Consider the following 51,379-nt stretch of genomic DNA (forward strand, 5'->3'; position numbering starts at 1 on the left):
CTTAAAGTTCTGGAAATTCTTCAGGAAGAAACGTGGAGACTCGATCGCCTGGAAGAAATTGCCAACTATATGCGTAAAGAACTCCGGGGTTTAGGTTTTAATGTATGGAGTAGTCAGAGTCCAATCATTCCTGTTGTAATTGGAGAAATGATGGACTGTTTTAAATTCTGGAAAGACCTGTTTGAGGAAGGCGTTTATACAAATGCTGTCGTTCCGCCGGCTGTACCTCAGGGACAGTCGCTGCTGCGAACAAGTTATATGGCAAGCCACACGGATGAGCACCTCGATCAAATTCTGGAAGCATTCCGTAAAGTGGGCTTGAAGCACGGCGTGATTGACAGAAACGGTCACTCAGCAACTGAATAATCTCATAACCTTATCAAGGCTGTATGAATAGTTCCGGGGTAACCTTCGTTTCAACTAAAGAGGAAAAGAAACGATTTACGAATTTCATATACCCATTTTATGAAGGTGAAGAGCATTGGGTTCCTCCTTTGCGAATGGATCAGAAGAAACTGATTGATACCGATAAAAATCCTTTCTTTAATAATGCTGAAATAGCTCTGTTTCTGGCAGAAAAAGACGGTAAAGATGTAGGCCGAATCGCTGCTATTATCGACCACCGCTTCAATGAATTTCATGGTACAAAAACCGGACATTTTGGTTTCTTTGAAAGCATAAACGATCAGCACACCACAAACTTACTTTTTCGGGTGGCTGAAGACTGGCTTCGCGATAAAGGCATGAATAAAGTGGTAGGCCCGGCGAGCCCGAGTATGATGGATACCATCGGCGTTTTGATAAATGGCTTTGATAAAGATCCGTATATCATGATGCCCTACAACTTTTCCTATTATGATGAGCTGATTAAGAACGCCGGGTTCCAAAAAGAGATGGACATGTATGCCTACATCGTGGATACGGAAACTGTGGCGGTAGACCGGATGAGCCGGGCGATGGAGATTGTCAAAAAGAGGTTACCTGATATCGAAATCCGCCCCGTGAATCTGAAGAAAATGGACTCCGAGATTAAGATTGTCCGCGAAATCTTCAATAAAGCCTGGAAAGACAATTGGGGGTTCATTCCGCTTTCAGAAGAAGAGTTTAAGGCGGCGGGCAAAGACCTGAAAATGATTGTGGACACAGATTACGCACACATTGCAGAGATAAAGGGCGAGCCGGTAGCTTTTTCAATCGGACTTCCCAATATCAATGAAATCCTCAAAGGCATGAATGGAAAACTTTTTCCATTTGGGTTTATCAAGCTGCTATGGGGGAAAAGCAGGGTGCAAGGACTCCGAACGGCATTAATGGGTGTACTACCGGAATGGCAGGGCAGGGGAATTGATGCTCTTCTTCATCAACGATCTATCCAAAACGGGCTGAAAACGGAGGGCAAAACTATCTCTGAACTCAGCTGGGTTCTGGAATCCAACCCGGAAATGATTCGTGTGGCAGAACGCATCGGCGCTACACTGGATAAAACCTACCGGATGTATTCTAAAGAGTTATAGCATATACCCATTATTTCTTTAGGCACCCCTTCTTTTTAACATCCTATTCACAACATCTACATAGTTTTTCCTTATCTTCTTAAGGCTATAAAGTAAAATTTTTGTTTGCCCCGAACGCTCAGCGTTTTCAGATTATTATGGGGCACGAATTCTCAACCTTTAAAGAAGAAAGCAGAAGAATGAGTGAATATCGTATCGAAAAAGATTCCATGGGTGAAGTGAAAGTTCCCAAAGATGCCTTATATGGAGCACAAACCCAGCGTGCACACGATAATTTTCCAATCAGCGGCATAAAATTCAGCCGTGAATTTATTGAGGCCCTGGGATATGTGAAGAAGTCGGCCGCTACCGTAAACACAGAATTGGGTCTTTTGGATGAAGGCGTTGCCAAAGCCATTCAGGCTGCTTCTCAGGAAGTGATTGACGGACTACATGACAAAGAATTCGTGATCGATATTTTTCAAACCGGATCGGGTACTTCTACCAATATGAATTCCAACGAGGTGATTGCCCGGCGCGCGAATGAGCTTAAGCAAAACCTGGATGTAGATATTCACCCGAACGATCATATTAATTATGGGCAGAGTTCAAACGATGTAATTCCGACCACTATCCGTGTTGCTGCGGTTAAAGCCGTGAATAACAATCTGATTCCGGCGCTTAAGCATCTCCATAAGACTTTCATCGAAAAAGGAAAGGAATATGCAGATGTAGTTAAAACCGGCCGAACCCACCTTATGGATGCCATGCCGGTGACCATCCAGCAGGAATTTGGTGGTTATGCACGCCAGGTAGAGTTGGGGATCAAGCGGGTAGAGTCGGCCCTCGAAAGAGTAAGTGAGCTTCCGCAGGGAGGAACCGCAGTTGGAACCGGAATTAACACCCATGAAGATTTCGGGAAGCAGTTTGCAGCCACAATCTCGGAGTTGACGGGAGAGAAATTCACCGAAGCAGAAAACCATTTTGAAGCTCAGGCTACAGTTGACGCCCCTGTTGAACTAAGCGGACAACTTAAAACCATTGCAGTAAGTCTGATGAAAATCGGAAATGACCTTCGCTGGATGAATTCCGGTCCTAATAGCGGAATCGGAGAGGTGGAGCTTGCTGCTCTGCAGCCGGGATCATCCATTATGCCCGGTAAAGTGAATCCGGTGATCGAAGAATCACTTACGATGGTTTGTGCACAGGTAATTGGTAATGATGGCACGGTAACTGTTGGCGGACAGGCAGGAAACTTTGAACTGAATGTAATGCTGCCGGTAGTGGCACACAACCTGCTGCAATCGATTGAAATACTGGCGAATGCAGCAAGAAACCTGGCCGACCGTTCGGTTTCAAAGTTATCGGTTAGAAAAGAGAATATTGCCTCGATGGTAGAGAAAAACCCGATTCTGGTCACTGCCTTGAACCCTATTATCGGCTATGATAAAGCAGCGAAAATTGCCAAGAAAGCTTTTGCTGAAGGGCGGGCACTCAAAGAAGTAGCCAAAGAGATGACCGATTTATCGGATGAGGAACTGGAGAAAGCTCTTGATCCCATCAAAATGACCAAAGGCGGTTTTACCGAGTAATAAATTTTGATGTAAACCCTTCCAGGGTTATCAATCATCTTATTGGTAATGGGTAGAATAGTTTAACCCTGGAAAGGTTGGTTTAGGGCTTGGTGTATAAGCTCAAAATTCGTCATAGTTTTTAAGAAAAAGAACGATACGAGCGCTGGAGACTGTTTCATAAAAAAGCGCTTTTCCGTATTATATCGCCCCTTTTGGAAGGGTGCTTTCCTAAATATTCAGAACTAAAATTGTATAATGGCTCAAGTAAAAGAAAAGACGACGAAGAAAAAGTTTACCGCTGCTCAGAAAAAGGAAATCCTTGCAGATTTCAAACTGGGTTGGGTAAGCCGGCACATGTCGTTAATCGGTAGAAAAGAAGTGCTCACCGGAAAAGCCAAGTTCGGGATATTTGGAGACGGTAAGGAGATTCCACAGATTGCGATGGCCAAAGTATTTAAGAATGGTGATTTCCGGTCCGGTTACTATCGCGACCAGACGTTCATGCTGGCCATCGGGGAGCTTACTCCTCAGGAACTGTTTGCTCAATTATATGCTCATGCTGATGTGGAAGCAGATCCGAATTCAGCCGGCAGGCAAATGAACTCACACTTTGCCACTCGTTTATTGGATGAGGAAGGAAACTGGATTGATCAAACAAAATCCAAAAACACCGCTTCCGATATTTCACCTACAGCCGGACAAATGGCTCGCCTGTTGGGTCTGGCCCAGGCGTCCAAAGTGTACCGCAACGAGAAAGCACTGAAGGGGAAAGAGTGGAAGAAGTTCTCCAATAAAGGAAATGAAGTTGCTTTTGGAACTATCGGAGACGCCAGTACCTCTGAAGGGGTGTTCTGGGAAACCATCAATGCCGGCGGTGTACTTCAGGTGCCTATGATTATGTCGGTTTGGGACGATGGATTTGGAATCTCAGTTGCCAAGAAATATCAGACTACAAAAGAAAATATTTCAGAAGTGTTGAAAGGCTTTCAGCGAACTGATGACGAGGATGGCTACGAAATTCTGAGAGTTAAAGCCTGGGATTATCAGGCATTGATAGAAACCTATCAGAAGGCAGAAGAGATTGCCCGAAAGGAGCATGTTCCTGTCTTGATTCATGTGCAGGAAGTTACTCAGCCTCAGGGGCATTCTACTTCCGGTTCGCATGAGCGTTACAAGTCGGAAGAACGACTGAAGTGGGAAGAAGAATACTGCTGCCTGGAAAAACTGCGACAGTGGATTTTAGATAACGGCATTGCGAAGTCTGATAAACTTGACGAGCTGGAAGAAGAAGCGCAGAATGAAGTTAACGAGGCCAAGAAAGCTGCCTGGCAAGCTTTTATTGATCCTATTAAAGAGGAGAAAGCTACGGTTATTGAGCTACTTACCAATCTGCAGGAAGAAAGCGGTTCAGAGAAGGTAGCTGAGTATGCGAAGAAGCTGAAAAACTATCCGGGTGCGATTCGCAAAGACATTTTATCAGCTGCACGGAAATCGCTGGCAGCTACAGCAGGAACCACCAATCCAGCACGCGAAAAGCTGGCTGAGTGGGTTAAAGAATATCGGGAAGTAAACCGGGACCGCTATAATTCGCATTTGTACAGCCAGACACCCCAATCTCCGTTGAAAGTTGAAGAGGTGAAGCCGGAGTATCCCGAAAAGCCCAAAAAAGTGGATGGCCGACTGGTTATTCGTGAAAATTTTGACACCATTTTTGAAAAGTACCCGAATACGCTGGTTTTCGGTGAGGATTCCGGAAAACTCGGTGACGTAAACAAAGGTCTTGAAGGCATGCAGGATAAATACGGTGAAATCCGTGTGAGCGATACCGGTATCCGGGAAGCTACGATCCTGGGACAAGGAATCGGGATGTCTATCCGAGGACTCCGTCCAATAGCGGAAATCCAGTACCTGGATTACCTGCTCTATTGTTTCCAGGGAATTTCGGATGACCTTGCAACCCTTCGGTACCGAACAAAGGGAGGTCAGGCTGCACCGTTAATTGTACGGACACGTGGACACCGACTGGAAGGAATCTGGCACTCAGGTTCACCTATGGGAATGATTACCAGCGGAGCACGGGGTGTGCACTTATGTGTACCCAGAAATTTGACCGAAGCAGCCGGATTTTACAATACCTTGCTTCAGGGAGATGATCCTGCAATTATTGTTGAGCCTTTGAATGGGTATCGACTGAAAGAAGATATGCCGACAAACCCTGGCGAGTTTACCACTCCGTTAGGCAAGCCGGAAATTATTAATGAAGGAACCGATATAACGGTTGTTTCTTACGGTTCTACCTTCAACATTGTGGAAAGCCTAATTCCTCAGCTTGAGGATACCGGTATTTCTATTGAGCTGATTGACGTTAGAACACTCATGCCATTCGATCTGGATCATGTAATTGGACAATCACTAAGCAAAACCAATCGCCTTTTGATTGTGGATGAAGACGTTCCCGGTGGAGCTTCAGCCTACATTCTGCATAAAGTATTGGAAGAGCAAGGTGGGTACTTTCAGCTCGACTCAGAGCCGAAATGCCTGACAGCCAACGACCACCGTCCGGCCTATGCCTCTGATGGAGATTATTTCAGCAAGCCCAATGCCGAGGATATATTCGAGACTATTTATGATATTATGCACAAGGCGGATACGGAGCGTTTCCCGGCAATCTACTGATTCAATTAAAATTATATCTAATTTGATTCAGAGTATATTAGTGGTACTAGTTTTATGTTTGGTGGAGTTTCTTTGATCACTCTGAATAAACACCCCATTTTTTATCATTTGATATCTTAATTATATAAATTTTTTCTTTTGTACTTAAGGCAATTTGATTTTGTACAGTTGAGAATGTGAGGTCAAGAATATCTCCAGTAAATAAACCAAAACCATTTGCTTCAGATTCTTTTGACTCAAAATCATAGAGATTTAGTGAGTTTCTGTAACCTGTTACGTAATATGAGTTATCGTAACTAATTGAAATGTGATTTGCTCTAGTTAACAGATACCTGCTATTTGTTTCAGTAGAGTGGATTTCAGCTTGATCAAAGTCACTAACATTCGCAATATATTTACCATTTTGAGCAAAGCTTACATTTTGAGAAGTGCCTCCATAATCCAAAACATGATCAAATTCTATCGGCTCTGCAGTTGAAGAATTAAGTAGCTTAAAAAACCCGTCATAATTATAAGCAATCGAATCGCCTGTAGGGCTAATTGATAAAGAACGAGTACTACATGATGTACTAAAATCATTTGTTGAAAAAAGCTCTTCTCCAGTGTTTACATTTATTTTTTTTACTACTCCGTTACAGCTATTGCTAAAAACAAAGTTTTTGTTTGGCGAAAATTTTATATCAAAAGCTTTGATATTTGTCTTTTGAAGAACAATAGTATTGGATTCATAATCTATGATTGATAACTCATCGTTTGGACCTGAACTTAAAGCAATCAATTTATTACCCTCATCAATATCAACACCAGTTATGGGACTACCAGTAGGAATACCTTTATAAAGGGTACTTTGTAAATCTAAATCATATATTAGTACTTCTGGCGAATCAGTTCTATATGCAAACCCTGCTGAAGCAACTATTTTCTTCCCTGATTCACTAAACTCTAATTGATAAGCTTCAGGAAAGTCAATTTCAGTTTCAATTACGAGAGGGGTTGAATATTTAACAGTAACAACTTCTGTAAAGCCTGAGGTTTTCGATCTAAGCCTAAAATAATGAATTCGGTCTTTATCCAAATTTTGTTCTAAAGAAGAAGTGGTAAGATTATCAAAGGTTTTGTAATCAATAAAATTAATTCCATCAGTACTTTTTTGTAGTTCAAAAGAATTGACTTTATCGTAATCATCCGCTTGCCAGCCCAAAGATAATGAGGTAGAAGAGAAATCGTCTGCATAAAGGGATACAGTTGGAGGTTCAAACTCTGCCTCTGAACCAAAACTGCCGATCTGGGTTTCATTCTTTAGAGCCTGAATACCATAATATGTTTTTATTAAAGTGTTTCCTCCAAACTCATTCTCTACATATCCAATAAGTGGATTTAATGTATCGGTAAAACTAGTAGTATTTGGTGGAACAGTCGCAATTACTTCAGGCTCTCCGGCTTGATTTAAATTAAATCCTTGTGCCCTTAGTATTTGAAAACCTTCTTCAAAGTGTGAATTATCTTCCCAGTTGATGACTACCATTGCTTCATTAAGTACATCAATAGTAGTTATTTCAGGAGTAAGGTCAAGAGGTTGATAGATTCCAGTTATATTTTCATAAGGTGTATCAGAGGTGCTTTCCTCAGAAGTATAAAACTTGATTTCGAAATATTTCTCTTCAAAGTCTTTCTCGAATACTGGAGTAGTATATTGCCCGGAACCGAAAACTGTATCAATCGGAAGTTCTTCTCCAGAATCATTATCAAATTCAAATACAATTCCTATGAAGGGCCATTCAGTTTCAAATTCCCACTCAAAAATAAATGCTGTGGAATCTGCATTAAGTTGAACTGTGCTTGAAGCTATTCCACCAAATTCTAAGCCTGTAGTAACTCTTCTTGAATATATAAGACTATCACTTTCTTGTCTTCTATAACTTTGGATTTCATATGTAGTTGTTTCATCAATTTCATTACTCCGGTCAACATAGCTTTGAATACCTGCATTTAGAGTATCTAAAACTTTACTTTGACTAGATGCACTTACTTTTTTACTTAGAATATGATTGGTAGCAAAGGTTGAAGTATCTACCCATGAAATTTCTATAATTTTATTATCTAAGATCTCAGTGGAAAAATTATGAACAGCTTCCAATTCAAATTTTGGTGCCTCGGGATCATTGAGGTTATTTCTGTCAAATTTGGTAGGTGCCTCAGCACATGAGCACAGTAACAATAATGCAAAAAATGAAAAGTACTTAGTCATAATTAAAAATCGATTTCAATTTTTGCTTTCGGAATCAAATCTGAATCAAAATCAATAAATGGTTTCATGATGATCTTATCATTCGTCAATCCAAATTTTGGAGCGGTTATTCCATCAATAATATTCAACAAGTATGTAGCTGAAAAAGCTATAATGGATGCATTTCTATAACGCTCAAACTTTAAAATTTGATCGTAAGTTTTATCGGCTTTTTTTGCAATAGTTAAAACTTCACGTGGATCAGTAGCAAATTGATACTCCAGTCTTAACTTTTCATATTTTGAATTCTTCTGAGCTAATTTGAAGTTCGAAAGAACGCTGCTTATTCCGAAGCCACTCATCAGGCTTATGACTAATGCTCCCTTTAATTTTTCATGTTTTCTAAACTGAGCTGCTCCGGGAATAAAGCTCTTTTTGAACAATTCCATTCTGGTAGGCCGCACGTAATTTTCAAATACAGTATAACCATTGATGTTCATTTCCGAGACTTCCTTCACCCCTCCAACGGTGGTTGTAACTTTATATGTGCCATTGTTCAGGGTGGTATGAAATGAAGTTTCATTAATATTTTGCCCATTTATACTGACACGTGCATCATGGTCTGCAAAAAAGAACACATTCGATTTTAATTTACACGCTGTATAAGAACTTTGATGTGCATTTTTGTTTAGGTTCTTAATCCGTTCTTGTTTAAACATGATTGTGTGGGTCACGCCAGGTTTTAAAGTTGGCGAAACAACGGCATCATAATGGTATTTTGAAGCAATGGTCAGGTTTCTTTTGCCTGATTCGATCGCAACTATCTCTTTAGGATTGACGGGAATACAATTTGAATAATCCTGATCTATTACAAGGAATGATTCATCTGTGTCAAACCTGAGAATAACATTCGTAGAATCGACTTGTGCGTTTGCATATACAGAAATAAGAAGCAGAAAAAGTATTGATAGAGTAAATCTTAATCTATTGAGCATAAACTTAATAATCTAAATAAGCCCCCGCGCTTTCAACTCTAAATACTTATTAATCGCATTCACTGAAAGCTCTTTTGGAGGGGTTAAAATGGTTTGAATGCCTCGTTGATTTAAGGCCTTTACAATTTGTTTTTTCTCGAAGGTGAATTTCTCAGCTACCGTTTTGGTATAAATTTGCCCGATTGTTTTTGAGTCTTCATGTAACAGCTTGGTCATTTCTGTATTCTCGAAAAAGATGGTAACCAATAAATGGTCTTTGGCTATTCGTTGGAGATAGGGAAGCTGCCGTTCCATGGAGGAGAAAGTCTCAAAATTAGTGTAAAGCAATACCAGGCTTCGCTGGTTTACATGCTTTCTCAGTGAGACCACCAACCGCTCGTAATCCGATTCCAGAAAATTTGTATTTAGGTTATATAAAGCTTCCTGAATACGCTGAATATGAGTTCTTTTCTTCTCGGGTTTTACTACTACTGAGTCATTATTGGAAAACGTGACCAGCCCTGCTTTGTCTTCTTTGATAAGGGCGATATTTGATATAACGAGGCTGGTATTAATGGCATAATCCAGAAGGTGAAGACCGTCGAAGGGCATCTTCATCACCCGCCCCATATCAATCACATTGATTACATTTTGGGATCGCTCATCCTGGTACTGGTTTACCATCAGGTCGTTGGCACGGGCGGTAGCTTTCCAGTTGATAGAACGCACATCATCGCCCTGCACATATTCCTTGATCTGGTCGAATTCCATGGTGTGGCCGACTCTGCGGATCTTTTTAATGCCAATGTCCGTTAACCGGTTTGAAATGGCGTACATCTCAAATTTGCGCATCTGTATGAAGGAGGGATAAACGGGAACTGTTTTTGAAGCCGCTATGCTAAACTTTCTTCTTACAAATCCGATTCTTGTGTTCATAAACACGTTTATGTTTCCAAAATCAAACTCACCCCGTTCGGTTGGTCGCAACTCATAAGTAAACTCTTTTTCCATTCCCGACGGAAGGGAAGTAGAAATGCTGAAGTCTCTGATTTGAAACTGATGGGGAATTTCATCAATGATTTCTGCCCAGGCTGTAAAGTTAAGCTGATTTGTCAGCTGTATGCGAATGGTATTCTCATCTCCATTGGATAGTCGCTGTGGAACTATCCTGCTTCCGGAAACAGGCTCCGTTCTGCTGAATAAAAGCACCAAATCAATACCAAAAACAATTACAAACCCAAAGAACAGTATTTCAGCAAAAGCACCGACAGGGGGCACAAAGTAGCCAATCAGAAAAGTCAGAGCCACCCCGGCCAGTACCTGGAAAAACAGGTTACTGAGATGCAATTGCTTTAAAATGGTTAATGGGTTCATTATGAATAGTGCGTCTTATTACTTCAATTATTCGGATAAAGCGTCTTCCTCTCCATGGGAGAGGAAACAAAGGTGAGGGTCAATGTTTGAGTCAACTTAATTACCTATTCAAACATTGACCCGCCCCTAAATCCCCTCCCCGGAGGAGGCTTTAGTAAAATTACCTCGGCACCTCCACCTTCTCCAGAATAATTTGTATTACCTGGTCGGGTTTCATTCCTTCCATTTCTTTCTCAGGGGTAAGTGTGATTCGGTGCCGGAGTACAGGATTAATGACTTCCTTCACATCTTCTGGTGTAATAAAATCCCGCCCGTTCATGGCAGCCCAGGCTTGTGCTGCTTTCATTACAAAAACGGATGCTCGTGGAGAAGCACCTATAGAAACCGAACTGCTGTTTCGGGTATTCTGAATAATTTGAGCAATGTAATTCATCAACTCGGGCTCTACGTGAACCGATGCTGCTACATTCCGCTGCTTGGCGATTTCTTCAGCCGAAATCACTTTATCCAGCGAGCTGATGTCCAGCTTATTCTTACGGGAATAGCTGCCGGATAAAATCTCCACTTCTTCTTCCAAAGAAGGGTAGGGGACATCAATCCGGAACAGAAAGCGATCGAGTTGAGCTTCGGGTAACCGATAGGTTCCTTCATGCTCAATCGGGTTTTGCGTGGCGATGACCATAAAGGGTGGCTCCATAAAATAGGTTTTACCATCTTCGGTGATTTGACGTTCTTCCATCACCTCAAAAAGGGCTGCCTGTGTTTTTGCCGGCGAGCGGTTAATCTCATCAATCAGTACAAGATTCGAAAAAATCGGTCCCTCCTTAAACTCAAAGTCCGTGGTTTTTGGGTTGAAAACCGAAGTTCCGATTACGTCAGCAGGCATCAGGTCGGGAGTAAACTGAATACGGGAAAAATCTGCGCTGATGGTTTGAGCGAGCAGTTTGGTGGTCAGGGTTTTGGCCACACCGGGAACGCCTTCAATTAATACATGTCCATCGGCTAGAAGAGCGGCAATCAGCAAGTCAACCATCCGCTGCTGCCCTACAATAATTTTTCCTATTTCTTCCCGGATACTTCTTACCAGTTTTTCCACGCCTGATAAATCAGTACGGCTTTCAAATGGGGGTTTTTCTTGCGTAGGCTGTTCGTTTTTGGGGTCTTTTTTTTCAGTGCTCATCGTTGACTCTCGTTATAGAATTGGTCAATTCGTTCGGTTAACAGTTTTAATTCTTTTTGGGTGATGTGGTCCTTCCCTGAGATATTATCAACCAGATCAAAAAGTGCCTGTATTTCGGTCTCCTCAATTCCTGATCGCAGGGCTGCATCATGCTTTAGTTCATTATCAATGGCGGAAGTATCCAGCCCGAGGTTGGATCGAATATAATCAAAGAAGAACCGGATTTTCTTATCGGCAATAAGCTTGTGATCACCTTTTTCGAGATAGAGACTTCCGATGGTTCGTGCAAATTCGATGCTGGAGTTTTTAGGCGGTTCGATTGTTGGAATAATCCGCTGCTTCCGTTTGGCGCGGAATATCATAAACAGTAACACTCCACTTAAACTAATGAACCAGGCCCAGCTCAGATGTTCTTCTGAAACAACATACCGGACTACACTCCCACCGCCCAGGCGGACATCTTTGTAATATTCATCCCAAATGGTTTCCCTTTCGGGAAGGTACGACAGAGCTTTAAGGGCGTAATCGGCACCGGATTCATCCCGCACAAAATAATTGGTAAAAAGGGTAGGATTGGAGTGAAGAAGTATTTCTCCCTCTCCAAACTGTATCCGGATGAAATTGGGGTTTCCTTCTTCATTTATCCCCAGTGACGTAACGCCCAGGGTAGAATCAGCCGTATAGAAATAGGTTTCGGTAGTGCTTCGATAGTAAGGGAAGCCGGATTCTTTCTTTAATTGAGGGTTAGTGAAATTGACCCGGACGGTGTCGTCATCCAAAATAGATCCTCCCGACAAAAAAGGATTATTTAAGTACGTGCCAATCTTAAGACTGTCTTTGAAGGCTTGTTCAAAAGTGCGGGCAGCTATAAATACACTGGCTCCCTGCTCAACCTGAGATAATAAAATATCCGTTTCCCATCGGTCGATGCCAAAGCTCTTATTAATGAAAACCCAGTTTTTTTGGGGATTTGAAGTATCGGCATATTCAAAAATAGGTGATTGGTTTATACTGATTTCATCATCAGGAAAGGCAGCTGGAAGCAAGGCATGGATTAAATAGCCGCCGTACGGAATTTTGTCGTCAGCAGAAAAGCTTTCGGTCCAGTCTAAAGGTTTGGGACGCAGAATTTGAGTGAGAATATATATGACGATCAGTCCGCCCAGAATGAAATAATATGTTCGTTCTTTTTTAAACACTACGAGCCGGCCTGGGTTTTAAACTTTTCGTAAACATCCTGAATGGTCTCAAATCCGGGTTTTTCAATCTTAAAATCACCGTACTCTACATATTCATAATAGGTAGTAAGCTTATTGAAGAAATTGCCGGCCGGGTGATTTCCCAACTCCTGCAAGTAGTCATGGTTGGTTTTGTCGGGTTTCCAGTTAATAAGTTCATTTTCATTAAGCTGTTGAAGTGCTTTCAGGTATAGAATTCGAACAGCATCCCGGTAGCGGTTTTCATTGAGTGCTGCTTGTAGCATTTCCTCGTAATTGGTTTTGGAAAGCTCCGTTTCACCGATGTTCATTGCCAGAGTTTGCCCCGATTTTTTTCTGGAGAAGGAGGAGGTGAGATTCCCGCCCAGCATATGATTTATAAGGGCAAAAAGAACGGCTCCAAATATGGCAAAAAAGATGACTCTTACGGTGATGGAAGCCCAGGGGCTGCTGAATATCCACTGAAGTAGCTGAACAAACCACCGCTGAATTCGACTTAACAGAGTTTCCGGGTTTTCGGCTTCTTCGTTGTAAGCAAATTCATCATCAGCGGTTAAACTGTCGAGCGTGGATGGACTAACGGTTCTCACGTATACTTCACTGCTGTCCGGTTCAAAGCTTTGAACCGTGGTAGAATCGTCCTGAGCTGTTGCAGCAGCAGGAATCAGGAAGAGAAATATAAGCAGCAGTCTGCGGATCAACCCAACTCCTCAATTTGTGCGCGTAATCCTTTTCCTTCTTTTCGCTCAATGAGATTGAAATACTGCAGGGCCATGGCAATCAGCATAAGTACGGAAAACAGCGAAGCGACTACAATAAGTAACCCGTAAAAAAGTCCCACTCCGGTTCCGATGAGGGCGGAGTCGCCGGCTCCTGAGGCTGCCAGAAAGCCAAATAGTATAGACATCGGAATAATAAGCACATACGACATGAATGAGGTGATGATGTTCATGACCAGATACGTGGCAAATGTAAACCACCAATGGCCTTGTACCAAGTCCCATGAACGGCTGATTGAATCAAAAGGGTTTCGCTGTTCTATTACAGCAACTGCCGGCGCTACAAAAAGTTTTATCCCGATATAGATGCCCGGTATGATGAAAAACATAAACCCGAAGAAGACAATGATTATGATCAGTAGGTAGAGGCCCAGAAGCGTAAAAAAGTTCCGTCCGAAATTATTGAAGATATCTTCAAACCGAACTTCACTTGTATTCCGGGCAAGGTTGATATGGGTTAAAGAAACGGTAAGAAGCGCTCCGGATGAAAAGGCAAGAAGCAGCATTCCTATCAGAAAGTCTCCGCTGAAAAGTGCCTCAGCAGAAGCATCAGGATTATCCATCACGGCAGTGAAAAAGCTGGAGTATCCGCTGCCAACCAAAAGACCGGAGATGATGTAAAAAGGCAGAACCAAAAGTCCCAACGCCTTGCCCAGGCTTTTGTAGTGCACCCGGATGTAGGTAAAAGAATCGGTTAATATGCCCCCGAGGTCGCGATATTTTTGAAGTTTGAAGTCGCTCATTGTTTCTTTTTTAGAGTGTATGGTAAATAAACAAAGTACCAGAGAATGAAAGCTAAGGAACCCAAAATTATGAATAAGCTCAACCAGACCGGCATTTCCGTATAGCGGGTTACAAATGACTCTAACAAACCGGCCGCTACAAAAACGGGGACTAAGCCAATAATCATTTTCAACCCCTCGCGCCCGGCTTTTATAAAGGAATGTTTACGGGAACGGGTGCCGGGGAATAGAAATCCATTGCCAACTACAAAGCCGGCAGCACCTGCAATCACAATGGCGGAAAGCTCGAGTGTACCATGAATGAAAATTACCCGCAGGGCCTCGGCTACCAATCCGTATTTGGCAAAAAAGTGGATGAAAGCCCCAACCATTACGCCATTATTCAAAAGCACCATTCCCACCCCGAGCGATGTAAGCAAGCCACTTGCAAAAGCATAAAAAGAAACGCGGACATTATTCACGGTGATGGCAAAAAACATGTTCATCTCTTCTGCTTCTTTGTACACCGCCAGCGGATCACCCCGGTCAATATTGCTGATGGTCATGTTCACGTAGGCATCACCCATAATGTATCTCACAAAAGAAGGGTCGTTCATAGAAGACACCACGCCAATGCCGATAGCAACGCTAAAAACAATAAAGCTATAGAGTAATTCTTTTTGTTTGCTTGCAAAAAGCAGGGGCAGTTCCACCGTCCAAAACGTAATCAGACGATTGGTCTCTTCTTTTTTGGAACGATAGATTTCATCATGAACGGCAACCGAAAGCTGGTTCAGATATTCTTCGGTTTTACTGCCGGGGTAGTTGGCCTGAGCATAAGCCAGGTCTGCACTAAGCTCAATGTATAAATCAGCGAGTTTATCCGGGTCATCCTGAGATTTATCCTTCAGCAGACTCTCAAACTCCTTCCATTTGTCTGCATTCTTCCGTAAAAAGGCAACTTCTCTCATTCCGTAAAATCACTTTCGTTTTAACATACATGAGCCTAACTTGGCGCTCGTTTGTGTGCAAGAAGATAACAAATCAAAACCAATACGAAACCACAGAAATCCCAATAAATCAGCATTATGGTAGGTATAGAAACCTCACAACATGTAAAACTCAGCTATGAGCCGGCCGGAGTGGGAGAACGCATCCTGGCCTTTTTCCTGGACGCTTTTTTTATCGGGATTTATTACCTGGTGGTGATATGGATTTGGGGGTATGTAAATGATATCGGCCCTTCCTCGGCCGGGAGTTTTGAGGATTCCATATGGGTGCTTTACATCGTACTGGTTCTCCCGCTTATGCTCTATCACCTGGTATCAGAGTTGGTATCCAACGGCTACAGTCTGGGAAAGAAGATTGTGGGAATCCGGGTGGTTAAGGTAGACGGAACGCGAGCCAATCTTGGAGGGTACCTGGTTCGGTGGATGTTTCGGCTGGTGGAAATTTCAATGACCAGTGGCGTGCTGGCTTTTGTGGCTATTTTGCTGAATGGGAAGGGACAACGCATCGGCGATATACTTGGTAAGACCTGCGTAATCAAAGAGCGTAAGAAAGTGAACCTGGATAATACACTGTACTCCAAAGTAGCTGATGCTTACGAACCCCGGTTTCAGCAAGTAGCTGAACTTACAGATAAAGACATCCGCATTATCCGGGAAGTACTCGATTCCCGTTCTCATTACGATTATGACAACTGGTTCCTGATGCTCCAAAAAACCCGCAAGAAAATTGAAGACCGCTTGGGGGTGGAAGATCATGGAATGAGCGGGGATGAATTCCTGCAAACCGTGATTAAAGATTACAACGCCATCCATGGAAAGGGGTGATGGAACATGAATGAAAGAAATGGAACACGGATGAGGCGGATTGAGCTGATGACCACTGATTGGAGGTGTGTTTTCTGTTGTTTGTCAAACAGTGACTATCCGTAGCATCAGTACTATCCGTGTTCCATTAAATCGTAGGTTAACATTATTTTGAACCCTGATTTACCTGATTGAGGGAATACCTTGATGACTTGATCTGATTGGGTTTGCTTTATATTGGTTTATTTCGCTATTTCAGTTAATTATTTATTCATAAACCAGGGGTCTAATTATGAAAACTGTTGCTATTCTGACGCTACTACTTTCGCTATTAAGTTTTGATCCGGCGGTTGTAGAATCTGCAAATAACGGAAGTGTTTCCTTCATTAACCCCCTGAATGATAAAGCGGTAGTACTTTCGAACTTTGGAATGCGAACTCATCCTATTCTTCGGACACAAAAAATGCACAAAGGTATCGACTTCAAAGTTAGTGAAGGAGATAAGGTTTACGCTTCTGAAAAAGGAATTGTACTGTTTGCCGGCGAGAAGGAAAAGTTCGGTAACTTTATTATGGTAAAGCATTCAGATGGGTTTGTAACCCGTTATGCTCATTTAGGCCGTATTGACAAAGAGCTTTCCAATGGATCAAAAGTAGAAAAAGGTCAATTGCTGGGTTTAGCCGGAAAATCCGGACAGACGACCGGGCCGGTGCTTCATTTCGAAATTTTACTTGATGGCGAGCCTCAAGATCCATTGAAGTATCTGCCCCACGATTGATAGAACACAGATGAGAGGATTGAGCCGGTAATCGCTGATTGAAGGTGAGTTTTCTGTTATTTATGAATCAGTGACCATTCGTACCATCAGTATTATCCGTGTTCCATTAGATGGTTATAAAGGGAAAGAATTTGAATATTGCTGGTTGGAAAAACAGGTAACCCATTTTGAAATATGCTGTATATTCTCCGTTTATTATCATCTCAGTAAAAACCATTTATGCGCTATCTTCTTATTCATGCTCAGTTCGGGATCGTGCTTTTAAGTTTATCAATTACGGGCGGAGCATCTGCCCAAACGTCTGATACCCTTTTCTTTTCTTTAGACATGAATAACCCGATTTCTGAGGGCTGGCTCGAGCCGGACTCAGAAATGGTCGGTATTCGCGGTGATCAGCCTCCATTAAACTGGGGAACCACTTATTCGGCTTTCGATGATGATAAGGATGGTGTGTATGAAGTCGCCGTGCCTTTTAATCTTAATGCCGACAGCCTGTTGATATCCTTCAAAATAAAAGTGGATGGAGCGCACAATCCGGATGATGGCTGGCAAGCGGGTCGAAATCATGATGTCACCATTTATAAAGGAATGGAAAATAAATTAAGCATCGCATGGGAAGATCGGCCTCCTCAACCACCGGTTACTATAACCGGGAATCTAGAGATTGTCAGGGATTTTCAGGGTGAAAACCTGTTACCGCGAGACTTGTTTATTTACCTGCCTCCGGGCTACGAGGAAAGTGACCAACACTACCCGGTGTTGTATATGCATGACGGCCGAGCGTTGTTTGACGCTTCGGACATCGGACAGGAATGGAAAGTTGATGAAGCCGCAGAGGAACTGATCCAGTCAGGGGATATTGAACCGGTTATTATTGTAGGCATCGGTAACACGCAGGACAGAATTGATGAATATACACCCAGCAAGCAGGTGTGGAGGCATGAGCTGGAGCGTGTTTCACCTGCACAAGCACCCTCATTTCCCGGGGCCTATGCTGGAGACTATAAATCGACAGAAGGAGACACCATCCGGTTCAGAACAAAAGCAGACACCCTCTATGCCATGATTCCCGGCGGGGATTTTTGGCAGTCTCTGATCCTCAAAGCCAGGCATAATTTCTACCTGCCACAGGCCGGTATCACGTTTGGTTTTTCTTTATCAGATGGTAAGGTTGATAAACTAATTGCAAGCAAGCCGTCAATAGGTGGTAAAGGGGATATGTATGGTGCATTCATTCTGAACAAGGTGAAACCATTTATAGATCAGAACTTCCGAACCAAGCAGGGGAAAGAGTTTACGGCTTTAGGGGGTTCTTCTTTGGGCGGCTTAATTACACTATATCTCGGGCTCAATCACCCGGATGTATTTAGTAAGCTGTTGGTGGTTTCTCCTTCTGTTTGGTGGGATGGCAGAATGATCATCGATGAAGTTAAACAATTGCCAGGTACTACTGGTCAGCATATCTGGCTGGATATGGGAACGGCTGAGGGTGAAGGTGCCGTAGATAACGCAAAAGCTTTACATCGGGCTTTAGCAGAAAAGGGGTGGTCAGCTCGAAATCTGAAATTTATTATTGAGGAAGGAGCTGCTCATAATGAACGGGCGTGGGCCAAGCGGGTACCGGATATGCTTCGGTTTTTATTTGCTACAGAAAATTGAATGAGATTCAATTTCAGACAAAAAACCGGTCCACAAATACAGCAATCCAAACCAGAGGAAGGTAGGCAATGGAGGCAAACATCATCTTCTTGGCGTTGGCTTTCGTGCGATCTATCCCAAACTTGATGGTGTAGAAAAGAAAGCCCAATGCGAATACAATTCCTGCTACCAGAAAAATCATACCCGAAATGTCAAACTGATACAAAGCAAAAGTAACCGGGAATAGAGACAGGGTGCAAACTAAGGACCAGAATACAGTTTTAATGCCTTTTTCGTCTTTGCGGGGCAACATCTTCAGTCCGGCGCTGGAATAGTCGTCTTTACACAACCACGCAATGGACAGAACGTGGGGTACCTGCCAGAAGAACATGATACCAAAGAGAAGCCACATTCCCGGTTCTGCAATATTACCGGTAGCAGCAGCCCATCCGCCAACGGGAGGCAGGGCTCCGGGAACAGCGCCAATGGCAATGTTGATGGGAGAAACTTTTTTCATCGGGGTGTAAACGCCGAGATAAATCAGAGCCGTTGCAAAAGATACCGCTCCGGCAACAGGATTAACCAAGAGAATCAGGTACATTAAACCCGAGAAAATGAGGCTCAGGGAAAAGATCATCCCGCTTTTAGAATCGATGCGCTGATCAGGGAGCGGACGCTTGGATGTACGCTTCATCAATCCGTCGGAAGCTCGTTCAATAAATTGATTGTGGGCACCTGTTCCGGCAGCAATCAGATAAGTTCCTATCAAGGCGTGAATGAGCGTCACAAAATTGATGTTAGCCCCACTGCCGAGGATAAACCCTACCAGCATACTCACCAATACCGACATAGTGATGCCCGGCTTGGTCAGTTGGTAGTAATCGGTAATAACATCCGTAAAAGATCTCTTGATGAGAATGTTATCTTCGGCTGAATTCATGTAAATTTGATAGGTCGAAATAAATACGTTTACAGACACCAAATTTAAATATTATTCCTCATACTTCACAGTCTTTCAGCTATGAAATTGAATGCATTTCAGAAAACAGCAATAACAACCGTTGCAGCAACTTTATTCCTGATTTTAGTTGGAGGGTTAGTGCGGGCCGCGGGGGCAGGGCTCGGTTGTCCCGACTGGCCTAAATGTTTTGGTATGTGGATACCTCCCACCACTTTAGCCGACCTTCCGGCGGGTTTTGACGAGTCTCAATTTAATGTGTGGAAGACCTGGATTGAGTATGTAAACCGGTTGGTGGGAGTGGTCATTGGGTTACTGATTACAGCTACGTGTGTGCTTTCCATCAGGTATCGAAAAGAGAAACCTACCGTTTTTTACAGTTCTGTTGCCGCTTTTGTGCTTGTACTGTTCCAGGGATGGTTGGGTGGAGTAGTGGTAAAAACCGGCCTGCATGCGGGTATGATTACGGCTCATATGTTAGTGGCAATGGTGATTGTTACAGTACTGCTTTATGCAACTTTTGAGGCCACAAGCGACCTGTTTAAGATCAGGATTGAGGAAAGTTTCCGAAAGAAAATGATTTGGACATTTTGGGTATTATTTGGGTTAACCATTATTCAGCTTGTACTTGGCACACAGGTTAGGGAAGCTATCGATGTAATTAAAAATACCCCTTTTGTGCCACCGCGAGGAACATGGCTTGAAAACATAAAGGGTATATTCCCCATTCACCGTAGTTTCTCATGGCTGCTGGTGATAGCTGCCGGATGGGTGTTTTACCTTATGAGAAAAGAGAATGCAGAAGGATGGGTAAAAACACTTGGCGATTTAAACGTTGCGCTGGTTTTTGTGCAGGTGTTTATCGGGATAGGTCTCAATTATCTGGCGATGCCCCGCGTGTTACAGGTACTGCATATAGTGGGAGTTGCAGTTATGGTCTGCACCCAGTTTCTGATGATTCTGATTCTGAGAAGAGGAGCTGTAACGAATAATGATTAACGAAAAATGACGAACGACTAAGTCCTCAAATAACGAATAACGATTTGAAATTTGGTGCTTGGATCTTAGCCTATAATCTTTCCAGCAAATCATTCAGAAAAACCTTGATCTCATTCAGGTCCTTTCTGGCTTCAGCACTGAGGGGAGGGGTGTCTTTTATCTCTCCGTCACGTAAAATCTCCTGAACACCTTCCGAACTGTATTTTTTGTCGTGCAGCAGTTCCTTGATCTTGAAGATGAGTGCCAGTTCCTGCTCTTTATACACTCTGTTTCCGGCGCTGTTTTTCTTGGGGCTCAGCTCCGTGTAAGTCTTTTCCCAGTTTCGTAAAACGTGGGGTTCAAGTCCGGTTAGCTTACTGACTTCACCCATTGAGTAATACAATTTTTTCATAGCAGACAGAAAGTGTATTTTAGAACGTTTTTAATGGCGTGAAAGTAAACCATTTCTGAACATATATAAAAGAATACATTTTGGAAGATACACCTTCACAAACAAATATCGACATCAGTATCGTGGTTCCTGTTTATAATGAAGAGGAATCATTGCCTGAATTAGAAAAGGCAATCAACAAGGCGTTATCGGCTGACTACAACTATGAAATCATTTTCGTGGATGACGGTTCATCAGATACATCGTGGCAACAGGTACTTTCCATGGGAGCTGAGAAAGATTTTATTCATGGAATTGCACTCAGCCACAATTACGGGAAGAGTGTAGCCCTGCAGGCCGGGTTTGAGAAAGCAAAGGGGAGGTATGTGGTAACCATGGATGCTGATCTTCAGGACGACCCTAATGAAGTGCCGGAGATGGTACAAATGCTTAAAGACGGATATGATCTGGTGAGTGGATGGAAAAAAGAACGCCATGACCCAATTTCAAAAACTATCCCGTCCAAATTCTTCAATTTTGTAACCCGGAAGGTAGCCGGGATTGAACTGCATGATTTTAACTGTGGCCTCAAAGCGTACAGAGCTGAAGTGGTTAAGAATATTTATCTGTATGGTGAACTGCACAGGTATATACCCATGCTGGCAAAGCGGGAGGGGTATACCAGGATTACAGAGAAAGTGGTTACTCATCACGCTCGTAAATATGGTAAAACCAAGTTTGGCCTGTCCAGGTTTATGAATGGTTTTCTGGATCTGATTACAATTACATTTGTGCAGCGGTACTTACAAAAACCTATGCACTTTTTCGGGACCGTAGGAGTGTTGCTACTTGTAGCCGGAGGTGGGATCAACCTGTACATGGCATTTCTGAAGTTTGTCTATGGTCAGGGAATTGGGGATCGCCCGCTCTTATTTCTCGGAATTTTGCTGATGGTAGTTGGGGTGCAATTTTTCTCAACCGGATTGTTAGGAGAGATGATTAACAAAAACAACGTAAAAGATCAGAAACCCCGGGTAAGAGAAATTATTTAGCGGGTATAATTATCAAATTGCGGAAGCGTTTATCTTGTGTTCTGAAACTTAGACCAACACAACTATGAGCCTGAAAAGTAATCTGTTTTTCATTTCAACATTTCTGTTCATCATGATGGCAGGGTGTGACGCAAACATCTTTGATTCCAATAAAGATGTTCAAATCCGGATCCAAAATTCATCGGAGTACACCCTCGAAAATATCAGGGTTTCATTTCCTGACGAAGAAGTGAGTTATGGAACATTAGAGCCTGCCCGAAGCAGCGACTACCGAAAAGTGAACAAGGCGTATCGCTACGCTTACATCGAATCAGAAATTGATGGAGAGAAAGCCGTGCTGCAACCCATAGACTATGTTGGAGAAGATTTTCTTGATGAAGGAAAATACACCTATCAGTTATTTGTGATTGGTGAGTCCGGGCAAAGTGAACCCATGCGCTATTATCTGGGGTTAGAGCTCAAAAAAGACTGATAAAAAAAGCCTTGTGAGTTTGATCACAAGGCTTTGGTGTTTTGTATGTACCGCGTACGGGATTTGAACCCGTGCTACCGCCGTGAAAGGGCGGCGTCCTGGACCCCTAGACGAACGCGGCATAAAATATAGTCCATAAAAAAACCGTGGATGTTATATCAATCCACAGCTAATATAAAAGGGAGCCCGATGGGATTTGAACCCACGGCCTCTAGGGCCACAACCTAGCGCTCTAACCAACTGAGCTACGAGCTCCATTAATAGTACCGCGTACGGGATTTGAACCCGTGCTACCGCCGTGAAAGGGCGGCGTCCTGGACCCCTAGACGAACGCGGCATTAATAAAAATTCAATAAGTCAAAAAAAGAGCAACTCGTGTAAACCTCTTTAGAGGCGACAGGCGGACTCGAACCGCCGTACGAGGTTTTGCAGACCTCTGCCTAACCACTCGGCCATGTCGCCTTAAGCAAAAGCTAAAAGCTAGTACGCCCGACAGGAGTCGAACCTGTAACCTACGCCTTAGAAGGGCGTTGCTCTATCCAGTTGAGCTACGGGCGCTCAACTTACAATATGTCAAAAAAACAAGATTTTCCGACCCTTAAAACCGAAAAATCTTTCTTTAGTCGGGGAGACAAGATTTGAACTTGCGACCCTTCGCTCCCAAAGCGAATGCGCTACCGGACTGCGCCACTCCCCGTTCTTCGAAAGACTCCAAATATAGGACTTATTTCAGACGGTTGCCAAATGAATAAATTACTTTTTTCTAAAAATGGGCATTTATTTAGAGAGATCTTTCAGGATAGCCGTAACGTAGTTTTCCCAGCTCATATTCTCTGCAGATTTCCGGACATTTTCTGCCGATAAAGGATGTTCAATGAACTTCTGCATTTGTTTAGCCATGGAGTCAATATCACCGTCTTCGGCAAGGTAGCCGTTAAACCCGTCTTTAATGGTTTCCGGAAAATGCCCGACATTAGTAGCCAGAATAGGCAGTTCAAAGTTATAGGTCAGCGACTCTACCCCCGATGGAGTAGCAGTGAGGTAATAGAGTACGCTGCAGTCACTTACCTGAAAGTATTTATTAACGTCTTCGTTTGGGATGAACTCGTTTTTAACTACAGTGCTTTCTTCTAACCCTAATTCTTCGATCAATTGAAGGGGGCGGTAATCCTGTTCGCTTTCATTATTCTTGAGAAACAGTTTCTGAGCAACTGCAAAGAGCCCGCGCTTAATTTTAGTGGTGATTTTAGAAGTATCCAGGGTGGCCCAGAATTCTTCTCCACAAATAAGAAAAGATACATCATCCCGTTGTTCTGCAACTTGTTTGAATGCACGGATGGCGTTATGCAATCCCTTGTATTTTCGGATGAACCCAAAGAAAAGAAAAACATGCTTCTTTAAGCCCAGTTGCTTCTTGAAAGCTTCAGTATCAAAGTCGGGATCCGGTTTATATAAGTCATAAACCGGGTGAAATAGCTTAATTACCGTGGTGGCTTCAGAATCCGACCGTTCACCGGTTTCATTGACGGAAAAATTTCGATTGGGATAAAGGGCTTTAAGCTCATCCACGGTTTTATAGGCATGCGTGATATACGTATCGGCATATTTGATACCTCGTTTGGTAAGCCGTTCATCGATGGTGCTGTCTTCTTTCTGAATCACGAAGTGAAGATCAAAAATCACTTCAGCTTCACAATGCTTTTTCAGCCATTTAGCAATCGAACCCATCGGTATTCCCTGAATAGAAATCGCCCATTGAAAAATGACCTTATCCGGGTTCAGCGATTTGATGTACTTAGCCGTTTCTTTCCAGCTGAAGGGATTGTTGTAGTTGGTGATATACTTCACCTTAATACGCGTGCCTTCCAAAAAGTCGGATTGGCTGGATTTATCTACAAACTCCCGTGGAATGATGGATGGATACTGATTGGTCCACGAAACGATATGGACTTCATTATCCGGATCTTTGTCCAGCGTTTTAGCCAGCGAGGTGTTGTAGTTGGAAATCCCGCCTTTAAATTTTGGTCCCGGCCCGAAACATACAATTTTAGCCATCAGCTTAAGCGTATTTTTCTACGGCAACGTCATAAACGCGTCGCATCCCTTCCCGAAGAGATAGCTTGGGTTTCCAGTCGAGCTCTTCGTTCACGTAGGTCATATCAGCATAGCGGGAATGAACACCTACCGGTTTGTCGAGCAACTTCTTGATTTCAGGATCATAGCCGGCAAACTCAGTAAATATCTCAATGATTTCGAGGAAAGTTGTAAGTCGGCCACTTCCAATATTAATAGCCCGGCCATCGGTTATTCTTTCCATGGCATGGAAAGTGCAATCCATCACGTCTTCGATGTGAACAAAGTCGCGTCCTTGTTTACCGGTTCCCCAAACTTCAAATGGGTCTTCCTTAAGCGCTGCACGACGGGCTATAGCCGGGATGGGGTAAGAGAGGTCCTGGTCTTCCCCGTAGCCGGAGAACGGCCGGATGCAGGTTACCGAAACACCGTAATACTTTGCAGCAATGTGGGCAAGATACTCTCCAGTCAGTTTAGACCAACCATAGGTCATATCAGGCTGACCCATATTTTTGAAATCAATATCACTTTCACTCAGGGCAATAGCGTCCTCTTCGGTTTGAAGGTCGACCGGGTAGGCCGCACTTGAACTTGGATACAGAACACGATTAGGCTTCTGTCGGCACACCCACAGAAAGAATTCTGCGTCAATGGATAAGTCGAGGGCTACCAGCATAGGGTCTCCGTCAATTTTGGCACGGCCACCTACAATGGCTGCAAAGTGAAATACATCCTTAAAACGGGTTACGTCTAATCCGTAGGTGTCTTTGATGTGATTTTCGTTATCCAGCATAGCCCGGATAAAATAACGAGCATCCTGCTTCAGGAATACCATACGCTCGTCTTCACCAAAATACTCCAGTCCATTTTCTTTACGGGCAGGGGTGCCATCCGGCAGCCAATCCGAGGGGTGCGTGCCCACGGATAAATCATCAATAAAAAAGATGGTGTCGTCAGTGGTTTTGTGAAGTCGTTTTACAAAGTTTCGTCCGACGAATCCGCATCCGCCTGTAATTAGATGATATCCCATATAAAGAGTTTATTTTTCTGATTTTTGCTGAAGATATGAATTTTGTGAAAAAGCCTTTGAAAAAGAAGAAATATTGTCGAAAAATCCCGTTCTTTGCAGTGCATTTAATCAAAAATTACCCATGAAATATACTATTCTCTTTATTGTTTTTACCTTGGTTTCAGTAACGGCTTTTTCGCAGTCGCTAAGAATTTCTGAATCTGCTTCCTCACGCAGTAACAGTGTCGGCGAATTCACCGTCGCGGGGCATCAAATCAGTTTAAACAAAACATCTCTCGGTTTTACATCCGGAGCTGCTTCATCTGACGTAAATTCCCTTACGGCTTTATCCGGAGCATTGGGTATAAATGGTATTTCGGTTTACGAAGGCGCTGGTAAGGAATTATATAATTCATCCGCTTATCAGCTGCAGTCTGGGGATAATTCTGCGAAAGTATATGTAAAGCCTAATGGCGGATTCATAGTTCGGGAGAACATAGCCAATTTCCTTTTCTTTGATGAGTCGGGAAAGATTGAACAATCGATTTCCAACAGCTCTCAAAGCACAGAGGGTGAATCTGTATCTGAACTGGCTGCCGATCCTGCTTTTAAAACAATGGTTTTATACAATCCTAAAATAGTTCGCGATCAGATTGAAGGCTCACGTGCTCGTATCATAAAGCCAAACTTTACCACTACGGATATTTTTTATAGCGGAGACCGAGCCATTCGTTTTGTTAAAGTTTCTGAGAACGGTCAGCTGATTGCCGTTGTGTCTTACAAAGGCGGTGAGGACGATAAAGTTGATGTCATGGACCGGTTTGGAAATGAACTGGAGACTTTTTCTTTCAACCAGGCCGTGGCAGATCTGAGGTTTTCAGAGGATGGAGAATTTATTACGATTAGATCGAATAGCAGGGTGGGAGTGTATTCTGTGATGGACGGCGAAAGGGAAGGAAGCACGAGTTTCCGTTCCATGCTTCATTTTGCGGAGTATGTACCGCAAGACAACACGATCATTGCCTTAACCGCTGATATAGCCGGTTCGGTGTTATCCGGTGTGGAATTTCATGCCATCAACGTTGAAGCCCGGGCCATTGAGCGTCAGGATTATAACGGTCAGTTAGGTATTACTGATTTACTTTCAGTGAGCTTGGATCGTACCGGTTCAAACAGCTATTCTATAACCGGACTGAGTAAAGCGCTTGACCTAAGGGTTAGCTTTTGATTTGAGTTTAGTATCTCTTACTTGTGATCGTGGCCTAGACCTGCGATTTCATTAATTCGGCTTCTTATTTTTTAGAGAGGTTCCTCATTAAGTAGGGAATGATTCTGAAAAGTTTACTCCAATAAAAAAGCCGATACATTTAGCATGCACCGGCTTTAGTTTCATTCAGAAGGTTATCAGTCTAAGCTTCTTTAGGCTTTTCTGAGGTATCCTCTTCTTTAGCTTCGCCACTGTCTTCGCTTTCAGAAGCAGAAGGCTCTGCTTCTTTCCAGTCAAAGTCGAGTCCGTCACGAGAGTTATTCATCTTAATCTTGATGAGAGAACCCTCATTGTGTTCATTCTCGAGTAATTCTTCAGCCAAAGGATCTTCGATATATTTTTGGATTGCACGCTTGAGAGGTCGAGCTCCATACTTCTGATCGAAGCCTTTATCGGTGATGAATTCTTTGGCAGCTTTGGTTACTTCAATTTCATAACCCAGCTCTTTGATGCGCTTGAAGAGATCTTCATTCATCAGGTCGATGATTTGGAAGATATCATCTTTTTCGAGCGGACGGAATGTAATTACGTCATCGATACGATTCAGGAATTCAGGATTAAACACCTTCTTAAGTGCATCCTGTATGGTTGACTTCATCTTCGCATAATCGAAAGCAGAGTCGTCGGTATCAAAACCAATCCCTTTACCCATATTCCGGATATCACGAGCTCCAATGTTGGAAGTCATGATGATGATGGTATTTCGGAAATCAACACGGCGGCCAAGGCTGTCGGTCAGGATTCCATCATCCAGCACCTGTAGTAAGATGTTGAATACATCCGGGTGTGCTTTTTCAATTTCATCCAGAAGAATCACGCTATATGGCTTACGGCGTACTTTTTCAGTCAGTACTCCACCTTCTTCGTACCCAACATAGCCCGGAGGAGCTCCTACGAGTCGGGATACAGAGAACTTCTCCATATACTCACTCATGTCGATGCGAATGAGTGTGTCTTCTTTATCAAATAAATACTTGGAAAGAACCTTAGCCATTTCTGTTTTACCGACACCGGTTGGTCCAAGAAATATGAATGAACCGATGGGTCGGGTAGGGTCTTTAAGTCCGGCGCGTGTACGCTGGATGGCTTTGGTTAATTTCACAATGGCTTCGTCCTGTCCAATCACCTGTCCGCTCAGCTCTTTCTTCATCTTGAGCAGTTTCTGGCCTTCTTTTTGGGTGATTTTGTTAACAGGAACGCCACTCATCATGGCAATTACAGAAGCAACGTCTTCCTCATTAACATCATAGACAATATTTTCAGACTCTTTCTCCCACTGACGTTGAGCAACTTCAAGCTCCTCAATCAGTCGTTTTTCTTTGTCACGGAGACGGGCAGCTTCTTCAAAGCGTTGCTTTTTCACCATTGAATTCTTCTCTTCGCTGGTGGTCTCAATTTCCTCTTCCAGGTCGATGATGTTTTGAGGAACCGTGATATTGGATAAATGGACACGGGCTCCGGCTTCATCTAAAGCATCAATCGCCTTATCCGGGAGGAAGTGATCGGTTACATAACGATCGGTGAGTTTCACACAAGCATCAATCGCATCTTCGGTGAAGCGAACGCTGTGATGTTTCTCGTATTTGGGTTTGATCTGATTTAAAATCTCTGTGGTTTCTTCCGGTGTAGTCGGGTCAACCATGATTTTCTGGAACCGTCGCTCCAGTGCACCATCTTTCTCAATAAACTGACGATATTCATTCAGGGTTGTAGCACCTATTGCCTGCACATCACCGCGTGCAAGAGCAGGCTTCAACATGTTGGAAGCATCCAGCGATCCGCTTGCTCCACCGGCTCCGACAATAGTGTGAAGTTCATCAATAAACAGAATGACATCGTCGGTTTTCTCGAGCTCGGTCATTACCGCTTTCATGCGCTCTTCAAACTGTCCGCGATATTTTGTGCCGGCTACCAATGCAGCCAGATCCAGTGCAATAACGCGCTTATCATAAAGAACTCGCGATACTTTACGTTCTATGATGCGGGTAGCAAGTCCTTCAGCAATAGCGGTTTTACCAACACCCGGTTCACCAATAAGTACTGGGTTGTTCTTTTTACGGCGGCTCAGTACCTGGGCCACACGTTCAATTTCTTTTTCACGACCTATAATTGGGTCTAGACGACCTTCTTCAGCCATCTCAGTGAGGTCACGGCCAAAGTTGTCGAGTACTGGTGTTTTTGATTTTTCCATTTTCTTTTCCCTCGAGCTCCCTGATCCGGAACCGGATCCTTTGGATGTGGAAGCACTCGCAGTCATAGACGAGGAATCGCTATGGTCATCACGAGATTTTCCGGATATGATAAGATCCAGTTCTTCGCGAACCGCATCGTAAGATATGCTGAACTGTTGCAGTATTTGTGCAGCGATATTTTCATCATCTCTTAACAGAGATAACAGGAGGTGTTCGGTGCCAATGGTATCACTTTTGTAAAGCTTGGCCTCCAAATAGGTGATCCGTAACACTTTTTCGGCTTGCTTGGTGAGTGGAATGTTACCAACCTGTACAGATCCGCCGGTACCTCTGACGGTGTCTTCAATGGTCTTTTTAAGTTTGAAAAGATCACAATCCAAATTTTTGAGAATCCGGACTGCTACTCCGTCACCTAATCGAACGATACCTAATATTAAATGCTCCGTTCCGATATAATCATGCCCTAACCGTAAAGCTTCTTCCCGGCTAAACTGAATTACATCTCGAACTTTGCTTGAAAAATTTCCCTCCATCTGACGAGTTCCTTAAATAATTGCTAAATAAATCTGTGAATATTTCAGATAAAAAAACGTGTGAAACACTGCTTTAGTTCATTACTACTCGAAGGTAGTAGCGCGGAAAAGTAAATGCAAACTAAATGCGAATCGCTGAAGTCAAAATAACGATTTGCCGGTCATTTCTTTCGGTTGCTCAATCCCCATAAGCTTTAGGAGCGTAGGGGATACGTCCGCCAGTATACCGTCGCTTAAGCTGATTTCTTCCGGATAATTAACAACTATAGCCGGAACCAAAGCAGTAGTATGCGCTGTGTGTGGACTTCCATCTTCCTTAATCATGCAGTCGGCATTGCCGTGATCTGCAATAATGAGCGAGCGATAACCATGTTTATTTGCGGTTTCGATCACTCGCTTCAGTTGTTTATCGACCGTTTCCACAGCTTCTATAGCTGCTTCCATCACACCGGTATGGCCAACCATATCGGGGTTGGCAAAATTGAGCACAACGAAATGATGTTTCTCTGATGAGAGCTGCTCGCACAAAGTGTCTGTAACCAGCTCGGCGCTCATTTCGGGTTGAAGGTCGTAGGTGGCCACTTTTGGGCTTGGAATCACAATTCGTTCTTCTCCCTTATTCGGAGTTTCAATACCCCCGTTGAAGAAATAGGTCACATGGGGATATTTCTCTGTCTCTGCAATTCGAAACTGCCTCAGTCCCTTATTACTGATCCATTCACCCATGGTATTGGTAAGCTCCTGAGGGGAGTAGGCTACCCGTGCAAACTCAAAATCTGCATCATAAGAAGTAAAGGTGGTGTAATGAAGATCCAGGTCTTCCACCTCAAACTCATTGAAGCCTTTTTCATTTAGAGCTCTTGAAATCTGACGAGCCCGATCTCCCCGGATATTATAAAAAATCACCACATCACCCTTTTGGATGCGAGACTCCGGGCTGTCATCCAGAAGGATGGGCTTAATAAACTCATCGGTTACTTTTGCTTCATACGAAGCAGCAAATCCTTCGGAAGTCGACTCAAATTTTTCTCCTTTTCCGTGTACCAACAGATCGTAAGCGAGTTTGATACGCTCCCAACGATTGTCCCGGTCCATGGCATAGTACCTTCCTATGATAGAAGAAAGCTGCCCAACGCCAGTTTCCTTTGCTTTGGCCTCAAACTCTTTCGCATATTCAATTCCACCGTTAGGGGAGGTGTCCCGCCCATCGGTAAAAGCATGCACGTTTACATTGTCGATATCATGCTTTTTGCAGAGTTCAAGTAAAGCAAACAGGTGCTCGTTATGGCTGTGAACGCCTCCGTCAGAAAAAAGACCCATGATGTGAATCTTATTTTTTGATTTAGCTTTTTCTACAGCCTCCAGAAGTTCTTTATTTTCAAAGAACGAGCCGTCTTTAATGGCTTTATTGATTCTGGAAAGTTCCTGCCACACAATTCTGCCGGCCCCTATATTAAGGTGTCCGACTTCGGAATTCCCGAATTGTCCATCGGGGAGACCTACATTCTCTCCACTGGCAGAAAGTTTGGCGTGCGGATAATTTTGGAAAAGGGAGTCGATGAAAGGCGTGTCAGCTTTATCCACTGCGCTGACATCTGGGTTTTCAGCCAACCCGAATCCATCTAAAATGACGAGCAGAGCTTTCGATTCGGCGTTGGCCATCCAGCTATTTTTTATAGGTTGTTAACGTATTTAGTTAACTGAGCTTTCTTGCGGGCTGCATTATTTTTGTGAATGATACCCTTCACACTCATACGGTCGAGGTACGATACAGCTTCTTTTAAAGCTTCTTCAGCTTTTGCTTTGTCTTCAATTTCGTACACGTTCTTAACCAAAGATCTCATTTTAGACTTTCGGCTTCGGTTATGATCTCTGTGTTTTTCAGCCTGTCGTACTCTTTTTTTGGCTTGTTCAGTTATTGGCATTGCTAATATGCTTTTGAAATTATCTTTTCCCCGGATTTTTCCGAGAAACCAAAATTAAGAGTTATGAAAATATTAAACAAGAAATGATTGAATAATTAACAGGATAAGTTTAATTTAGCTGATCTGTTATGATAGTGGTAATCGATGGACCCGCAGGATCGGGCAAAAGTTCAACAGCAAAGGCCGTAGCGGCCAACCTTCAGATTCAATTTCTTGACTCCGGAGCGTTGTATCGCGTAGCTACCTTGTTATATCTGGACGTTAATAAAGATTTACCACAGTTCTTTGACACACTGAAAGAAAGTGAGATTAGCTTTCACTTCAAAAATGAAAAGTTTCATGCGCATTTAAACGGTCGGGATGTAAGTGACCAGATAAGAAGCATGGAAGTTTCTGAGCATGTAAGTGAGGTGGCTTCTAACCCTGATGTTCGCGCACACGTAAATGATTTAATGCGTGAAGTTGTTAAGAGCGATATATATATCGCCGATGGAAGGGATTTAGGAACTGCTGTTTTTCCTGACGCAGCTTTAAAGTTTTTTATGGTTGCCGATTTGGATACACGAGCACAGCGAAGATTTCAGGAAGTGAAAGCTCAGGGCAAAGATGTGACGCTTGAAGAAGTGAAGCAAAATATTGCCGGGCGTGATGAGAAAGACTCTAACCGGGATTCTGATCCGCTCAAAAAAGCCGATGATGCCATTTTGGTAGATACATCTGAAATGACCTTTGAGGAACAAGTCACTTTCATCAGTGAAAAAATAGAACGATTGATATCAACACAGAAAAACAATTAACCATAAACTTATCCCACAATTGAAAGTCAATTGTGAGGTAAACCAATAACCAAACATAATGACTGACGAAGTAAAACAAGAACAAGCAGAACAGGAAACAGCTGAGAACACGGCTGAGGAAACAGCAGTAGCTGAAGCGGAAGAGCAGGAAGAAACTACAACTGAAGGGCAAACCGCTGAAGAGAGAAAAGAAACATTGACTCATGTGTACTCCGGAGATGTGGAAGGAGAGGTGTTCAGCCTTGAAGACCTCCAGCGTCCATCCGATGAATATTCTGATGATGAGTACAATGAGATGGTGGACATGTATGAAGACACCCTCAATGAAATTGAAGAAAAAGAAATTGTACACGGCCGTGTTGTCTCTGTAGATGAGAAATACGTTGTTGTAGATATCGGTTTCAAATCTGAAGGTATTATCCAGGTAAATGAGTTTTCTAACGAAGCTCTGGAAGAAATGGAGCCCGGCGATGAAGTGGAAGTATTCCTTGATCGTGTTGAGGATAAAGAAGGGCAGTTAATCCTATCCCGCCGTAAAGCAGATATCCTGAAAGCCTGGGAGAAAATTGAAGCTTCTCATGATGATGGCGTAATTATTGAAGGATATATCAAACGCCGTATTAAAGGTGGTATGGTTGTGGATGTATTAGGCATCGACGCCTTCCTGCCAGGTTCTCAAATCGACGTGCGACCTGTACGTGACTTCGACGCCTATGTAGGCAAAACGATGGAGTTCCAGGTTGTTAAGCTGAATATGGCTGCTGAAAACGTGGTTGTATCTCACCGTGCACTTATTGAGTCTGATCTTGAAGAACAGCGTGAAGAAATTCTCGAAACCATCGAAGCCGGTCAGGTTCTCGAAGGTGCTGTTAAAAACATTACTGACTTTGGTGTATTCATCGATCTTGGTGGTGTTGACGGACTACTTCACATTACTGATCTCTCCTGGGGACGTGTTGACGACCCACACGAGATTGTACAGCTTGACCAGCGCATGAACGTTGCTGTTATCGACTTTGACGAGAAGAGCAAACGAGTATCTCTGGGTCTGAAGCAACTTCAGCCTCACCCATGGGATGCTATCAACGAGAAATTCCCTGAAGGAAATAAAGTACAGGGTCGCGTTGTTTCTATCGCTGATTACGGTGCCTTTATTGAGCTCGAGAAAGGCGTTGAAGGTCTGATCCACATTTCTGAAATGTCATGGACACAGCACATCAAGCATCCGTCTCAGTTAGTTGAGAAAGATGATATCGTAGAATGTATTGTTCTGAACATCAACGAAGAAGAGAAGAAAATCTCTCTTGGTGTTAAGCAGCTTGAAGATGACCCATGGGCAGACATTCTTGACCGTTTCCCGGTTGGATCCAAGCACACCGGTGTTGTTCGCAACCTTACCAACTTTGGAGTATTCGTTGAGCTCGAGCCCGGTATTGATGGCTTGATTCACGTTTCTGACCTGAGCTGGACTGAGAAAGTGGACCACCCAAATGAAGTGGTCGACAAAGATCAGGAAATCGAGGTTGTAATCCTTGGTGTTGACTTCGACAACCGTCGAATCACCCTTGGCCACAAGCAAGTGGAAGACAACCCATGGAAACAGTATGCTGAAGAATACGCACCGGGTAATACCGTTGAAGGTGAAGTTGTTAAAACTACCGACAAAGGCGTATTTGTGAAGCTTCCATTAGGTGCTGAAGCATTCCTGAGCTATGGTAAAGCAACCGAAGCTGAATACAGCGAAGGCGACAAAATTGAAGATGCTTTTGTTCTGAACTTTGATGAAGGAAACAAAAACATCGAATTGAGTCAGCTTGATTCTGATAAAGGAAAAGCCAAGAAAGCCAAGAAGAAAGTTGAAAGTGCCAACACTGAAACCGGTGCGCCAACGCTCGGTGAGATGTCTGGACTTGCAGCTTTGAAGAAAGACATGGAAGAAAAAGAGAAAGCCGAAGCTCAGAAAAAAGCCGATGCGGCCAAAGCCAAGAAAAAGGCTGAGGAAGATGCAAAAGCTGAAGAAGCTGAGGACGAATCTTCTGACGAAGAAGAGTAATTCTCGAATAGCTTTCTAAAGTTATTAAGCCTCGTTCATTAAGTTGAGCGAGGCTTTTTTATTAGAATAGAATTTATAGATTGAGAGAAGAGGACCAGTGTGAGTTAGGACGATGAACCCTCGAAACTAGCTAAAAATCGCCCATCGCAAATCGGTCATTCGATCTTTCACTAATCCAAAAGAATTGGCAGGAGAATAGAGTACTGTCATTGCGAGGAGACTGAAATGTAACTACAGGTTTGGGAATCACACCGACGTGGCAATCTCCCGGTTAGTCATATGTCATATTGAACCGATTCAGGGAGATCGCCACGTCGAAAATGCTGAGAGATTTAAAGTCAGGAATGTGGGCTCCTCGCGATGACTTATTACAAAAAAAGGCACCAACCGGCGCCTTAAAAACTTCAATGTTCTAAATTCGATGTTCCTTGTTGGATGTTCCTACGGCACCTGAACGTTGTTCATGATCTTGGTCACAATATCTTCCGGAGTAATGTCCTCAGCTTCCGCTTCAAAAGTCGGGATGATACGGTGACGTAACACATCCATCGCTATAGTTCGCACATCTTCCGGTGTAACGTAGGCACGGTGCTCCATAAAGGCTTGCGCCCGGGAGGCAAGGTTGAGGTTGATAGTGGCTCGCGGAGATGCTCCAAAGCTGATTAAATCCTCAAGATCATCCAGGTTGTAATTCTTTGGCTTACGGGTGGCAAAAACAAGGTCAACGATATACTGCTCCACCTTCTCATCCATATAGATTTCGTTGATGGTAGAGCGAGCTTCCAGAATTTTGGCCGGACTTACCACTTTGTTCAGTTCTTCCTTTTTACCGGTCTTAGCCTGCTGACGCATAATCTGCATCTCTTCCTTTTCGGTAGGATAGTCGATCTTCAGCTTTAACATGAAACGGTCAACCTGTGCTTCAGGGAGCGGGTAGGTTCCTTCCTGCTCCACCGGATTTTGAGTGGCAAGAACCAGAAATGGCTCATCTAGTTTGAAGGTATTTTCACCAATGGTAACCTGTTTTTCCTGCATAGCTTCAAGCAGAGCACTTTGTACTTTGGCAGGGGAACGGTTGATCTCATCGGCCAGAATAATATTTGCAAAAATAGGCCCTTTCTTAACCAGGAATTCCGCTTCTTTTTGATTGTAAATGAGCGTACCAATCAGGTCGGCAGGCAAGAGATCGGGCGTAAACTGAATGCGCTGAAAAGCGGTATCCAAAACTGTAGCCAGGCTTGAGACTGTCAGGGTTTTAGCCAGCCCCGGAACACCTTCAAGCAGCACGTGTCCATTGGTTAATAACCCAACCAGCAAGCGGTCAATCATATATCGCTGCCCGATGATCACCTTATCTAACTCTTTTCGAATGTCTTCAATAAAGGCGCTGTTCTTTTCAATTTTTTTGCCCAGCGCTTCCATGTCAATTGCGTATTCGCTCATTTCGTAAATTCTTTTTTTTAGTATTAGCTGATGATATGATTATTTTCTCGCCTTCAAAAAGTGAACAAATATAATAAATGGACGTTTTACAATCTTTTTTATTAGGACTCATCCAGGGAATCACAGAATTTCTTCCTATCAGTAGCTCGGGACACCTTGTATTGGGTAAATATATTTTAGGTGGTGATCTTGAAGCAGGAATTACCTATGAAGTCGTTGTTCACTTCGGGAGTTTGTGCGCCATTTTACTTTATTATCGTAACCTTCTGGGCGATTTGATGATGTCAGGAGTAGGTTTTCTAAAAGCTCCATCGCAGAAAAAAGAAGATCCGCAGGTAAAGCTGATTGGATTTATTCTTGTAAGTATGATTCCCGCTATGGTGATTGGGTTCACGATGAAAGATTATATTGAAGAAATTTTCATGGATCCTTTGCTGGTCTCGATTATGTTAATGGTAACCGGTTTGATATTATTTCTTACCCGCTTTGCGGGAGACACAACCAAGGACATTAATCTCCCCAAAAGTTTTTTAATTGGTCTGGCGCAGGCATTTGCTATGATTCCCGGTGTGAGCAGAGCCGGTTCAACGATTTCGGCCTCTTTGTATTTAGGGGTGAAGAGGGAGGAAGCCGCCAACTTTTCGTTCCTGATGGTTATACCCGTAATTGCAGGTGCTATGTTGCTTCAGCTGAAAGAGATGATGGAAGTTGGAGTAAGTGATGCCCAGATGATTAGCCTGGTGGTTGGGTTCCTGACCTCATTTATTTCCGGGTATTTTGCATTGAAGTACCTGATCATGATACTCAAGAAAAAAGGATTTCATTATTTTTCCTATTACTGCTGGCTGGTTGGCGGAGCAGGACTAATCTACTTCATCATCTGATGTTTTTGGAATAAATTTCATTAAATCGAAAAAATAGCGCCGTCAGTTCTTGAAGCCGGAAACAAATATGGCTACCTTTGGCGCTCACAAAACAGATTATTTATGATCGTTTACTTTTTCATCATGTTAGCAGTCTTAGCCATTGGGTCTGCCCTGGCTATGGTCATCAACAAAAATGTTGTAAACAGTGCTTTGTTCCTCGTTTTGAACATGGTTTCACTGGCCGGAATCTTTTTGATACTGAATGCTCAGTTCCTGGCAGTTATACAAATTCTGGTGTATGCTGGAGCCATCATGGTATTGTTCCTGTTCGTAATTATGTTACTGAATGTGGAAGATGAAGAGAAATTGTTTGATAAGTTCCGCGTGAAATATTTGCTGACTTTTGTACTGGCAATGGCGGTAATGGGGCAAATTTTCTACAGCCTTGCAGGTGTGACTGATATGCTGCCTCAAATTTCTGAGCAGATGGCTTCTATAGGAACGGTAGAAGCTGTTGGTGATGTACTCTATACCGATTACCTGTTGCCATTTGAACTGACGGCTGTGCTGCTTACAGCTGCCGTGGTTGGAGCATTGATGATTGCACAGCATAAAATTAAAAGAACAGACGAGATTTAATTATGGTAGGAATTGACTGGTTTTTAGGGTTAAGTGCAATCATGTTTACCATTGGTATCATTGGTGTATTGATTCGGCGTAATGCTATTGTGATTTTTATGTGTGTGGAATTGATGCTGAATGCGGTGAACTTATCGCTGGTTTCTTTTGCCAGCCACCACGGAAATATTGACGGTCAGGTTTTGGTATTCTTCGCGCTGGCTGTAGCAGCTGCCGAGGCTGTGGTGGGATTGGCTATCATCATTGCCATCTTTCGTAATAATATGACGGTGGATGTAGGCAAGATAAATTTACTGCGCTGGTAGTAGTTCTGAATGTATATAACAACAACCTTTTGTGTTGTTTTGGTTAAAGCCTTCCTGATTTCAGGAGGGCTTTTTTTATGTCAATATGTTTTTTGGAAATGGAAGAGTTACCAGTAGATGAGAAGGTATATTGCTATCTGGTCCAAGCGGACGCTTGAACCAGCTTTAGGCTAAGCTTTGCTTTTTTGGCAAAAAACCAAATCAGAACAGGTAACCGGCTGTGACGTAAACCCCGTACTCTTCTTCTGAGAACCCGACATCGGTTCTGAGTATAAAGTCTTCCGTGAAGAAGGATGCGGTAACTCCGAAGCCGTAGGTATATTTCAGGTCGTTAACTATGGTATCAAAAGATTCACCATTAGGGAATGTCCTGCCGATATCGGTGAATAAGGTTCCGCCAAACTTGGATGTGATAGACGGTATTTCAAAAAACCAGGTTCTCAGTTCTGAGTTTAGCAGAAGGGAATTGTCATCGCGAAACCTGTAATCAGGATAACCACGCATTAATTCTCCACCACCCAGCCCCGGCATTTTCCAGTAGGGTACCTTTCCGGAGGTGTGTTTCACTAATAAACGATTTGCAAAGGTAATTTCACGCAGAAGGGTGAATGAGGTGTAAGCACGCAGATCTGTTTCAAGCAGCAGGTAATTAAAGGAGCTGGCAATGAGTTTACTTCCAATCTCAGCTCCTGCCCTGGCATAGGTTCCGTTTGTAGGGTTGAACTCGTTATTCCGCCCTTCCCAGACAATACCACCGCCCAGAGCAGAAATATGGGAGCCATCAACACCCGTGGGTTGATCTGCGACCAATAACTGATCATCTTCATTCCCCCAGGGAGTTTCATATTCAAATACAGCTTTTCCATATATATCCAGCTGTTTGCCGCTCGCTTTTTGCAGCCACGGCTTACGCAACATGATATCAAAGCCAACGGAGAAGGAGTTATAAAAATAGTAGTCACTGCTGTCTTTTAACGCATCCGGTAGTTTGCCGTAGTTCCCGATCCCATAATATTGGTTGCCGGTAAAACGGGAAACGAATGTCTCGCTATAAAATCTTTTATCAGATCCGAAGATGTAAGGCTTGTCATACTCCACGAATACCGAGATCAGACCTTTGGTGGTGATCAATCCATACATATTCAAAAAAGAATAGAAGGGCTTTATATCACCGCGATATTGGTAACGGCTGGCTATTCCTCCTGCAATCACCCCAAGGTCACTGTCATAAGCAATGGCAGGTAAAAAGGCCAGTTTGGTTGAGTCGGATGGAGAAGCCTCTTGTGCTTGTGCAGGGACTTGAGTTACAGTTAGTATAACAGCTAAAAAAAGACACAAATATGTGGGAGAGAGAGAAGTCTTCAAAAAAGAACCGGTGGTTAGTTTAATGCTTTAGTTAAATATACATCGAAACCAATTATACGGGAGTACAGATCAAAGTAACACAACCAATGCAGCAACGATAAAAGCGAATAAGATAAATGATAATGCTGCACTCATGGAGGCCGTGAAACCGTCAGATTTCACCTCTCTGCCACTCATAGCAAAAGAGGGTATAAGCACCCTGGCTGGGTTCTTTGAAATCGCTGAAAGCTTATTTGCCAGACTAAGTGTAACGGTTTCAGCAAGACCAAACAGGTTATTAGGGAAATCAACAAAAATGGTTCTGACGATTGCAGCCGGGCGACGGTAAAACCAGTCGGTATCCAGAGAAATAGTATTTGAAACATTCATGTGATTCTTGAGGAACCAGAAGCCTGCAAAAGCCAAAACCAGAATCTGTGTCATTTCCACAAAATTATACACTGAGAATGGCTGAAAATCTGTAGGGAATGGAAGCTGGCTGTATAGCAATTGAGGTGCAACGCCAAGAAGGATACAGAACGCGGCACCGATTCCCATGGCTACTTTCATATTTGTTGGAATATCCGAAAGCTCAAAATCTTTCTTCTTTTCATTAAACCATGTGAAATAAGGAAGTTTGAGTCCGGTATGTAAGAATGTACCGATGGTTGCGATAAGCAGCAGTAGAATTGGCCATTCGAGGTGTGCATCACCCAGAGCTCCTGAGATCATTGTTTTACTAACAAAACCATTCAGTAAAGGCATCCCGGAGATGGAAAGAGCACCAACCATATAGAGTCCAAGAATCAGAGGCATTTTCTTGGCTAAACCGCCCAGCTCACTCAACTTGCTTGTTCCTGCGGCATGTATAACGGCACCTGCCACCATGAACAACAGTGATTTATAAATAATATGATTGAAGGCATGAGCCGTGGCTCCATTCAGTGCGAGTTCAGAACCAATTCCTATCGCGGTTACCATATATCCAATCTGGCTGATAATACTGTATGCCAGGATCTCGCGGATATCATTTGCAAGAAGGGCATAAATGGTTCCGTAAATAGCCATCACTACTCCAACCCAGATCAGGATATCCCAGCCCGGGAACAGGCGAATCATTACATAGACAGCTGATTTTGTGGTGAGTGCACACATAAAAACGGCACCGGTGATGGTGGCTTTAGGGTAGGCATCGGCAAGCCAGGCATGGAGTGGAGGAACAGCTGTGTTCAGAGCTACTCCTAAAAGCATGAAAATGTTTGCAGCTGTATAAGCGGGTTCTATACTATCGATATATAGGGAGCCACCGTTTGCAAGGTGCAGTAATATTCCCGTGAACAGTAATCCGCCACCAAAGATGTGAACCAACAGGTAGCGCATTCCAGCTTTTGCAGATTCTTCTGTTTCTCGGGCCCAGATGAGGTAGGAGGAAGCAGCAGCCATAATTTCCCAAAAAATAAACAGAGTGAAGAAATCACCGGCAAAAGTAACACCCAATGCCCCTCCGGCATAAGCTAAAGCAGAACTTTGTTGTCCCAGGTCTTTAATGTGAAAAGCATAGATACCACCAATTACGGTGATCAATGCGAAAATAATTCCAAAGATACGGCTTAGCCCGTCTACGGCTAATAGCTCCAGTTCATAACTTGCAAACGGTGCTTGCAAGAGGTTGCCTTCGGGCATAGTCCAAATCATTGCGAGGGCAATAACAGGGAAAGTAACGAAGGCTGTGCTTCGCAGACGCTCCGGAATCAGTGGGAGTATCAAAGCTCCCAGAATCAAAATAATAGCAGGGACGGAAAGCAGCTCAACGATCATAGTAGTCTTCGTCGCTTAGAATGAAAAATTTGCCTAATCCTTTAGTAACAAAAATAAGGGTGGCACAGCCAAGGCCTCCCCAGAGTGCATAAAAAGCCGGGACATGATTCCACCAATGAGAAGCATAATCCGCGAGATAAGTAAACTCGAGGATTAAGCTCGCAATGAGTAAAATACCAAGTACAGTCCAGTGCCAGTTCTTCATAATTATAAAGGATTAAAAATGCTTGATGCTACAGCGGTAGCCATATCAAAAAAGTTGAAGAATAAATCAGGGTTCAGCCCAAATAAAATGGAAAGAACCGCTGTACTGAATAACGGAACCACCATAAAAGGTGAAGCTTCTGTATGACCTTCAAGTTCAGGTCCGCCTTTGCGGAAGTAGGCACGGTGTATGATGGGAAAGAAATATCCCACATTTAAGAGTCCACTGACAACCAGAATAATCACCGGTATAATCAGGTCGCCTTCCAATGCACCGGAAGCCAGGTACCATTTACTTACAAATCCATTAACGGGGGGGATTCCGGCCAGCCCCATAGAACCAATGGTAAAGGCGGCCATCGTCCAGGGCATGACTTTGGCAATACCGTTCATTGTGCTAATATCTTTTTTGTGGAGGTTCACCATAATGGCTCCAGCACAGAAGAAGAGGGTAATTTTCATAGTGGCGTGAAAGGAAATGTGCATGATACTTCCTATCAAGCCGGTTTCTGTCAACAGCGCTACTCCTAATACGATGTAAGATAGATGTCCAACCGTGGAATAAGCCAGTCGCCGTTTTAAATTGTCTTGCGCAAATGCCAGTAAGGATGCCACAATAACAGTGATACCTGCAAGTACCATCAAAATTTCATTCAGGCCGAACTCTGCCATCACTTCGGGGCCGAAGATAAAGCCGACAACCCGAATCACACCAAATACACCCGATTTAACTACGGCAACCGCATGAAGCAAAGAACTTACCGGCGTTGGTGCAGCCATGGCAGATGGAAGCCAGCTATGCAGGGGCATAATACCTGCTTTAACGCCAACACCACCGAGAAACAGGAGGAAAATGGTTACGGCCATAGTATGTGAAAGCTCAGTATCTCCGAAAATTCCACCGGCCTCAAAGTCAAGGGTTCCGGTGAGGGCGTAAGTGATACCTGCAGCGGCTATAAGAAGCAGGCCTGCGGTTAGCGTATAAGTCAAATATTTGCGGCCGGCCGCAATGGCTTTTTTGTTTTCGCTATGGATAACCAACGGATAAGTAGCCAGCGTCAGCATCTCGTAAAAGATGATGAAGGTTAGCAGGTTGCCTGAAAAAGCAATACCAATGGTAGAACTCAAACAAACGGCAAAGCTGGCAAAGTAGCGGGTCTGTTTCTTTTCATGGTGACCGCGCATGTAGCCGATGGAATAGAATGAGGTAAAGATCCATAAACCTGATGCAATGAGCGCAAAGAATACTCCGAAGGTATCAGCTTTGAGAACGAGAGGGAGATTCGGGGCAATTTCAAGCAGCTCCAGCTCTATGGTATTTCCCTGAAGGGCTGAGGGAAGCAACGTGAGTACCAGCAGGAATTTGATGACTCCAGCCAGGATGGTCCAGAACTCGCGGAGATTCGGTTTCTTCGAACTCAGCAAGATGAACGGCACCGCAGCCAGCGATACAAGAACAGCATATAAAGGGATGTACGTAAGATCCATCGTTAATTTATCTATTTAAAATCCTGCCGGAAACATGGTGAAAATTACATTTACGATATACACGTTGAAAATACCCACCAGTAAAAGTCCGATTGCCATCACGGCCATAGGAAACATCATGCTGAAGTCGACTTCATCATTCTGAAGCGATTCAACTTCGGTGGTCTCTTCAGCATCGGGATTATTGAGATATATTTTTTCGATGATGCGAAAGAAATACACGGCGTTTAGCAGTGAACTAATTAAGATAACTGCCAGAAGCATCCAGCTACTGTTTTCAATGGTTCCCAATGCGAGATACCACTTACTGAAGAATCCGGCAAGCGGGGGAAGCCCGACCATAGAAATGGCTGCTGTGGTGAACGCTGCCATCGTCCATGGGTATTTTTTGCGATAGCTGTTATCAAATTTTGTAATCAGGGAATGTCCTTCTTTTAGTCTCATACTTCCTGAAACCAGAAAAAGAAGGGCTTTCATCAGGGCGTGATTTAATATGTGTAATACGGCTCCGATAAACCCAAATGGATTTGCCAGGCTAATCCCCATAATGATATAACCGATTTGAGAAACTGAGCTGTAGGCCAGCATTTTCTTCAGTTCGCTCTGTGCGATGGCCATAATAGAACCATAGAGAATACCAATTCCGGCAAAAATTCCGATAATGGTAGTTAGCGGCAGTTGATCATCAACCAGTTCTACACCAAACAGGAATAATACAACTCTTAAAAGGATATAGGCGGCAACCTTGGTTCCAATAGGGGCGATGAGAGCCGATGAAGTTGAAGATGCGAACGTATAAGAATCCGGCAGCCAACCGTGCATTGGGAAAAGGGCTGCTTTTACACCAACACCAACCACCATTAAGATAAGAGCTGCAACCACCGATGAATGCCCGATTACCTGGGGCAACATGGCGTGCATATCAATGATGTTGAGCGTGCCGGTTACGGTATACAAAAATCCAACGCCTAATAAATACAGTGAACCACCTACGGTTCCGATGATCAAATAACGAAAGGCTGAGTATGGAGCCCTTTTCTCTCCAATAGCGATTAGTGCATAACTGGAAAGGGAAGAAATCTCAAGAAATACATACAGATTGAAAAGGTCGCCGGTCAACACCATCCCGTTGAAGCCCAGCATTAATAGCATGGAAACCGTGTAATAGGCCATTTTCTTTCCGGGGAACTCAACCTTACTGATTTCTCTGGAATGAATGAGTACCAGGAAGGCAATGGCGTTAATCACCAAGACGATGAATGCGGCCAGACCGTCATAAACAAATTCAATGCCTATAGGAGGCGCCCATCCTCCAAAAAAGTACCGGATGGTTTCACCTGTTTGAATCAGGTGCCAGAAACCCCAGGCCGAAAAAAATGTGGTAATGCCGGTTCCAAGCAGACTCAGGTGCCAGGTGAGCTCACGCTTCCAGAGTCCGATGACTGGAATCAGAATCGCAAAAAGGATATATGTAACGGGTATTAACGCCGGTATTTCGGATCCGATCATTGAATCTTATCTAAAAGTTCTTCTTCGTTGAGGGTGCCGTAGCGGTTATAAATGTTTATTAGTAGGGCAAATGCCACTCCCAAGGTTGCCACACCCACTACAATAGCAGTAAGCATTAAAGTGTGGGGCAGGGCATTCATATAATTGGATACTTCAGTAACAGGTAAGCCGTATGCTTTAACCGGAACCGTAGCTCCTTCCTTCATCGCTACAGAAACAAAAAACAGGATAACCCCGGCCTGGAATATGGATAGCCCTATGGTTTTTTTTACCAGGTTCTTTTTCAGAAGCATTCCGTATAAGCCCAAAGCCAACAGAATAATGGTAAACCAATAAGCATAGTGGCCTAAAAAGAAATCAAGCATAATCTTCTCCTTTTACCATATTATCGTAAATAAGTACAAGCACGGTCATAACTGTAAGTCCGATCCCCAATTCGATAATAAGAATTCCCCAGTAACGGAGATCGGCTGCTTCAAGTCCGGGGATGGGTAGTTGCTCGTAATCGAGAAAATATCCGCCCGTGAAAATAGCAAGCAGCCCGGTTCCAAAATAAATGAGCACACCAAGTGCAGCATAGGGAGTGGCTAAATAATCTTTAAACTGTAGGGCAGCAATTTCGGTGCCACTGGCAATGCGAATCAATAATAGAGAAGCGGCAAGCAGCGTTCCGCCCTGAAATCCTCCTCCGGGAGAATAGTGCCCGTGAAAGATCACATAAAAACCGAAGAGCATGATATAAGGGCTCAAAAAACGGGAGCCCAACAAAATAATAGGGCTGTGTTCTTTATTCGTCATCGTTTTCTCCCTCTGCTTCTTCTTTTCGGTTTCTAAGCAGTAAAAAAGTAATGAGCCCGGCCGTAAAGATTACAATTTGCTCGCCCAGGGTATCAATGCTACGATAATCACCCAAAATCACGGTTACTATATTGGGAGTATGGGCATCGTTGTAAGCTTCCTGAATGTAATAGTTGCCCGGAACTTCAGTGCCGGTCAAGCTGACTTCCTGATTCATCTGGTTATCAGGATCTCCACGATAGGGCAAGTCCGATGCCGCAAAAAGCAGCACGGTAGTAAATGCCATGATGATAAATAGCTTTATATACTTCAATCTTCTGTCTTAAAAGTGGTTTGAAAGATTGCGACAATTAATAAAATTCCGGTAACACCAGCTCCGACTACAGCTTCCGTAAATCCTACATCTACGGCTCCCATAGTTGTAAATAAGAGTGCCATCAGAAAACTGAAAACAGTCAACATTACCACGGAAATAAGTAAATCCTTTGCTTCCAGGGCGATGTATGCTGTTATCAGCAAAAAGATGAATAATATGAGTTCCAGTTCCCAGTACATCAGTCTTCCTTATTATCTTTTTTGTTATCGGGAAGCAAGGGTTTTAGTCCGGCATTGTAAGCTGCACGAGCCAGGGCATGAGCACCAATTGGATTGGCTAACATAATAAACAGTAATACCAAAGCCAGTTTTCCGCTATTGATGGTCAAACCTTCAAAAATAATCAGCCCGATAATAATCAGGATCATTCCAAGTGTATCACTTTTACTGGTGGCGTGCGTGCGGGAATAAAAATCCGGCAGCCTGATGATGCCGATACTTCCCACCAGTAAAAAGAAGATGCCTGCTACAACAAATACAATGGTTAATATGGAGGTTAAATCAGTCATCGAAGCGAACATCTATTTTGTCGGATGAAAAATACTTTGCGATGGTTAGCGATCCGATAAAACCGAGGATGGCATAAGCCAATGTGATATCGATGAACATTCCAATACGGTCAAATACAAATCCTACAAGGCAAATAAGTACAATTGTTTTTGTGGCAATGGCGTTGGTTCCCACCAGTCGGTCGAAAACCGTCGGTCCTTGTAATACGCGGTAAGCGGGTACAACAATAATAGCTGTTAAAACTACCGCGCTATACAGAAAGAAAGAATCCATTATAGTTCCTCCTTACTGAGAATTACTTCAAAATCTGAGACTACGTCGTGCATCTCGTTTGTAAAAAGTTTAAGTACCTGTTTTGGCATTTTATCGCTGGCTATACCTTCAAAAGATGCAGGGGAGATTGCATGGACGATAAATTCGTCTCCGTTTATGTCAACAGTTAGCGTGCCCGGTGTAAGCGTGATGGAATTGCCGAGTATCATTTTTGCATGCGGATTTGGATAATTCACTTTGAAACGAACCATCGAAGTTTTAATAGGCAATGAGGGGCTCAAAAGAATTTTGGCCACCTCAATTCCTGACACAATGATTTGCCAGATTAGCCAAATAAAATACCAGGGCATATAAAGGAACCGGAGCTCCTTAATTACGTCATTTTCATTCTCGTAAAAAGAAAAAGCCTTTAGCTTATAATTAATGGCCATAACGATGGACACACTAACTACACCCATTAGAGTATGTGTGACATCAAAAAAACCACTCATGATGTACCAAAAACCCATCAGGGTCAGAAAAGAAACGATCACACTTTGAACTGAAAATGACTTCAAGACTATGGATATTCGGTTATAGTAAATTTAACGGCTTCAAACATACAAATTAAAAGAATTACCCGAAATGAAAATCGAAGTAGTAGTATGTGTTGTGTAATAATAAAGACAAAACTATTTATCGGTACATTCTTTGACAAAATTAAACATTATTTTTGAGCTTGAATCATAGAGCTCATATAAATTTGCACTCTTGGGGTTGTTGCTGGGATATGCTGTCGAGTGCTGGCTTTTAGTTGGTTAACTTTTAGGGGAAAATCATAGAAAACTGTCTTTACCTTCCTATAGTTTTTTGTATCTTTGCCATCCATTTCGGAGCCGTGCCTGTCGCGGCTTTGTTTTTACAGAAATCAAAACAAAGTTTAATAAATGGAATCCGCTACGGCGCTGTTTTCACTCATAATTGCTCTTCCATTAGCTGGTTTTCTGATCAACGGAATTATCGGCCTGTTCGCAGAGAACTATAGAAATAAGAAGCAACTCATTGGATTGATTGCTAATCTGGCTGTATTTGTGCCTTTTGCTATTGCGGTTTATTTCTTTCTGAACATTAATGCCGACTCTGAAGCAATAGTGTATAAGCTGTTTACCTGGATGGAAGTGGGTAGTTTCAGTGTTGATATTGCTTATCGTCTCGATCAGCTTTCTATCATGATGACATTGGTTGTGACCGGTGTCGGTTTCTTAATTCACCTGTACTCAATGGGGTACATGGCAGATGATGAAGGATATTGGAAGTTTTTTGCTTATCTGAACCTCTTCATCTTTGCGATGCTGAACCTGGTTTTAGGGAATAACCTATTACTGCTTTTCCTTGGTTGGGAGGGAGTAGGTGTTTGTTCATACCTCCTCATTGGTTTCTGGTACACCGATATGGCCAAGTCTGATGCCGCCAAAAAAGCTTTTATTTACAACCGTATCGGTGACTTTGCCTTTTTGATTGCCATGTTTATGGTTTTCCAAACAGTCGGAAGTCTTAGCTTTGATGTAATTCTTGGTAATCTGGATGCTTTTTCCGGTGAATATGTATTTACCATTGGGTTGCTGATGTTTATAGGTGCCACCGGTAAGTCTGCTCAAATTCCTTTATTTGTATGGCTGCCTGATGCAATGGCTGGTCCAACTCCGGTTTCTGCTCTTATCCACGCAGCTACCATGGTAACTTCAGGAATCTACCTGATTTCCCGAATGTCACCGATGTTTGTGATGTCCCCGGAAGTAATGCTGATTGTTGCCGTTATCGGTGCACTTACCGCTATTCTTGCTGCAACCATTGCAATTACTCAAAACGATATTAAGAGTGTGCTTGCTTACTCGACGGTTTCACAATTGGGGTATATGTTCCTGGCTTTAGGTTCGGGAGCTTTTACTGCCGCTATGTTCCATGTTGTAACGCACGCTTTCTTTAAGGCATGTCTGTTTCTTGGTTCAGGGTCTGTTATCCATGCCATGCATCATGTGGAACACGAACTGGAGCACGAAGGCAAGGATGTTCATTTCGATCCGCAGGATATGAGAAATATGGGCGGGCTTCGAAAATACATGCCTTCTACCTATAAGACTTTTATGATATCAACCATTGCCATTGCCGGTATTCCGCCTTTGGCCGGGTTCTTTTCAAAAGATGAAATTTTAGCCATGACCGCCAATGCGGGAGCCGGTGAATTCGGGAGCTATATGTATATAGCACTTTGGGTTGTTGGAATGATTACAGCCTTCCTGACCGCTTTTTACATGTTCCGACTTACACTGACCACTTTCCATGGCGAGTTCAAACTAGGGCAGCGTTTTAAAGAAGCTATCGGAGCTGAAAAATATTTGCACGAAAGCCCGGCAACGATGACCATTCCTCTATGGACTTTGGCAGGCCTGGCTGCGGTAGGCGGCTTCCTTGGTGTGCCAAACTTTGTTGTAGAGACATTCACCGGAGAAACCGCTCACATTAATTTGCTGCATAACTGGCTGGTAAATATCAATGCTGATTATGCGCTTGTTCTTGGCAAGCCAATCAAGTGGGGCATTATGGCCTTTTCCATTGTGATTGCCATTGCCGGTACCTGGACGGCCTTCAGAATGTATAATAACAATCAGCAGCTTGAGTCGGATGCAAAACTAGCGGATCGATTTGGCGGGCTTTACCAAACCTGGAAAGACAAGTATAACCTTGATGAGGTGTATGAAGGGCTGGTATCTGATCCTATTGTGAAGTTTTCGGATAAAGTACTTGCCGTCTTCGATATGAAAGTAGTGGACGGTATTGTGAATGCCACTGCCGGAACGGTTCGTCTGTTTGGTAGCTTATTTCGGTACGTACAAACCGGAGTAGTTTCAAGTTATGCGCTGGCTTTTGTGATTGGCGTGATTGTGATCCTTTATTTAATGATAATGTAATTGTCACTGATTAGTAGATGGAAACTCTTTTAAATATCGTTATTTATTTACCGCTGTTAGGCATTCCGCTGATTTTACTGATCAGGAATGAAACCTCCCGTAAGTGGATCGCCCTGTTAGTGACAGCACTTACCTTTGTGGCTTCATTGCCATTAATGTTCGGTTTTGATGTAGCCGCCTCAGGAACTCCTCAGTTTTTGACAGAGGGAGGGCGATTAATGGAATCGCTGGATATTAAATATCTGGTAGGTTTGGATGGACTGAGTTTGCTCTTATTTATGCTGACTACCTTCATGGGTCCCATCGTAATTCTTTCTTCATGGAATTCCGTAAAGAAGCATCTGGCCGGGTATTTGAGCATGTTGTTGTTATTGCAAACGGCCTCACTGGGTGTTTTTGCTTCTCTCGACCTGATGGTATTTTACGTATTCTTTGAACTTTCACTAATCCCAATGTACTTCCTGATTGGAATCTGGGGTGGAGCCGGACGTATACAGGCTACGGTTAAGTTTTTTATCTATACGCTGGTTGGTTCTCTAATCATGTTGGTCGGACTGATTTACCTTGGTTACGATGCCGGTGCTGCAATGGGAGGCGGAACCACCTTTACTACAGACTGGAGATTCCTGTCTGGTGACATGTACACCATTGGACTGGTTGAACAGACGTATTTATTCCTGGCCTTTGCATTGGCCTTTTGCATTAAAGTGCCGCTGTTTCCTTTCCATACCTGGTTGCCTTATGCACACACCGAGGCGCCTACCGCCGGTTCTGTTGTGCTTGCTGCCATCATGCTTAAGATGGGTACTTATGGATTGATCCGTGTTTGTCTGCCGATTTTCCCGAATGCTTTTATGGAATTTGCCCCGTGGATGGCTACCCTTGCCGTGATCGGAATTATTTATGGAGCACTGGTGGCCATGGTTCAGAAAGATGTGAAGAAGTTGGTGGCTTACTCATCGGTTAGTCACTTAGGTTTTGTTGTATTGGGAATTTTTGCTCTGAACACTGTTGCTGTTCAGGGAGCCATTATCCAGATGATTAATCACGGACTTTCAACCGGCGCGCTCTTCCTTATTGTTGGAATGATATATGATCGTCGACACACCCGAATGATTAAAGATTTCGGAGGCATCGCGAAGAAAGTTCCGGTATTTACAGTAATGTTTATGATTGCAACGCTGGCATCCATCGGGCTTCCGGGACTGAATGGATTTGTTGGTGAGTTTTTGATTCTGAACGGTTCGTTTTTCTCTGAGCTGTACAACAACAAGGTGTTCGCGATTCTTGCGGCAACAGGTGTTATTCTTGCAGCCGTGTACATGCTGTGGATGTTCCAGCGGGTAATGTTTGGACCGCTGACTAATGAAGAGAATGAGAAGTTAGTTGATCTGAATGGCCGTGAAATCGGGTTGTTGGTTCCGTTGGTAATTTTCATGTTCTGGATTGGAATCCACCCGGTTGATTTCACTAAGTATTCAGAAGCACAGGTTGAGGAATTAATTGAAGCATCTCAGGAAAAAAGTATGGCTGTAATTGAGCAGTCAAAACTTGATGAAGAACTTCCTGACTGGACTGCAAGATTCTATGACGTAGATCAAGTTGAATCACAAATGGCATCCAAATAACATGGCACAACCACTTTCAGAACAGGACATTCGCGAAGCTCTGAATTCCTTAGAAGGGTGGGAGTTTAGCGATGATGTAATCAAGAAAGAATTTTCATTTAATGATTTCAGTGAAGCCCTCGGATTTATTGTTAGGGTAGGACTGGAAGCGGAAAAACAGGTACACCACCCGCAGTTGTTTAATGTATACAACACGGTTAATATCAGTTTAAATACACATGATGCGGGCGATAAGGTCACTCAAAAAGATATAGACCTGGCCAAAGCAATTGAAAGCGTTTTATAAAATTAGCGAATGGATTATTTAGGCGACATACAAGCTTTTCTACCCGGTGTTATTACGGCCGTAGCCGGTTTAGTAGTAATCGTGGTGGAATCACTGAAAAAGGACAGCCCGTTCAATTTCTGGATCACGGCTCTTTCCCTCATAGCAGCACTCATTGTGAGTGTCCAATCACTGGGTACTAACCTGGATACGGCTTTTTCCGGGATGTTGGTTTACGGTGGCCCGGTAGCATTCGGAAATATGGTTATCCTGACCGGGGCCGTGTTTTGTGTTTTCATTAGTGAAGACTATCTGAAAGGCATAGGCCATTATTACGGTGAAATCTATGCGCTGTTGTTATTTGCTACATCCGGTATGCTTGCCCTTGCAGGTTCCAACGACCTGATTACGCTTTTTGTTGGTTTGGAAACCATGTCTATCTGTTTATATGTGATGGCAGGTCTAATCAAAGACGAAAAAGCCGGTGCTGAATCAGCACTTAAGTATTTCTTGCTGGGCGCCTTCTCAACTGGGTTCCTTTTATATGGAATGGCTTTGCTCTATGGAGCCACAGGTACAACAAACATTCCTGAAATAGGTGCTGCTGCGAGTACCGATTTATTATTTCTTGCCGGAACCGGACTTCTTTTAGTTGGATTTTTATTCAAAGTATCAGCGGTACCATTGCCATATGTGGACCCCGGATGAAGTGGCGCACCAAAAACGCGAAAGCGTTTCACGATAAATGCGAAAACCTAGATGTTCAGAGCTGCACCAGTGGTTAAATATCGCTGGCTGATAACTGAACGAAGTAAGTACA

48 protein-coding genes and 6 tRNA genes (1 of these 54 only partly in view) are annotated in these 51,379 nt (G+C 43.3%); 20 read left to right on the top strand and 34 right to left on the bottom strand.

Annotation, left to right across the window (positions count from 1 at the left end; all coding sequences use genetic code 11):
• The 4 genes from ABFW99_RS12050 to ABFW99_RS12065 form a co-directional block, all read left to right on the top strand.
• Positions 1-366, top strand: partial view of an aminotransferase class I/II-fold pyridoxal phosphate-dependent enzyme gene (locus ABFW99_RS12050; RefSeq protein ID WP_349353550.1) — the end only. 873 nt of this gene lie to the left of the window's left edge; the window shows 366 of its 1,239 coding nt (coding positions 874-1,239); the start codon falls outside the window, past its left edge; it ends in the stop codon at positions 364-366.
• Positions 367-389: 23 nt separating this feature from the next.
• On the top strand, positions 390-1,514 hold the full coding sequence (locus tag ABFW99_RS12055; protein ID WP_349353549.1) for a GNAT family N-acetyltransferase: 1,125 nt from the start codon (positions 390-392) through the stop codon (positions 1,512-1,514).
• Positions 1,515-1,693: 179 nt separating this feature from the next.
• Positions 1,694-3,085, top strand: a complete 1,392-nt coding sequence (locus tag ABFW99_RS12060; RefSeq protein ID WP_349353586.1) for a class II fumarate hydratase — start codon at positions 1,694-1,696, stop codon at positions 3,083-3,085.
• A 237-nt stretch (positions 3,086-3,322) separates the two neighbouring features.
• Positions 3,323-5,743 carry an alpha-ketoacid dehydrogenase subunit alpha/beta gene (locus ABFW99_RS12065; protein WP_349353548.1) on the top strand — a complete coding sequence of 807 codons (2,421 nt, stop codon included), beginning with the start codon at positions 3,323-3,325 and terminating at the stop codon, positions 5,741-5,743.
• Between the two features lie 76 nt (positions 5,744-5,819).
• Here ABFW99_RS12065 and ABFW99_RS12070 read toward each other — a convergent pair whose 3' ends face one another.
• From ABFW99_RS12070 to ABFW99_RS12105, 8 genes are all read right to left on the bottom strand, one after another.
• Positions 5,820-7,991, bottom strand: coding sequence for a WD40 repeat domain-containing protein (locus tag ABFW99_RS12070; RefSeq protein ID WP_349353547.1), 2,172 nt, complete (start codon positions 7,989-7,991; stop codon positions 5,820-5,822).
• Positions 7,992-7,993: 2 nt separating this feature from the next.
• A complete protein-coding gene (locus ABFW99_RS12075) occupies positions 7,994-8,965 on the bottom strand; it encodes a DUF5683 domain-containing protein (protein WP_349353546.1) in 972 nt (323 codons plus the stop codon).
• A gap of 12 nt (positions 8,966-8,977) precedes the next feature.
• Positions 8,978-10,318: a DUF58 domain-containing protein gene (locus ABFW99_RS12080; RefSeq protein ID WP_349353545.1), complete on the bottom strand. Its 1,341-nt coding sequence runs from the start codon at positions 10,316-10,318 to the stop codon at positions 8,978-8,980.
• Between the two features lie 160 nt (positions 10,319-10,478).
• Complete coding sequence (locus ABFW99_RS12085) at positions 10,479-11,498, bottom strand: AAA family ATPase (RefSeq protein WP_349353544.1); 1,020 nt, start codon at positions 11,496-11,498, stop codon at positions 10,479-10,481.
• Complete coding sequence (locus ABFW99_RS12090) at positions 11,495-12,697, bottom strand: DUF4350 domain-containing protein (RefSeq protein WP_349353543.1); 1,203 nt, start codon at positions 12,695-12,697, stop codon at positions 11,495-11,497. Before ABFW99_RS12090 ends, ABFW99_RS12085 begins: the two co-directional genes overlap by 4 nt.
• Positions 12,697-13,416 (bottom strand): DUF4129 domain-containing protein, encoded by a 720-nt coding sequence (locus ABFW99_RS12095; protein ID WP_349353542.1) that lies wholly within the window; start codon positions 13,414-13,416, stop codon positions 12,697-12,699. The genes ABFW99_RS12090 and ABFW99_RS12095 overlap by 1 nt, the downstream gene beginning before the upstream one ends.
• Entirely contained in the window at positions 13,413-14,237 is an 825-nt protein-coding gene (locus ABFW99_RS12100) for a hypothetical protein (RefSeq protein WP_349353541.1), read from the bottom strand. The genes ABFW99_RS12095 and ABFW99_RS12100 overlap by 4 nt, the downstream gene beginning before the upstream one ends.
• A complete protein-coding gene (locus ABFW99_RS12105) occupies positions 14,234-15,187 on the bottom strand; it encodes a stage II sporulation protein M (RefSeq protein ID WP_349353540.1) in 954 nt (317 codons plus the stop codon). Before ABFW99_RS12105 ends, ABFW99_RS12100 begins: the two co-directional genes overlap by 4 nt.
• A 117-nt stretch (positions 15,188-15,304) precedes the next feature.
• On the opposite strand from ABFW99_RS12105, the gene ABFW99_RS12110 reads away from it, so the two are divergent.
• The 3 genes from ABFW99_RS12110 (at position 15,305) to ABFW99_RS12120 (ending at position 18,467) form a co-directional block, all read left to right on the top strand.
• Positions 15,305-16,051: an RDD family protein gene (locus ABFW99_RS12110; RefSeq protein WP_349353539.1), complete on the top strand. Its 747-nt coding sequence runs from the start codon at positions 15,305-15,307 to the stop codon at positions 16,049-16,051.
• A gap of 271 nt (positions 16,052-16,322) precedes the next feature.
• Positions 16,323-16,808: a M23 family metallopeptidase gene (locus tag ABFW99_RS12115; protein ID WP_349353538.1), complete on the top strand. Its 486-nt coding sequence runs from the start codon at positions 16,323-16,325 to the stop codon at positions 16,806-16,808.
• A 219-nt stretch (positions 16,809-17,027) separates the two neighbouring features.
• A complete protein-coding gene (locus ABFW99_RS12120) occupies positions 17,028-18,467 on the top strand; it encodes an alpha/beta hydrolase (protein ID WP_349353537.1) in 1,440 nt (479 codons plus the stop codon).
• 13 nt (positions 18,468-18,480) lie between these two features.
• Here ABFW99_RS12120 and cyoE read toward each other — a convergent pair whose 3' ends face one another.
• Positions 18,481-19,386, bottom strand: coding sequence for a heme o synthase (gene cyoE, locus ABFW99_RS12125; protein WP_349353536.1), 906 nt, complete (start codon positions 19,384-19,386; stop codon positions 18,481-18,483).
• Positions 19,387-19,467: 81 nt separating this feature from the next.
• On the opposite strand from cyoE, the gene ABFW99_RS12130 reads away from it, so the two are divergent.
• Positions 19,468-20,403, top strand: coding sequence for a COX15/CtaA family protein (locus ABFW99_RS12130; protein ID WP_349353535.1), 936 nt, complete (start codon positions 19,468-19,470; stop codon positions 20,401-20,403).
• Positions 20,404-20,473: 70 nt separating this feature from the next.
• On the opposite strand, the gene ABFW99_RS12135 is transcribed toward ABFW99_RS12130, so the two are convergent.
• A complete protein-coding gene (locus ABFW99_RS12135; RefSeq protein ID WP_349353534.1) occupies positions 20,474-20,794 on the bottom strand; it encodes a MerR family transcriptional regulator in 321 nt (106 codons plus the stop codon).
• 80 nt (positions 20,795-20,874) lie between these two features.
• On the opposite strand from ABFW99_RS12135, the gene ABFW99_RS12140 reads away from it, so the two are divergent.
• The gene (locus ABFW99_RS12140; protein ID WP_349353533.1) at positions 20,875-21,825 is read left to right on the top strand and encodes a glycosyltransferase family 2 protein; all 951 of its coding nucleotides are present in this window, start codon (positions 20,875-20,877) and stop codon (positions 21,823-21,825) included.
• A gap of 64 nt (positions 21,826-21,889) precedes the next feature.
• The gene (locus ABFW99_RS12145; RefSeq protein WP_349353532.1) at positions 21,890-22,297 is read left to right on the top strand and encodes a hypothetical protein; all 408 of its coding nucleotides are present in this window, start codon (positions 21,890-21,892) and stop codon (positions 22,295-22,297) included.
• 48 nt (positions 22,298-22,345) lie between these two features.
• On the opposite strand, the gene ABFW99_RS12150 is transcribed toward ABFW99_RS12145, so the two are convergent.
• From ABFW99_RS12150 to ABFW99_RS12185, 8 genes are all read right to left on the bottom strand, one after another.
• A tRNA-Glu gene (locus tag ABFW99_RS12150) sits at positions 22,346-22,418 on the bottom strand.
• A 60-nt stretch (positions 22,419-22,478) separates the two neighbouring features.
• Positions 22,479-22,552 (bottom strand) — tRNA-His (locus ABFW99_RS12155).
• 9 nt (positions 22,553-22,561) lie between these two features.
• Positions 22,562-22,634, bottom strand: a tRNA-Glu gene (locus ABFW99_RS12160).
• A gap of 54 nt (positions 22,635-22,688) precedes the next feature.
• Positions 22,689-22,759: transfer RNA gene (locus tag ABFW99_RS12165), tRNA-Cys, on the bottom strand.
• A gap of 22 nt (positions 22,760-22,781) precedes the next feature.
• A tRNA-Arg gene (locus ABFW99_RS12170) sits at positions 22,782-22,855 on the bottom strand.
• A 65-nt stretch (positions 22,856-22,920) separates the two neighbouring features.
• Positions 22,921-22,994: transfer RNA gene (locus ABFW99_RS12175), tRNA-Pro, on the bottom strand.
• 80 nt (positions 22,995-23,074) lie between these two features.
• Positions 23,075-24,352: a glycosyltransferase gene (locus tag ABFW99_RS12180; RefSeq protein WP_349353531.1), complete on the bottom strand. Its 1,278-nt coding sequence runs from the start codon at positions 24,350-24,352 to the stop codon at positions 23,075-23,077.
• Between the two features lie 4 nt (positions 24,353-24,356).
• Entirely contained in the window at positions 24,357-25,400 is a 1,044-nt protein-coding gene (locus tag ABFW99_RS12185) for an NAD-dependent epimerase/dehydratase family protein (protein ID WP_349353530.1), read from the bottom strand.
• 121 nt (positions 25,401-25,521) lie between these two features.
• On the opposite strand from ABFW99_RS12185, the gene ABFW99_RS12190 reads away from it, so the two are divergent.
• The gene (locus ABFW99_RS12190) at positions 25,522-26,607 is read left to right on the top strand and encodes a hypothetical protein (protein WP_349353529.1); all 1,086 of its coding nucleotides are present in this window, start codon (positions 25,522-25,524) and stop codon (positions 26,605-26,607) included.
• 181 nt (positions 26,608-26,788) lie between these two features.
• Here ABFW99_RS12190 and ABFW99_RS12195 read toward each other — a convergent pair whose 3' ends face one another.
• The 3 genes from ABFW99_RS12195 to rpsT form a co-directional block, all read right to left on the bottom strand.
• A complete protein-coding gene (locus ABFW99_RS12195; protein WP_349353528.1) occupies positions 26,789-29,371 on the bottom strand; it encodes an ATP-dependent Clp protease ATP-binding subunit in 2,583 nt (860 codons plus the stop codon).
• Between the two features lie 141 nt (positions 29,372-29,512).
• Positions 29,513-31,033, bottom strand: a complete 1,521-nt coding sequence (gpmI, locus tag ABFW99_RS12200; RefSeq protein ID WP_349353527.1) for a 2,3-bisphosphoglycerate-independent phosphoglycerate mutase — start codon at positions 31,031-31,033, stop codon at positions 29,513-29,515.
• 11 nt (positions 31,034-31,044) lie between these two features.
• Complete coding sequence (rpsT, locus tag ABFW99_RS12205) at positions 31,045-31,296, bottom strand: 30S ribosomal protein S20 (protein WP_255135068.1); 252 nt, start codon at positions 31,294-31,296, stop codon at positions 31,045-31,047.
• Between the two features lie 128 nt (positions 31,297-31,424).
• Here rpsT and cmk point away from each other — a divergent pair, with 128 nt between their 5' ends.
• Both cmk and rpsA read left to right on the top strand, forming a co-directional pair.
• A complete protein-coding gene (cmk, locus tag ABFW99_RS12210; RefSeq protein WP_349353526.1) occupies positions 31,425-32,093 on the top strand; it encodes a (d)CMP kinase in 669 nt (222 codons plus the stop codon).
• Positions 32,094-32,151: 58 nt separating this feature from the next.
• Positions 32,152-34,146, top strand: a complete 1,995-nt coding sequence (rpsA, locus tag ABFW99_RS12215; RefSeq protein ID WP_349353525.1) for a 30S ribosomal protein S1 — start codon at positions 32,152-32,154, stop codon at positions 34,144-34,146.
• Between the two features lie 441 nt (positions 34,147-34,587).
• On the opposite strand, the gene ABFW99_RS12220 is transcribed toward rpsA, so the two are convergent.
• Complete coding sequence (locus ABFW99_RS12220) at positions 34,588-35,589, bottom strand: AAA family ATPase (protein ID WP_349353524.1); 1,002 nt, start codon at positions 35,587-35,589, stop codon at positions 34,588-34,590.
• A gap of 77 nt (positions 35,590-35,666) precedes the next feature.
• On the opposite strand from ABFW99_RS12220, the gene uppP reads away from it, so the two are divergent.
• The 3 genes from uppP to nuoK all read left to right on the top strand — a co-directional run bounded on the left by uppP (position 35,667) and on the right by nuoK (position 37,399).
• Positions 35,667-36,473: an undecaprenyl-diphosphatase UppP gene (uppP, locus tag ABFW99_RS12225; protein ID WP_349353523.1), complete on the top strand. Its 807-nt coding sequence runs from the start codon at positions 35,667-35,669 to the stop codon at positions 36,471-36,473.
• Positions 36,474-36,575: 102 nt separating this feature from the next.
• Positions 36,576-37,094: an NADH-quinone oxidoreductase subunit J family protein gene (locus ABFW99_RS12230; protein WP_349353522.1), complete on the top strand. Its 519-nt coding sequence runs from the start codon at positions 36,576-36,578 to the stop codon at positions 37,092-37,094.
• 2 nt (positions 37,095-37,096) lie between these two features.
• A complete protein-coding gene (gene nuoK, locus ABFW99_RS12235) occupies positions 37,097-37,399 on the top strand; it encodes an NADH-quinone oxidoreductase subunit NuoK (protein ID WP_349353521.1) in 303 nt (100 codons plus the stop codon).
• Between the two features lie 201 nt (positions 37,400-37,600).
• Here the strand turns inward: nuoK and omp85 are convergent, their stop codons facing one another.
• From omp85 to ABFW99_RS12295, 12 genes are all read right to left on the bottom strand, one after another.
• Positions 37,601-38,764, bottom strand: coding sequence for an Omp85 family outer membrane protein (omp85, locus tag ABFW99_RS12240; protein ID WP_349353520.1), 1,164 nt, complete (start codon positions 38,762-38,764; stop codon positions 37,601-37,603).
• A 69-nt stretch (positions 38,765-38,833) separates the two neighbouring features.
• Positions 38,834-40,561 carry a Na(+)/H(+) antiporter subunit D gene (locus ABFW99_RS12245; RefSeq protein WP_349353519.1) on the bottom strand — a complete coding sequence of 576 codons (1,728 nt, stop codon included), beginning with the start codon at positions 40,559-40,561 and terminating at the stop codon, positions 38,834-38,836.
• Complete coding sequence (locus ABFW99_RS12250) at positions 40,551-40,766, bottom strand: hypothetical protein (RefSeq protein ID WP_349353518.1); 216 nt, start codon at positions 40,764-40,766, stop codon at positions 40,551-40,553. The genes ABFW99_RS12245 and ABFW99_RS12250 overlap by 11 nt, the downstream gene beginning before the upstream one ends.
• A gap of 2 nt (positions 40,767-40,768) precedes the next feature.
• A complete protein-coding gene (locus ABFW99_RS12255; protein ID WP_349353517.1) occupies positions 40,769-42,253 on the bottom strand; it encodes a monovalent cation/H+ antiporter subunit D family protein in 1,485 nt (494 codons plus the stop codon).
• Positions 42,254-42,268: 15 nt separating this feature from the next.
• Complete coding sequence (locus tag ABFW99_RS12260) at positions 42,269-43,762, bottom strand: complex I subunit 5 family protein (protein WP_440707505.1); 1,494 nt, start codon at positions 43,760-43,762, stop codon at positions 42,269-42,271.
• The gene (locus tag ABFW99_RS12265) at positions 43,759-44,127 is read right to left on the bottom strand and encodes a cation:proton antiporter subunit C (protein ID WP_349353514.1); all 369 of its coding nucleotides are present in this window, start codon (positions 44,125-44,127) and stop codon (positions 43,759-43,761) included. Before ABFW99_RS12265 ends, ABFW99_RS12260 begins: the two co-directional genes overlap by 4 nt.
• A complete protein-coding gene (locus ABFW99_RS12270; RefSeq protein WP_349353513.1) occupies positions 44,120-44,560 on the bottom strand; it encodes an MnhB domain-containing protein in 441 nt (146 codons plus the stop codon). The genes ABFW99_RS12265 and ABFW99_RS12270 overlap by 8 nt, the downstream gene beginning before the upstream one ends.
• A complete protein-coding gene (gene mbhE / locus ABFW99_RS12275; RefSeq protein ID WP_349353512.1) occupies positions 44,550-44,846 on the bottom strand; it encodes a hydrogen gas-evolving membrane-bound hydrogenase subunit E in 297 nt (98 codons plus the stop codon). Before mbhE ends, ABFW99_RS12270 begins: the two co-directional genes overlap by 11 nt.
• A gap of 23 nt (positions 44,847-44,869) precedes the next feature.
• Complete coding sequence (locus ABFW99_RS12280; RefSeq protein WP_349353511.1) at positions 44,870-45,115, bottom strand: Na(+)/H(+) antiporter subunit B; 246 nt, start codon at positions 45,113-45,115, stop codon at positions 44,870-44,872.
• On the bottom strand, positions 45,115-45,444 hold the full coding sequence (gene mnhG, locus ABFW99_RS12285; RefSeq protein WP_349353510.1) for a monovalent cation/H(+) antiporter subunit G: 330 nt from the start codon (positions 45,442-45,444) through the stop codon (positions 45,115-45,117). The genes ABFW99_RS12280 and mnhG overlap by 1 nt, the downstream gene beginning before the upstream one ends.
• The gene (locus ABFW99_RS12290; RefSeq protein ID WP_349353509.1) at positions 45,437-45,718 is read right to left on the bottom strand and encodes a monovalent cation/H+ antiporter complex subunit F; all 282 of its coding nucleotides are present in this window, start codon (positions 45,716-45,718) and stop codon (positions 45,437-45,439) included. The genes mnhG and ABFW99_RS12290 overlap by 8 nt, the downstream gene beginning before the upstream one ends.
• Positions 45,718-46,275 carry a Na+/H+ antiporter subunit E gene (locus ABFW99_RS12295; RefSeq protein WP_349353508.1) on the bottom strand — a complete coding sequence of 186 codons (558 nt, stop codon included), beginning with the start codon at positions 46,273-46,275 and terminating at the stop codon, positions 45,718-45,720. Before ABFW99_RS12295 ends, ABFW99_RS12290 begins: the two co-directional genes overlap by 1 nt.
• Before the next feature lie 369 nt (positions 46,276-46,644).
• Here ABFW99_RS12295 and nuoL point away from each other — a divergent pair, with 369 nt between their 5' ends.
• The 4 genes from nuoL to ABFW99_RS12315 are packed head-to-tail and all read left to right on the top strand — an operon-like array spanning position 46,645 to position 51,267.
• Positions 46,645-48,666 carry an NADH-quinone oxidoreductase subunit L gene (gene nuoL, locus ABFW99_RS12300; protein ID WP_349353507.1) on the top strand — a complete coding sequence of 674 codons (2,022 nt, stop codon included), beginning with the start codon at positions 46,645-46,647 and terminating at the stop codon, positions 48,664-48,666.
• A 17-nt stretch (positions 48,667-48,683) separates the two neighbouring features.
• Entirely contained in the window at positions 48,684-50,294 is a 1,611-nt protein-coding gene (locus ABFW99_RS12305; protein ID WP_349353506.1) for a complex I subunit 4 family protein, read from the top strand.
• A gap of 1 nt (position 50,295) precedes the next feature.
• Complete coding sequence (locus ABFW99_RS12310) at positions 50,296-50,580, top strand: 4a-hydroxytetrahydrobiopterin dehydratase (RefSeq protein WP_349353505.1); 285 nt, start codon at positions 50,296-50,298, stop codon at positions 50,578-50,580.
• 9 nt (positions 50,581-50,589) lie between these two features.
• Positions 50,590-51,267 carry an NADH-quinone oxidoreductase subunit N gene (locus ABFW99_RS12315; RefSeq protein WP_440707506.1) on the top strand — a complete coding sequence of 226 codons (678 nt, stop codon included), beginning with the start codon at positions 50,590-50,592 and terminating at the stop codon, positions 51,265-51,267.
• Positions 51,268-51,379: the final 112 nt, after the last annotated feature.

Source organism: Gracilimonas sp. BCB1, from assembly GCF_040117685.2.
GTDB lineage: Bacteria > Bacteroidota > Rhodothermia > Balneolales > Balneolaceae > Gracilimonas.

Excerpts from the sequence above, each read along its gene's own strand:
- ABFW99_RS12190 (WP_349353529.1), top strand. The coding sequence starts at position 25,522 with ATGAAATATACTATTCTCTTTATTGTTTTTACCTTGGTTTCAGTAACG.
- ABFW99_RS12255 (WP_349353517.1), bottom strand. The coding sequence starts at position 42,253 with ATGGATCTTACGTACATCCCTTTATATGCTGTTCTTGTATCGCTGGCT.
- ABFW99_RS12185 (WP_349353530.1), bottom strand. The coding sequence starts at position 25,400 with ATGGGATATCATCTAATTACAGGCGGATGCGGATTCGTCGGACGAAAC.
- ABFW99_RS12105 (WP_349353540.1), bottom strand. The coding sequence starts at position 15,187 with ATGAGAGAAGTTGCCTTTTTACGGAAGAATGCAGACAAATGGAAGGAG.
- ABFW99_RS12310 (WP_349353505.1), top strand. The coding sequence starts at position 50,296 with ATGGCACAACCACTTTCAGAACAGGACATTCGCGAAGCTCTGAATTCC.
- mbhE (WP_349353512.1), bottom strand. The coding sequence starts at position 44,846 with ATGGCATTTACTACCGTGCTGCTTTTTGCGGCATCGGACTTGCCCTAT.
- ABFW99_RS12270 (WP_349353513.1), bottom strand. The coding sequence starts at position 44,560 with ATGACGAATAAAGAACACAGCCCTATTATTTTGTTGGGCTCCCGTTTT.
- ABFW99_RS12145 (WP_349353532.1), top strand. The coding sequence starts at position 21,890 with ATGAGCCTGAAAAGTAATCTGTTTTTCATTTCAACATTTCTGTTCATC.
- ABFW99_RS12280 (WP_349353511.1), bottom strand. The coding sequence starts at position 45,115 with ATGTACTGGGAACTGGAACTCATATTATTCATCTTTTTGCTGATAACA.
- ABFW99_RS12065 (WP_349353548.1), top strand. The coding sequence starts at position 3,323 with ATGGCTCAAGTAAAAGAAAAGACGACGAAGAAAAAGTTTACCGCTGCT.
- ABFW99_RS12195 (WP_349353528.1), bottom strand. The coding sequence starts at position 29,371 with ATGGAGGGAAATTTTTCAAGCAAAGTTCGAGATGTAATTCAGTTTAGC.
- ABFW99_RS12315 (WP_440707506.1), top strand. The coding sequence starts at position 50,590 with ATGGATTATTTAGGCGACATACAAGCTTTTCTACCCGGTGTTATTACG.
- ABFW99_RS12070 (WP_349353547.1), bottom strand. The coding sequence starts at position 7,991 with ATGACTAAGTACTTTTCATTTTTTGCATTATTGTTACTGTGCTCATGT.
- rpsT (WP_255135068.1), bottom strand. The coding sequence starts at position 31,296 with ATGCCAATAACTGAACAAGCCAAAAAAAGAGTACGACAGGCTGAAAAA.
- mnhG (WP_349353510.1), bottom strand. The coding sequence starts at position 45,444 with ATGACTGATTTAACCTCCATATTAACCATTGTATTTGTTGTAGCAGGC.
- ABFW99_RS12055 (WP_349353549.1), top strand. The coding sequence starts at position 390 with ATGAATAGTTCCGGGGTAACCTTCGTTTCAACTAAAGAGGAAAAGAAA.
- ABFW99_RS12245 (WP_349353519.1), bottom strand. The coding sequence starts at position 40,561 with ATGATCGTTGAGCTGCTTTCCGTCCCTGCTATTATTTTGATTCTGGGA.
- ABFW99_RS12230 (WP_349353522.1), top strand. The coding sequence starts at position 36,576 with ATGATCGTTTACTTTTTCATCATGTTAGCAGTCTTAGCCATTGGGTCT.
- ABFW99_RS12115 (WP_349353538.1), top strand. The coding sequence starts at position 16,323 with ATGAAAACTGTTGCTATTCTGACGCTACTACTTTCGCTATTAAGTTTT.
- cyoE (WP_349353536.1), bottom strand. The coding sequence starts at position 19,386 with ATGAATTCAGCCGAAGATAACATTCTCATCAAGAGATCTTTTACGGAT.
- nuoL (WP_349353507.1), top strand. The coding sequence starts at position 46,645 with ATGGAATCCGCTACGGCGCTGTTTTCACTCATAATTGCTCTTCCATTA.
- ABFW99_RS12110 (WP_349353539.1), top strand. The coding sequence starts at position 15,305 with ATGGTAGGTATAGAAACCTCACAACATGTAAAACTCAGCTATGAGCCG.
- uppP (WP_349353523.1), top strand. The coding sequence starts at position 35,667 with ATGGACGTTTTACAATCTTTTTTATTAGGACTCATCCAGGGAATCACA.
- nuoK (WP_349353521.1), top strand. The coding sequence starts at position 37,097 with ATGGTAGGAATTGACTGGTTTTTAGGGTTAAGTGCAATCATGTTTACC.
- ABFW99_RS12130 (WP_349353535.1), top strand. The coding sequence starts at position 19,468 with ATGAAATTGAATGCATTTCAGAAAACAGCAATAACAACCGTTGCAGCA.
- ABFW99_RS12290 (WP_349353509.1), bottom strand. The coding sequence starts at position 45,718 with ATGGATTCTTTCTTTCTGTATAGCGCGGTAGTTTTAACAGCTATTATT.
- ABFW99_RS12085 (WP_349353544.1), bottom strand. The coding sequence starts at position 11,498 with ATGAGCACTGAAAAAAAAGACCCCAAAAACGAACAGCCTACGCAAGAA.
- ABFW99_RS12180 (WP_349353531.1), bottom strand. The coding sequence starts at position 24,352 with ATGGCTAAAATTGTATGTTTCGGGCCGGGACCAAAATTTAAAGGCGGG.
- ABFW99_RS12060 (WP_349353586.1), top strand. The coding sequence starts at position 1,694 with ATGAGTGAATATCGTATCGAAAAAGATTCCATGGGTGAAGTGAAAGTT.
- rpsA (WP_349353525.1), top strand. The coding sequence starts at position 32,152 with ATGACTGACGAAGTAAAACAAGAACAAGCAGAACAGGAAACAGCTGAG.
- ABFW99_RS12135 (WP_349353534.1), bottom strand. The coding sequence starts at position 20,794 with ATGAAAAAATTGTATTACTCAATGGGTGAAGTCAGTAAGCTAACCGGA.
- ABFW99_RS12075 (WP_349353546.1), bottom strand. The coding sequence starts at position 8,965 with ATGCTCAATAGATTAAGATTTACTCTATCAATACTTTTTCTGCTTCTT.
- ABFW99_RS12260 (WP_440707505.1), bottom strand. The coding sequence starts at position 43,762 with ATGATCGGATCCGAAATACCGGCGTTAATACCCGTTACATATATCCTT.
- ABFW99_RS12265 (WP_349353514.1), bottom strand. The coding sequence starts at position 44,127 with ATGCTTGATTTCTTTTTAGGCCACTATGCTTATTGGTTTACCATTATT.
- ABFW99_RS12120 (WP_349353537.1), top strand. The coding sequence starts at position 17,028 with ATGCGCTATCTTCTTATTCATGCTCAGTTCGGGATCGTGCTTTTAAGT.
- ABFW99_RS12100 (WP_349353541.1), bottom strand. The coding sequence starts at position 14,237 with ATGAGCGACTTCAAACTTCAAAAATATCGCGACCTCGGGGGCATATTA.
- ABFW99_RS12080 (WP_349353545.1), bottom strand. The coding sequence starts at position 10,318 with ATGAACCCATTAACCATTTTAAAGCAATTGCATCTCAGTAACCTGTTT.
- ABFW99_RS12220 (WP_349353524.1), bottom strand. The coding sequence starts at position 35,589 with ATGAGCGAATACGCAATTGACATGGAAGCGCTGGGCAAAAAAATTGAA.
- ABFW99_RS12250 (WP_349353518.1), bottom strand. The coding sequence starts at position 40,766 with ATGAAGAACTGGCACTGGACTGTACTTGGTATTTTACTCATTGCGAGC.
- ABFW99_RS12305 (WP_349353506.1), top strand. The coding sequence starts at position 48,684 with ATGGAAACTCTTTTAAATATCGTTATTTATTTACCGCTGTTAGGCATT.
- cmk (WP_349353526.1), top strand. The coding sequence starts at position 31,425 with ATGATAGTGGTAATCGATGGACCCGCAGGATCGGGCAAAAGTTCAACA.
- gpmI (WP_349353527.1), bottom strand. The coding sequence starts at position 31,033 with ATGGCCAACGCCGAATCGAAAGCTCTGCTCGTCATTTTAGATGGATTC.